The organism is Neisseria montereyensis, assembly GCF_024834045.1.
In the GTDB taxonomy this organism is placed as follows: Bacteria; Pseudomonadota; Gammaproteobacteria; order Burkholderiales; family Neisseriaceae; genus Neisseria; species Neisseria montereyensis.
This window is the reverse complement of record NZ_JANUXW010000001.1, coordinates 57,672-115,342: the sequence shown is the minus strand read 5'-3', so window position 1 is coordinate 115,342 and position 57,671 is coordinate 57,672. Positions and strand designations below refer to the sequence as shown.

The 57,671-nt window shown below is 46.6% G+C and carries 52 protein-coding genes, 2 tRNA genes and 1 pseudogene (1 of these 55 only partly in view); 30 read left to right on the top strand and 25 right to left on the bottom strand.

The window, feature by feature from the left end; all coding sequences use genetic code 11:
- From NXS09_RS00550 to fabD, 3 genes are all read left to right on the top strand, one after another.
- A protein-coding gene (locus NXS09_RS00550; RefSeq protein ID WP_259290940.1) for a beta-ketoacyl-ACP synthase III crosses the window boundary here: on the top strand, positions 1-361 show its 3' portion. It extends 605 nt beyond the left edge of the window; only the last 361 of its 966 coding nucleotides appear in the window; its start codon lies off the left edge, out of view; its stop codon occupies positions 359-361.
- A 112-nt stretch (positions 362-473) separates the two neighbouring features.
- Complete coding sequence (locus tag NXS09_RS00545) at positions 474-1,766, top strand: DUF1294 domain-containing protein (RefSeq protein ID WP_259290619.1); 1,293 nt, start codon at positions 474-476, stop codon at positions 1,764-1,766.
- 9 nt (positions 1,767-1,775) lie between these two features.
- Entirely contained in the window at positions 1,776-2,705 is a 930-nt protein-coding gene (gene fabD, locus NXS09_RS00540; protein ID WP_259290618.1) for an ACP S-malonyltransferase, read from the top strand.
- Positions 2,706-2,809: 104 nt separating this feature from the next.
- Here fabD and lptG read toward each other — a convergent pair whose 3' ends face one another.
- On the bottom strand, positions 2,810-3,877 hold the full coding sequence (gene lptG, locus NXS09_RS00535; RefSeq protein WP_259290939.1) for an LPS export ABC transporter permease LptG: 1,068 nt from the start codon (positions 3,875-3,877) through the stop codon (positions 2,810-2,812).
- A complete protein-coding gene (gene lptF / locus NXS09_RS00530; RefSeq protein ID WP_259290617.1) occupies positions 3,874-4,986 on the bottom strand; it encodes an LPS export ABC transporter permease LptF in 1,113 nt (370 codons plus the stop codon). The genes lptG and lptF overlap by 4 nt, the downstream gene beginning before the upstream one ends.
- Before the next feature lie 172 nt (positions 4,987-5,158).
- Here lptF and NXS09_RS00525 point away from each other — a divergent pair, with 172 nt between their 5' ends.
- The 3 genes from NXS09_RS00525 (at position 5,159) to ubiA (ending at position 8,408) form a co-directional block, all read left to right on the top strand.
- Positions 5,159-6,583 carry a leucyl aminopeptidase gene (locus tag NXS09_RS00525; protein WP_259290616.1) on the top strand — a complete coding sequence of 475 codons (1,425 nt, stop codon included), beginning with the start codon at positions 5,159-5,161 and terminating at the stop codon, positions 6,581-6,583.
- 245 nt (positions 6,584-6,828) lie between these two features.
- Positions 6,829-7,350 (top strand): chorismate--pyruvate lyase family protein, encoded by a 522-nt coding sequence (locus NXS09_RS00520; protein ID WP_259290615.1) that lies wholly within the window; start codon positions 6,829-6,831, stop codon positions 7,348-7,350.
- A 134-nt stretch (positions 7,351-7,484) separates the two neighbouring features.
- Complete coding sequence (gene ubiA / locus NXS09_RS00515) at positions 7,485-8,408, top strand: 4-hydroxybenzoate octaprenyltransferase (RefSeq protein ID WP_259290614.1); 924 nt, start codon at positions 7,485-7,487, stop codon at positions 8,406-8,408.
- 146 nt (positions 8,409-8,554) lie between these two features.
- Here the strand turns inward: ubiA and nagZ are convergent, their stop codons facing one another.
- The 6 genes from nagZ to NXS09_RS00485 all read right to left on the bottom strand — a co-directional run bounded on the left by nagZ (position 8,555) and on the right by NXS09_RS00485 (position 14,705).
- Positions 8,555-9,640 (bottom strand): beta-N-acetylhexosaminidase, encoded by a 1,086-nt coding sequence (gene nagZ / locus NXS09_RS00510; protein WP_259290613.1) that lies wholly within the window; start codon positions 9,638-9,640, stop codon positions 8,555-8,557.
- A 195-nt stretch (positions 9,641-9,835) separates the two neighbouring features.
- A complete protein-coding gene (locus NXS09_RS00505) occupies positions 9,836-11,329 on the bottom strand; it encodes a DegQ family serine endoprotease (RefSeq protein WP_259290612.1) in 1,494 nt (497 codons plus the stop codon).
- 240 nt (positions 11,330-11,569) lie between these two features.
- Positions 11,570-12,199, bottom strand: a complete 630-nt coding sequence (gene nth / locus NXS09_RS00500; protein ID WP_151052480.1) for an endonuclease III — start codon at positions 12,197-12,199, stop codon at positions 11,570-11,572.
- 186 nt (positions 12,200-12,385) lie between these two features.
- Complete coding sequence (locus NXS09_RS00495; RefSeq protein WP_259290611.1) at positions 12,386-13,159, bottom strand: amino acid ABC transporter ATP-binding protein; 774 nt, start codon at positions 13,157-13,159, stop codon at positions 12,386-12,388.
- 9 nt (positions 13,160-13,168) lie between these two features.
- Positions 13,169-13,852 carry an amino acid ABC transporter permease gene (locus NXS09_RS00490; RefSeq protein WP_289623041.1) on the bottom strand — a complete coding sequence of 228 codons (684 nt, stop codon included), beginning with the start codon at positions 13,850-13,852 and terminating at the stop codon, positions 13,169-13,171.
- Positions 13,853-13,874: 22 nt separating this feature from the next.
- Positions 13,875-14,705 (bottom strand): amino acid ABC transporter substrate-binding protein, encoded by an 831-nt coding sequence (locus NXS09_RS00485; RefSeq protein ID WP_259290609.1) that lies wholly within the window; start codon positions 14,703-14,705, stop codon positions 13,875-13,877.
- Positions 14,706-14,805: 100 nt separating this feature from the next.
- Here NXS09_RS00485 and NXS09_RS00480 point away from each other — a divergent pair, with 100 nt between their 5' ends.
- From NXS09_RS00480 to iscX, 7 genes are all read left to right on the top strand, one after another.
- Positions 14,806-15,093 (top strand): phage tail assembly protein, encoded by a 288-nt coding sequence (locus NXS09_RS00480; RefSeq protein WP_259290938.1) that lies wholly within the window; start codon positions 14,806-14,808, stop codon positions 15,091-15,093.
- Positions 15,094-15,137: 44 nt separating this feature from the next.
- Positions 15,138-15,257 carry a GpE family phage tail protein gene (locus NXS09_RS00475; RefSeq protein ID WP_259290608.1) on the top strand — a complete coding sequence of 40 codons (120 nt, stop codon included), beginning with the start codon at positions 15,138-15,140 and terminating at the stop codon, positions 15,255-15,257.
- 224 nt (positions 15,258-15,481) lie between these two features.
- The gene (locus NXS09_RS00470; protein WP_259290607.1) at positions 15,482-15,811 is read left to right on the top strand and encodes a phage tail protein; all 330 of its coding nucleotides are present in this window, start codon (positions 15,482-15,484) and stop codon (positions 15,809-15,811) included.
- A 101-nt stretch (positions 15,812-15,912) separates the two neighbouring features.
- Positions 15,913-16,473 carry an ATP-binding protein gene (locus tag NXS09_RS00465; RefSeq protein ID WP_259290606.1) on the top strand — a complete coding sequence of 187 codons (561 nt, stop codon included), beginning with the start codon at positions 15,913-15,915 and terminating at the stop codon, positions 16,471-16,473.
- A 150-nt stretch (positions 16,474-16,623) separates the two neighbouring features.
- Positions 16,624-18,486 carry a Fe-S protein assembly chaperone HscA gene (hscA, locus tag NXS09_RS00460; protein WP_259290605.1) on the top strand — a complete coding sequence of 621 codons (1,863 nt, stop codon included), beginning with the start codon at positions 16,624-16,626 and terminating at the stop codon, positions 18,484-18,486.
- A gap of 217 nt (positions 18,487-18,703) precedes the next feature.
- On the top strand, positions 18,704-19,045 hold the full coding sequence (gene fdx / locus NXS09_RS00455; RefSeq protein WP_259290604.1) for an ISC system 2Fe-2S type ferredoxin: 342 nt from the start codon (positions 18,704-18,706) through the stop codon (positions 19,043-19,045).
- A 59-nt stretch (positions 19,046-19,104) separates the two neighbouring features.
- Positions 19,105-19,299 (top strand): Fe-S cluster assembly protein IscX, encoded by a 195-nt coding sequence (iscX, locus tag NXS09_RS00450; RefSeq protein ID WP_259290603.1) that lies wholly within the window; start codon positions 19,105-19,107, stop codon positions 19,297-19,299.
- Between the two features lie 83 nt (positions 19,300-19,382).
- On the opposite strand, the gene NXS09_RS00445 is transcribed toward iscX, so the two are convergent.
- From NXS09_RS00445 to NXS09_RS00435, 3 genes are all read right to left on the bottom strand, one after another.
- Positions 19,383-19,820 (bottom strand): TIGR01244 family sulfur transferase, encoded by a 438-nt coding sequence (locus NXS09_RS00445; RefSeq protein WP_259290602.1) that lies wholly within the window; start codon positions 19,818-19,820, stop codon positions 19,383-19,385.
- A gap of 76 nt (positions 19,821-19,896) precedes the next feature.
- The gene (locus NXS09_RS00440) at positions 19,897-20,550 is read right to left on the bottom strand and encodes a YoaK family protein (RefSeq protein WP_259290601.1); all 654 of its coding nucleotides are present in this window, start codon (positions 20,548-20,550) and stop codon (positions 19,897-19,899) included.
- Positions 20,551-21,044: 494 nt separating this feature from the next.
- Positions 21,045-22,799 carry a M61 family metallopeptidase gene (locus tag NXS09_RS00435; RefSeq protein ID WP_259290600.1) on the bottom strand — a complete coding sequence of 585 codons (1,755 nt, stop codon included), beginning with the start codon at positions 22,797-22,799 and terminating at the stop codon, positions 21,045-21,047.
- Positions 22,800-23,120: 321 nt separating this feature from the next.
- Between NXS09_RS00435 and ccoN the strand changes: the two genes are divergently transcribed.
- From ccoN to ccoP, 4 genes and pseudogenes are all read left to right on the top strand, one after another.
- Positions 23,121-24,557, top strand: coding sequence for a cytochrome-c oxidase, cbb3-type subunit I (ccoN, locus tag NXS09_RS00430; protein WP_259290599.1), 1,437 nt, complete (start codon positions 23,121-23,123; stop codon positions 24,555-24,557).
- Positions 24,558-24,584: 27 nt separating this feature from the next.
- Positions 24,585-25,196 (top strand): cytochrome-c oxidase, cbb3-type subunit II, encoded by a 612-nt coding sequence (gene ccoO / locus NXS09_RS00425; protein WP_259290598.1) that lies wholly within the window; start codon positions 24,585-24,587, stop codon positions 25,194-25,196.
- 4 nt (positions 25,197-25,200) lie between these two features.
- Complete coding sequence (locus NXS09_RS00420; RefSeq protein WP_259290597.1) at positions 25,201-25,368, top strand: cbb3-type cytochrome oxidase subunit 3; 168 nt, start codon at positions 25,201-25,203, stop codon at positions 25,366-25,368.
- A 33-nt stretch (positions 25,369-25,401) separates the two neighbouring features.
- Positions 25,402-26,469, top strand: a pseudogene (gene ccoP, locus NXS09_RS00415) (cytochrome-c oxidase, cbb3-type subunit III); the annotation flags it as partial.
- A gap of 426 nt (positions 26,470-26,895) precedes the next feature.
- On the opposite strand, the gene NXS09_RS00410 reads toward ccoP, so the two are convergent.
- The 3 genes from NXS09_RS00410 to NXS09_RS00400 all read right to left on the bottom strand — a co-directional run bounded on the left by NXS09_RS00410 (position 26,896) and on the right by NXS09_RS00400 (position 30,427).
- Positions 26,896-27,801: a patatin-like phospholipase family protein gene (locus tag NXS09_RS00410; RefSeq protein ID WP_259290596.1), complete on the bottom strand. Its 906-nt coding sequence runs from the start codon at positions 27,799-27,801 to the stop codon at positions 26,896-26,898.
- Between the two features lie 292 nt (positions 27,802-28,093).
- Positions 28,094-29,770, bottom strand: coding sequence for a formate--tetrahydrofolate ligase (locus tag NXS09_RS00405; protein WP_259290595.1), 1,677 nt, complete (start codon positions 29,768-29,770; stop codon positions 28,094-28,096).
- 258 nt (positions 29,771-30,028) lie between these two features.
- Positions 30,029-30,427, bottom strand: a complete 399-nt coding sequence (locus NXS09_RS00400; RefSeq protein WP_259290594.1) for a MerR family transcriptional regulator — start codon at positions 30,425-30,427, stop codon at positions 30,029-30,031.
- Between the two features lie 67 nt (positions 30,428-30,494).
- Between NXS09_RS00400 and NXS09_RS00395 the strand changes: the two genes are divergently transcribed.
- Positions 30,495-31,154, top strand: coding sequence for a cation efflux transmembrane domain-containing protein (locus NXS09_RS00395; protein WP_259290593.1), 660 nt, complete (start codon positions 30,495-30,497; stop codon positions 31,152-31,154).
- Here NXS09_RS00395 and NXS09_RS00390 read toward each other — a convergent pair.
- The gene (locus tag NXS09_RS00390; RefSeq protein WP_259290592.1) at positions 31,111-31,788 is read right to left on the bottom strand and encodes a YiaD family glycine zipper/OmpA-like lipoprotein; all 678 of its coding nucleotides are present in this window, start codon (positions 31,786-31,788) and stop codon (positions 31,111-31,113) included. The two genes, NXS09_RS00395 and NXS09_RS00390, sit on opposite strands and share 44 nt — an antisense overlap.
- A 424-nt stretch (positions 31,789-32,212) precedes the next feature.
- Between NXS09_RS00390 and NXS09_RS00385 the strand changes: the two genes are divergently transcribed.
- A complete protein-coding gene (locus NXS09_RS00385; RefSeq protein ID WP_259290591.1) occupies positions 32,213-32,701 on the top strand; it encodes a GAF domain-containing protein in 489 nt (162 codons plus the stop codon).
- 140 nt (positions 32,702-32,841) lie between these two features.
- Positions 32,842-33,498, top strand: coding sequence for a protein-L-isoaspartate O-methyltransferase family protein (locus tag NXS09_RS00380; RefSeq protein WP_259290590.1), 657 nt, complete (start codon positions 32,842-32,844; stop codon positions 33,496-33,498).
- Between the two features lie 141 nt (positions 33,499-33,639).
- Here NXS09_RS00380 and NXS09_RS00375 read toward each other — a convergent pair whose 3' ends face one another.
- Entirely contained in the window at positions 33,640-34,710 is a 1,071-nt protein-coding gene (locus tag NXS09_RS00375; protein WP_259290589.1) for an AI-2E family transporter, read from the bottom strand.
- A 188-nt stretch (positions 34,711-34,898) separates the two neighbouring features.
- Here NXS09_RS00375 and purM point away from each other — a divergent pair, with 188 nt between their 5' ends.
- A complete protein-coding gene (purM, locus tag NXS09_RS00370) occupies positions 34,899-35,933 on the top strand; it encodes a phosphoribosylformylglycinamidine cyclo-ligase (protein ID WP_259290588.1) in 1,035 nt (344 codons plus the stop codon).
- Positions 35,934-36,025: 92 nt separating this feature from the next.
- Here the strand turns inward: purM and NXS09_RS00365 are convergent, their stop codons facing one another.
- On the bottom strand, positions 36,026-37,693 hold the full coding sequence (locus tag NXS09_RS00365) for an FMN-binding glutamate synthase family protein (protein WP_259290587.1): 1,668 nt from the start codon (positions 37,691-37,693) through the stop codon (positions 36,026-36,028).
- A gap of 304 nt (positions 37,694-37,997) precedes the next feature.
- Between NXS09_RS00365 and NXS09_RS00360 the strand changes: the two genes are divergently transcribed.
- The 6 genes from NXS09_RS00360 to NXS09_RS00335 all read left to right on the top strand — a co-directional run bounded on the left by NXS09_RS00360 (position 37,998) and on the right by NXS09_RS00335 (position 42,721).
- Positions 37,998-38,074 (top strand) — tRNA-Arg (locus tag NXS09_RS00360).
- Between the two features lie 17 nt (positions 38,075-38,091).
- Positions 38,092-38,166: transfer RNA gene (locus tag NXS09_RS00355), tRNA-Glu, on the top strand.
- 367 nt (positions 38,167-38,533) lie between these two features.
- Positions 38,534-39,844 (top strand): trigger factor, encoded by a 1,311-nt coding sequence (gene tig, locus NXS09_RS00350; RefSeq protein ID WP_259290586.1) that lies wholly within the window; start codon positions 38,534-38,536, stop codon positions 39,842-39,844.
- Between the two features lie 94 nt (positions 39,845-39,938).
- Positions 39,939-40,562 carry an ATP-dependent Clp endopeptidase proteolytic subunit ClpP gene (gene clpP, locus NXS09_RS00345; protein WP_151052307.1) on the top strand — a complete coding sequence of 208 codons (624 nt, stop codon included), beginning with the start codon at positions 39,939-39,941 and terminating at the stop codon, positions 40,560-40,562.
- Positions 40,563-40,664: 102 nt separating this feature from the next.
- On the top strand, positions 40,665-42,209 hold the full coding sequence (murJ, locus tag NXS09_RS00340; RefSeq protein ID WP_259290585.1) for a murein biosynthesis integral membrane protein MurJ: 1,545 nt from the start codon (positions 40,665-40,667) through the stop codon (positions 42,207-42,209).
- Between the two features lie 248 nt (positions 42,210-42,457).
- Positions 42,458-42,721, top strand: a complete 264-nt coding sequence (locus NXS09_RS00335; protein WP_259290584.1) for a hypothetical protein — start codon at positions 42,458-42,460, stop codon at positions 42,719-42,721.
- A 75-nt stretch (positions 42,722-42,796) separates the two neighbouring features.
- Here the strand turns inward: NXS09_RS00335 and NXS09_RS00330 are convergent, their stop codons facing one another.
- Together NXS09_RS00330 and NXS09_RS00325 are read right to left on the bottom strand one after the other, a co-directional pair.
- Positions 42,797-44,458, bottom strand: a complete 1,662-nt coding sequence (locus NXS09_RS00330) for an electron transfer flavoprotein-ubiquinone oxidoreductase (RefSeq protein WP_259290583.1) — start codon at positions 44,456-44,458, stop codon at positions 42,797-42,799.
- Between the two features lie 233 nt (positions 44,459-44,691).
- A complete protein-coding gene (locus NXS09_RS00325) occupies positions 44,692-45,495 on the bottom strand; it encodes a competence/damage-inducible protein A (RefSeq protein WP_259290582.1) in 804 nt (267 codons plus the stop codon).
- Positions 45,496-45,635: 140 nt separating this feature from the next.
- On the opposite strand from NXS09_RS00325, the gene argG reads away from it, so the two are divergent.
- Entirely contained in the window at positions 45,636-46,985 is a 1,350-nt protein-coding gene (argG, locus tag NXS09_RS00320; protein ID WP_259290581.1) for an argininosuccinate synthase, read from the top strand.
- Positions 46,986-47,139: 154 nt separating this feature from the next.
- Here the strand turns inward: argG and acnD are convergent, their stop codons facing one another.
- From acnD to prpB, 6 genes are all read right to left on the bottom strand, one after another.
- Positions 47,140-49,746 carry a Fe/S-dependent 2-methylisocitrate dehydratase AcnD gene (gene acnD, locus NXS09_RS00315; RefSeq protein WP_259290580.1) on the bottom strand — a complete coding sequence of 869 codons (2,607 nt, stop codon included), beginning with the start codon at positions 49,744-49,746 and terminating at the stop codon, positions 47,140-47,142.
- Positions 49,747-49,862: 116 nt separating this feature from the next.
- Complete coding sequence (locus NXS09_RS00310) at positions 49,863-50,732, bottom strand: EamA family transporter (RefSeq protein ID WP_259290579.1); 870 nt, start codon at positions 50,730-50,732, stop codon at positions 49,863-49,865.
- A 119-nt stretch (positions 50,733-50,851) separates the two neighbouring features.
- The gene (locus NXS09_RS00305) at positions 50,852-52,306 is read right to left on the bottom strand and encodes a hypothetical protein (protein WP_259290578.1); all 1,455 of its coding nucleotides are present in this window, start codon (positions 52,304-52,306) and stop codon (positions 50,852-50,854) included.
- A 57-nt stretch (positions 52,307-52,363) separates the two neighbouring features.
- A complete protein-coding gene (locus NXS09_RS00300; protein ID WP_259290577.1) occupies positions 52,364-53,008 on the bottom strand; it encodes a hypothetical protein in 645 nt (214 codons plus the stop codon).
- 239 nt (positions 53,009-53,247) lie between these two features.
- Positions 53,248-54,396, bottom strand: a complete 1,149-nt coding sequence (prpC, locus tag NXS09_RS00295) for a bifunctional 2-methylcitrate synthase/citrate synthase (protein ID WP_259290576.1) — start codon at positions 54,394-54,396, stop codon at positions 53,248-53,250.
- 149 nt (positions 54,397-54,545) lie between these two features.
- The gene (gene prpB / locus NXS09_RS00290) at positions 54,546-55,421 is read right to left on the bottom strand and encodes a methylisocitrate lyase (protein ID WP_259290575.1); all 876 of its coding nucleotides are present in this window, start codon (positions 55,419-55,421) and stop codon (positions 54,546-54,548) included.
- A 457-nt stretch (positions 55,422-55,878) separates the two neighbouring features.
- Here prpB and NXS09_RS00285 point away from each other — a divergent pair, with 457 nt between their 5' ends.
- Positions 55,879-57,417 (top strand): BCCT family transporter, encoded by a 1,539-nt coding sequence (locus NXS09_RS00285; protein WP_259290574.1) that lies wholly within the window; start codon positions 55,879-55,881, stop codon positions 57,415-57,417.
- Between the two features lie 3 nt (positions 57,418-57,420).
- A complete protein-coding gene (locus NXS09_RS00280; protein WP_259290573.1) occupies positions 57,421-57,558 on the top strand; it encodes a hypothetical protein in 138 nt (45 codons plus the stop codon).
- The last annotated feature ends 113 nt before the right edge of the window (positions 57,559-57,671 follow it).

Genomic DNA, 57,671 nt, shown 5'->3' with positions numbered 1-57,671 from the left:
AGTTTGCGGCACCCCCTTCCTCACCATGGACGGCCCCGGCGTGTTTAAATTTGCTGTAAAAATGTTATCCAAAGTGGCCGAAGACGTTTTAAAAGAATCAGGCTATACCTCCGCGCAAATCGATTGGATTGTGCCCCATCAGGCCAACAAACGCATTATCGAAAGCACCGCCAAACATTTGCATTTGAGCATGGATAAAGTGATTCTCACCGTAGAAAACCACGGCAACACATCCGCCGCATCGATTCCGTTGGCACTGGATAGCGGCATACGGAACGGCCAAATCCAACGCGGCCAACACCTGCTGCTCGAAGGCATCGGCGGCGGTTTCGCATGGGGGGCGGTATTATTGAAATACTGATTTCCAAAAACACACAGGCCGTCTGAAACAATAAAAACACACTTCAGACGGCCGGGAGCCGGGGAAGCTCCTTTCCAATAAAAACAACAAACTCACTTAAAAATCAATAAAAATGAATAAACAAATACATTACGGCACGGTAACGCATTGGTTCGACGAACTGCAACGCGGCTCGGTTTTTTCCGACGACCACGGCACGCAGAGAATTCTATTAGAACCTTCATCCTTAACACCAAACTACCCGCACCCGCAAAGCGGCGACCGCATCGGTTTCAGTCTCTATCACGACGACAAAAACCGCTTATGCGCCAAAGATGCCGCTTTGCTACCGCCTTTAAAAGAAAACGAACGTGTTGAAATCACGCTGACCGAATGGAATTATCAGCAAAACGGCGGCTACGGCAAACATCAAATCCAACGCACCACGCCCATTTTCATTTTAGGCCAGTTTCTCAATGATCAAACGCGCATACCCGATTCCGGCGAAATACTGGAAGGCAGATTGGTGCGGCACAGTAACGGCCAATGGTTGATGGTCGAAGCCGATATTATCGAACCGCCCCCCGATCTGCCCGAAGACATACCCGGCCCGAGTGAAATACGCAACCTACAAGCCGAGCTGGCACCGCCGCCCTTTCCGCCGACGGTCAAACCTACCATCGGTAAGCATACTGCCCCACCGGAAAAAGCCGTTTTACCCGATACGAAAAATACCGAAGAAACCGAAAAAGCGGATACCGAAACACTGCCGGCCAATAAAGTATTAAGCGGCACCATCATCAGTTGGAACGATGAAAAAGGATACGGTTTTATCTGCACCGACGAAAACAATCAAACCGTCTTTTTCCATATTTCCGCTTTCCATTATGCCGCCCAACGTCCGCAACAAGGCCAACAGGTCAGCTTTTACTGTAACCGCCCGGCAGAAAGCAAACCGCAAAGAGCCATGCGGGTGGTATTGCTCGGCCATGAAGCATCTTTATTTTCCGAACGCCCCTATGATTACCATGAATTTAATTTCAACCTGCAAAAACTCGCTTCTTACGGTGTGTTCGGATTGATTTATTTAATTGTGGTCGCCTATTTTTCCGCCAAGCTCGTACTCATTTATCTGGCGGCCAGCGCGGCTGCTTTTTGGATGTACCGCAGCGACAAACAAACTGCCGTTACCCAAGCCGGCAAACAGGGCTATCTCGGACGGGTACCCGAACGCAAACTCTATCAAATCGGCTTAATCGGCGGCTGGCCGGGCGCCTTATTAGCACGGGGTGCGTTCAACCACAAAACCGGCAAAGCCTCTTTTATCCGTGTTTTTTGGATAACTGTCGCGGTAAATATTGCCATCACCTATGCCCTGCTGATACATTATGCCGACAATCCGATCGCTTTATTTTTGAAAAATTAAAGGAATACCATGTCTTTTGCATTCTTTTTTCCCGGCCAAGGCTCGCAAAGCCTCGGCATGATGAACGGTTTTGACGGTGTTGCCACTGTCCGCAATACTTTCGACGAAGCATCCGCCGCACTCGGCCAAGATTTATGGGCGATGATAAACGGTGAGGATGCCGCGCCCATTAACGAAACCGTGAATACCCAGCCTTTAATGCTGGCGGCTGGTGTAGCCACCTATCGCGCTTATCTCGAAGCAGGCGGCAACCAGCCTGCGGTAGTTGCAGGTCATAGTTTGGGCGAATACACCGCTTTAGTGGCCGCACAAGCCTTAGATTTCACCGACGCCGTACGCCTAGTGCGCCTGCGTGCCGAATTAATGCAAAATGCCGTGCCGCAAGGTGAAGGGGCTATGGCGGCTATTTTGGGGTTGGATGACGATGTTGTCCGCGATGTATGCAGCCAAGCGGAACAAGGCGATGTGGTGGAAGCCGTTAACTTCAACTCGCCCGGGCAAGTTGTAATTGCCGGCGCTACTGCTGCGGTCGAGCGTGCTATGAGCTTAGCCAAAGAGAAAGGTGCCAAACGCGCACTGCCGCTGCCCGTTTCCGTTCCCTCTCATTGCCGCCTAATGAAACCGGCCGCCGACAAACTGGCCGAAGCACTGCAAAACATTCATATCAAGCAACCTGAAATCCGCGTGATTCACAATGCCGATGTTGCTGCCTATAACGATAGCGACAAAATCAAAGATGCTTTGGTGCGCCAGCTTTACAGCCCCGTGCGTTGGACGGAAACTGTCAATACTTTGGTTGCGGAAGGCATCACGCAATCTGCCGAATGCGGCCCCGGAAAAGTATTGGCCGGTTTGGCCAAACGCATCAATAAAGAAGCCGTTTGCACCGCGCTTACCGATATGACACAAGTTCAAGCCTTTATTGAGGCACATCGCTAAGCATATAGTCGATTAACCTTTCACAATAAAACAAGAAGCCGTCTGAAACTTTCAGACGGCCTTCTACTTATTAAAACCACTATATTTACAAAAACAAAGCCCAATCAGCGTTTTTCCTGTTTGCGTATTAAATACACACCCAAAATACCGAATAATACGGTCGGCAATAATGCGGCAATCACCGGCGGCACATTATAAAGCTGGCTGGTAAATCCGAATAACCTGCCGGAAAAATGGAATGCCAAACCCAAACAAATTCCGCCGAATAATTTCAAACCCATATTGCCGCGACGGGTATTTTGCGGGGTAAACGCCAACGCCACCAGCGCCATAATCATCGCTGCAACGGGATACATCAGTTTTCGCCACCAGGCAATCTCATAAGTTTTGGTTTGCTGATGATTTTCCTTGAGATGGCTGATATAAGTGGTAAGGGCGGTAACCGACATCTGCTCCGGCTGCACCAATAAAACATCCAGTAAATTACGTTGTAATTCAATCGGCCACTGTTCGGTAGCCTGCACGCCTGTTTGTACACTATTGCCATCTAACAAACTATGACGGGCGTTTTTCAACTGCCACCCCTCATCATTCAAAGTAGCAGAGTCGGCTTCTACGGTTTCGGCAAGCTGAAAATCGGCATTATGCGCCCAAATTTTGACCCCCATAAGAGTATGGTCGGGCAACATTTCGCGCACATTAATAATATTGTTTTGCTCTTTCAACCATAAGCCCTGACTGCCGGTACTGATTTTACCGTTCACCGCCGTTGCTTTCAGATTTTCGGCATTACGGCTGAGCGACGGTGCAACCCACTCCCCCAATACCGCCGTAAATATGGCAAAAATCAAACCGAATTGCAGTAGGATACCAATCAGCCGTTTCGTACTCATACCACTGGTTTTCATCACCGTCAGCTCGCTGCCCGAAGCCAACTGGCTGAGTGCGACCAAACCGCCGATTAACACCACCAACGGCATCAGTTCATAAGCATGGGCCGGCATCTGCAATACCACATATTGCATCATTTTCATGCCGCTATAACTGCCCTCGCCAATATCGCCCGACTCGGAAACCACATCGAAAAAACTGTATAAGGCCAAAAAAGCCAACAGTGCATAAAAAGACATCACCGTCAGACGGCGGATAAGATAACGGGTTAACAGCATTATTTCACCCCGCCTTTCAAACTGATTTTCACCGCCTGCCAAAACGGCTGAGCCGGCATACTGCGCACCCGCAATAAAATAATGGCAATTGCAGCAATCAAAACATGCATGGGCACCATACCCAGCCAGAAATTCAGCCTACCGTCTTCAACCGCATTACGCAGAAAAGTCAAACCGTTTTGATAAACCAAATACAAACCGATGGCAACCAAAATATTATAAGTATGCCCGGTGCGGGGGTTGAAATAAGAAAGCGGTACGGCTAAAACACTCAATATCAACACGCTGATGGGCAACGACAACCGCCACATCAATTCAGCCTGATGTTGTGCATCGCTGCTGCCGAATAATTCTGCCGTCGGAATGGTACGGCGGTTGGCAATCGGATCAACGATTTGCGGCACGGTACTGATAATCAGGCTTAAATGTCCGAACGAGACTTGGCTGTAGTCGGCCTTACCGGGCGTGCCGCTGTATCGGTAGCCGTTGCTGAGCTCTAAGGTGCGTTTGTTGTCTTTCAGTGAAAACGTGCCTTCTTTGGCTAGGATAATATTGTCGTTTCCTTTGGTATCCCGTTCGCGTAAAAACAGGTTTTTCATCACGCCCGAATCAACGTCGAAAGTTTCGACGAAATACACCCGTCCGTTATGTCTGCCCAACGTATTGAATTCGCCCGCCTCAACCAATGAAAGTTCTTGTTTCTGCTTGAGCAATTCGGCAAACTCGCGGCTTTTTAAATCCGCCCACGGCATAATCCAAAGCTGCATCACCGCAATCAACACCGCAAACGGAATGGCAAACCGCAGCACGGGGCCTATCCATTGTTTTAATGCCAATCCGCATGAAAGCCAAACCGACATCTCACTATCGCGCCAATAGCGGGTTAGCACGGTTAGAATACTGATATATGCGGTTAACACCAGCAGCAGCGGCGTCATGCCAATCACCCAAAAGCCAATCAATGCGGCAACCGCATCAACGGCAACCCGCCCGTCGGCAGCGCGTCCGAGCAGGTTAATGGCCTGCGTCGAGACCAACACGGCCAGCAATACCACAAAAATACCCACTGCGGTAAGCGATAACTCTTTAAGAAAGTTTCTTTGATAAATCATAAATATGAACTACTTTCCTTGCAGATGCTTTTTTCATTCAGGCCAAACCGTTTCAGACGGCCTGATATAGAGTACAATCAAAGGGAAAGATTTCGGTTGGCTTTTATCGGAAAGATGCTAAGGCCGTCTGAAAAATCCGAATTTGAATCATTATCTCAATTAGGAGAAAAACGTGAAATTTAACACAAAAGCCGAAAAATTGCAGCCAAACCAAAGCGGCGCGTTACTATATGTTTGTGAAGATGCCTGCCCTTGTAGCGAAAACAGCAATAATGAAACCGCCGCCCTACTCTGCGGTTCGTTAGAAGAAGACCAATCTTTTGCCGAAACCAAAGTTTCCGTTAACGGCAGCCTGCAAGCCGTTGCCGTTGTCCGCCTCAAAGAAATGAAACGCGACCTCATTGCCAAAGCGGCAGCCGAAGCAGCGGCTTGGGCGCAAAAGCAAGAACAGCTAAACGTATGCTTGGCCGCATTTAACGCCAAGGATAGCGAACTGGTGGCCGAGATTTTTGCAACCGCATTCGGCACTGCCGCCTATCGCTTCGACCGCTACAAAAAAGAAAGCAAGCCTGCCAAACTGAAAGAAGCGGTATTTTTCAGCGAAGCCCACCCTTCATCCGTTGTTGCGGCACTTTCCCTTGCCGAAGCACAAGTATACGGCATGAATATTTGCAAAGACCTCGGCAATGCCGCACCAAACGAATGCACCCCGAAATTCTTGGCACATACCGCCCGCGAAGAAGCCAAAAAGGTCGGCGCTTCAGCAAAAATCTTGGAAAAAGACTACATCAAGAAACACATGGGCGCTTTTTGGTCGGTAGCCAAAGGCAGCAAACAAAAGCCCTATCTGGTCGAGCTGTCTTATTTTGGCGCAGCAGATGAAAACGAAGCCCCGGTGGTTTTGGTCGGCAAAGGTATTACCTTTGACTCTGGCGGTATTTCCTTAAAACCCGGCCCGAATATGGATGAAATGAAATACGATATGTGCGGCGCCGCCAGTGTGATTGGCACTTTCTGCGCTGCTGCCAAACTCAAATTGCCGATTAATCTGATTGCCATTGTGCCGACTTGTGAAAACATGCCTTCCGGCGAAGCCAACAAACCCGGCGATATCGTAACCAGTATGAAAGGCTTAACCATAGAAGTATTGAACACTGATGCCGAAGGCCGTCTGATTTTGTGTGACGCGCTGACTTATGCGGAACAATTCAAACCCAAAGCCGTGATTGATGTCGCCACACTCACCGGCGCCTGTATCGTGGCACTCGGCCATGATGTTAGCGGTTTGATGGGCAATAATCAGGAATTGGTCGATAACCTGCTCGCTTCAGCCAAAGCTACCGACGACAAAGCTTGGCAATTGCCGTTGTTCGACACTTATAAAGAACAGCTCAAATCCAACTTTGCCGATATTCCGAATATCGGTTCACCCGGTGCGGGCACCATCACGGCGGCAACATTCCTATCCTATTTCACCGAAGACTATCCGTGGGCGCATCTCGATATTGCGGGTACGGCTTGGAAATCCGGTAAAGAAAAAGGCGCTACCGGCCGCCCCGTTCCCCTACTGCTCAACTATTTGCGTCAGGCAAAATAATACCGCCGTTATAGCGGATACCTAGTAGCCGTAAAACAGCAAAACGCCGTCACACCAACCCTATCGTGTGATGGCGTTTTCATATCACAATAATGCAATATGCCGGTTTTCAGACGGCCTTTAGCCAAGCTATACCATATAGAAAACCCTATCTACAAACCATACACGACATCTGGGGTACAATACGGCCTTTTACTTTATCCGCCCGTTTCAGACGGCCCTAACTAACTCTAAATTATATTAATATGAACAATCCATCTATCTGGCAACCCGAACTGCCGGAACACCTAACCGATACCTACCCTGCCGATTTAACCGCATTAATCCAAGCGCAATCGCTAACTGCCGCCTTACGCGCGATTGACGCATCATTTTCCGTACGCTTGCTGCACTTGGGCGCTACCCACTGCGATATTTTGTTTTCAGACGGCCTCACCATAACCACCCCTGATAACGGCTTTGGCCGTGATGTTTTATTGTGTTTAAACGATATCCCCGTTGTTTGGGCGCGCAGTTTGTGTGCCGCCGATGCTCAAAATTGGCGGAATTTGCTCGACTGCGGGACACGCCCTTTAGGGGAAAGGCTGTTTGACGGCTCATTGCCGCTTACCCGCTCCGCGTTCGAATACGCTATATTGCCGGAAACATACCGTTTCAACGGCTTTGAAAAACCATCTTTTTTAGCACGCCGTTCGTTTTTCGACTTACAAGGCGAACGGCTGGGTTTGACCGAATGCTTCCTACCCGCCCTGCAAAGTTTTGTTTAATCTTATGATAGTTGTTAAAAAATTCGATATAATTATAAAAAATAAGCCGTTTGCTAACAGACGGCTTTAATCTGTTATATATCATTTATTTTCAATAAATTGACCGACAGACTAAAACCAATTAAATACAAGAAATGAATATAAAACGCTTACTCTTAACTTTTCTCCCCCGCTATACCGTAGGTAGGTTGGTGATATACAGCAGACTGATGCGTATGGAAAAACCCATCGGCACACTATTGCTGTTGTGGCCGACTTTTTGGGCACTATGGATAGCATCGCAAGGTATCCCCGACTTTACCGTTTTATTGGCATTTGCCGCCGGCACTTTTCTCATGCGCAGTGCCGGTTGCGTGGTGAATGATTTTGCCGACCGAGATTTCGACGGCTCGGTAGAGCGCACCCAAAACCGACCGTTTGCCCGCGGACTGGTTTCTACCGAAGAAGCCATTTTACTGGCGTTGATTCTCTGCTTAATGGCCGCCCTCTGTTTACTGCCGCTCAACCGCCTAACTTGGCTGATGAGCCTGCCGGCATTATTTTTAGCAGTCAGCTATCCGTTTACCAAACGCTTTTTCCCCTTACCGCAATTTTATTTGGGGCTGGCCTTTTCATTCGGTATTCCGATGGCGTTTGCCGCCGTTACCGAAACCGTTCCGCCTCTGGCATGGCTGATTTTTGCCGCCAATGTTTTATGGACGCTGGCTTATGACACCATTTATGCAATGGCCGATAAAGAAGACGATTTAAAAATCGGCATCCGTACTTCGGCCATCACTTTTGGCGATAAAGACGTTGCCGCCATTATGTTGTGCCATTTCTGGTTTACCTTCCTTATGATCATTCTGGGCATTCAGATTCGTGCCACTTGGCCGTTCTGGCTGGTGTTACCCTTTATTGTTTACAATCAGATACGGCAATACCGCCAAATCAAACAACGTAACCGCTGGGTATGCTTCCGCACTTTTCTGGAAAACAACCATATCGGCCTATTATGGTTTGTGGGCATTGTCGCCCACTATGTATGGCTATCGATTCAGACGGCCTATACCCATTAATATCATTTAAACAAGGCCGTCTGAAAGATTGATTAGTTTATAGACGGCTGAAATCATCCGTTCCAACCCAATAAAAAAGACGGGAATCACCCGTCTTTTTTCTTTATTCGGTACGCAGCCTAAAGCACATGGCCGAATCACCTACCTTAAAACGCTTCGCCAACTTTCACACCGCCGGCCGTGTCTTTCGGGGTAGCCAACTCTGCCACAACCCTTTGTGCTGCTTGGAATGCCGGCGTAGCCATCATATCGGCCGCCCCGCTTGCGGTTAAGGTATTGGCCATATACTGCCAACGTTGCGCCAGCTTATTATTTTCAGGCATCACAAAACCATCGCGAAGCTCATCCACCAAATCCGGACGGTTACACACCAACACAATATCGCAACCAGCCTCAAATGATAAACGCGCCCGCTCGCGGATACCGCCGACACCGCCTGCGCCTTCCATAGTCAGGTCGTCTGAAAAAATCACACCGTTAAAACCGATATCATGGCGCAATACTTCTTTCAGCCATTTAGCAGAAAAACCGGCCGGCAGACTATCTACCTTAGGGTAAACCACATGAGCGGGCATCACCGCCGCCATGCCTGCGGCACTTAATCTGCGGAACGGCACTATATCAGCGGCATTTAATTCCGCAAAACTGCGGTTGTCTTCCGGCAACACATGATGGCTGTCCCCCTCTACAAAACCATGCCCGGGAAAATGCTTACCGCAAGATTTCATGCCGCCCCGATTCAACCCTTTTTGCAAAGCCAACGCCAGCTCGGTAACGACTTCGGGCTCGCAATGGAAACTGCGGTTGCCGATAACGGCGCATTGCCCCCAGTTTAAATCCAACACGGGGGTAAACGACAAATCCACACCGCAAGTACTCAGTTCGGTTGCCAACACCCAACCAGTTTGCTCGGCCAAAGCTTTCGCCTTTTCGGCACCCTCTTTATCCCAAATCTCACCGAACACATCCATCGCGGGCAAGCGGGTAAAGCCGTGAATAAAGCGCTGCACCCTACCGCCTTCGTGATCAACGGCAATAATTAATTCCGGCGTTCTTAACGCTTTGATTTCAGCAATCAGCTTTTTAAGTTGTTCGATATTTTCAAAGTTTCTACGGAATAAAATTACGCCGCCGATAGCAGGGTCTAAAAGGCGCTGTTTTTCTTCTTCCGTTAAATAAAAAGCATGCACATCAGCCATAACCGGGCCGCGCGGAATCATGGGTTTATTCATTATGTACTCACATCAGCAAAATAACAGGCCGTATCCGTTATCAGAATAAAACAGTATTTCAGGCCGTCTGAACGTTTCAGACGGCCTGTCTGTTACAAACCTACTCTATTGCCTAAAAATAAAATGGAAACACTATCAATCAAACATTCAGACGGCCTGATACAATCAACAGGCCGTCTGAATATCAACGCTTAATTAAGGCAGTCTTAAAGCAAAAAATAAGGTCGAACCGCCACGTTGTACCAACAGCGGTATATTTTTACCGGCACCGGCCAACGCATTACGGAAAGTGGATTCGTCTTCAACCGTCATCTGGTTGACGGCGAGAATCTCATCACCGCGCCTTATCCCTGCACGTTCGGCAGCACCTTCCGATTTCACCACCACCAAACGTTTTCTATCATTACCGATGCGTGTTTGCATAGTCAGGCCGGTATTCTCAATCAGGAAAGCCTGGCCACTGGAAGAACCTGTCGGATCCGATGCTTCTTCTTCACCAAATTCTTCATCATTACTGCTGGCGCCAAGCTGGACTTTCACATTGCTTTCATGGCCGTCGCGCCATATACCGAGCGTCACTTCCTTACCCGGTGCCATGGCGCCGACCATCACCGGCAAATCGCTGGATTGGCGGACTTCTTCACCGTTCACGCTGCGGACGATATCACCCGCCTGCAAGCCGGCTTTAGAAGCGGGGCTGCCCGGCAATACGCGGGCAATCAATGCCCCCGACGCTCTATCCAAACCGAACGATTGCGCCAAATCATAAGACACTTCCTGAATAATCACACCCAGTTGGCCACGCTGTACTTTACCGGTCGCTTTCAACTGATCTGCCACATTCATCGCCACATCAATCGGAATGGCAAAAGAAATACCCATAAACCCGCCGCTTCGGCTGTAAATCTGCGAATTGATACCGACCACCTGACCTTTCAGGTTAAACAACGGCCCGCCCGAATTACCGGGATTAATGGCAACGTCGGTTTGAATAAACGGCGTATAGTTTTCATTCGGCAGGCTACGGCCTTTGGCAGACACAATACCGGCAGTCACACTGTTATCAAATCCGAACGGCGCGCCGATTGCGGCAACCCATTCGCCCGGCTTCAAATCTTTGGCATTGCCGACCTTAACCACCGGCAAATCCTGCGCATCGATTTTCAGCAATGCCACATCGGACTGCTGGTCGGAACCCACCAGCTTGGCCGTATATTCACGTTTATCGTTCAACAATACCTTAATATTGCTCATGCCGCCGACCACATGGGTGTTGGTCAGAATATAACCATCGGAACTAATGATGAAACCCGAACCGAAATTCAATTCGGCTTCTTCTTCCTGTTCTTGAATTTCCGGCACATTCGGCACTAAGCGTTTGAAAAACTCATAAAAAGGATCGTTATCAGGAAACTGATTCAAATCCATGCCGTTATCTCTCTCTTGACTGCTGCTCGGTGCTTTAACCGCCTGAATATTAACAACGGTCTGCCCTTCTTGCTCCACCAGTTTGGTAAAATCGGGCAGCAGCATCTGTACATTGCCTTCATCGGTTTTGGTTTCTACTTTTTTCACCAAATCCGTTTGCGCTTGTTCGTCTTTGCCGAAGAAACTTTCCACCTTATCACAACCGGTTAGCGCCAAAGCAGAGGCAGCCAGCAGGGCAATATATTTGGGGGTTTTATTCACAACGGTTTCCTTTTAATCAAGATATAGTAACGGTAAATTCGAGGGGAATTGTAAACGAAAAGAGCAATGATACACAAATCGGTCATTTATAAAACAGTTTTTTCGCCATTTATTACGAAATGGCCCACAAATATCACCAAGGTTGCGTATGATTTTCCGAAAGGCATACACCTTTTAACAGGCTGTTACCCATCGCCTATTTAGCTCAAGCTTTAAAAGCTGTTCATTTAAACAACCCCATCAGTTTTTGGCAGGGTATTCGCACAAATCGTAAATCAAACATTGACCGCATAACGGCTTCTGAGCCTTACAGGTATAACGGCCATGCAAAATCAGCCAGTGATGGGCATTTAATAAAAATTCTTTCGGCACCAGCCGCATCAGTTTATCTTCAACCTCACGCACATTCTTACCCGGTGCGATTCTGGTGCGGTTAGATACTCTAAAAATATGGGTATCAACTGCCATAGCCAATTGGCCGAATGCCGTATTCAACACCACATTGGCGGTTTTCCGCCCTACGCCCGGCAAGGCTTCCAATGCTTCACGGTTATCCGGTACTTCGCCATTGTATTTTTCAAGCAGAATCCGACACGTTTCAATAATATGTTTGGACTTGGTTTTATACAGGCCGATGGTTTTGGTATATTCCATCACCCCCTCCAAACCCAAATCCAGCATGGCCTGCGGCGTACCGGCCACCGGAAACAGTTTGGCCGTCGCCTTATTCACACCGACATCGGTAGCCTGCGCCGAAAGCAAAACGGCAATCAGCAACTCAAACGGATTTTTATAATTCAATTCGGTCGTCGGGTGAGGGTTGGCCGCCCGAAAACGCTCGAAAATTTCTTGGCGGATATGTTTATTCATAATTTAATTGGTCTGGTTTGTCGGGTTAGTTGGTAAAGAAACGCATTAAGTATTTTAAAATAAATACATTATCCGCTTTACCAATATTATTTTTATTACTTTTTATTATCTGCTTATTAGATAAAGGCGATAAAGCAATATTGCCTACAACCACAATGCCGCCCGAATATTTTCAGACGGCCTGATTCAAATAATATAGTCCGCTTCCGGCCGCGGCATATTAATCTGCTGTAAAAAGCGTTTGGTGCGTTCATGCTGCGGATTGAGAAACAAAGTTTGCGGCGAGCCTTTTTCAACAATCACACCGCCATCCATCACCACAACCACATCCGCTACTTCCATTGCAAATTTAATCTCATGCGTGACCACCATCATGGTCCAGCCCTCATCAGCCAACTCTTTCATGGTATTGAGCACATCTTGCACCAATTCGGGATCCAGTGCCGAAGTCGGTTCGTCAAACAACATTAAATCGGGCTGAATGGCCAAAGCGCGGGCGATACCGACTCGTTGCTGTTGCCCGCCGGAAAGCTGATGTGGGTAAAGATCGGCCTTATCAGCCAACCCTACTTTTTCCAATAAAGCAGCGGCTTCTCTTTTGGCATCGGCTAATGGTTTTCCCTGCACCACAACCGGCCCTTCCATGACATTTTCCAAAGCGGTTTTATGAGGAAACAGATTATATTGCTGGAAAACCATACCTGATTTACGGCGCAAAGCCAGAATCTCTTTTTTTGATAATTTATGTGAAAAATCAATTTCCAAAGGCTGATCGCCGCTGAATGCAAGTTTGCCCTGCTGCGGAATTTCCAACGCATTCAAACAACGTAGAAAAGTGGTTTTCCCCGAACCCGAAGGGCCGAGTATCACCACTACGCTGCCTTTTTCAATATCCAAATCAATGCCGCGCAAAATAGCATTGTCACCAAACGCTTTGTGAATATTACGGATTTTAATCATGGCTTATACTCACTTGGCAATATGACGGTCGAGCCGTTGTTCAAGTTTGGCCTGCATCACAAACAGGAAGAAACAGAATACCCAATAAATAATCCCTGCTTCGATATACACGGGCAAAAAGTCATAGCTGGCATTGGCAATCTGCTGGGCAACACGGAAAAGCTCGGTAATGGTTACCACCGAGGCTAAAGAAGTGTCTTTAAACAAACTGATAAACGTATTGCTCAAAGGCGGTACGGCAACACGGAAAGCCTGCGGCATAATAATGCGGCGAAACGTCTGCATATAAGTCATACCGATAGAAAAGCCGGCTTCCCACTGCCCTTTGGGTACCGATAAAATAGCGGCACGAATGGTTTCGGAAGCATAAGCACCGATATTTAGCGAAAAACCAATAATGGCAGTCGGCAGCGGATCAAGTGTGATACCGATAGAAGGCAAACCGTAAAACACCACCATCAACTGAACCAGCATAGGGGTACCGCGAATGGCGGAAACATAAAATTTCACCACCGCAAATAATATCCGATGCACCCAACCTGATAGCGGCACAACCCGCACCAATGCCACACCCAATGCAATCAGGATGCCGCAAATAAAAGAAACGACGGCCAGCGGTATCGAATAGAGAAATCCCGCTTTCACCATCGGCCAAAATGCGTTTATGACCAAAACCGCACGGGCTTCGGTCATAAACGGAATGGCGGTTAAAATATCATTTAACACTAACATCTACACCAAAAAATTGTTCACCCAGTTGTTTCAATGTGCCGTCTTCTCGCAATTCGTCAACCGCACTGCTGATTTTAGCCAGAGCCTCTTCATTGCCCTTATTCACCACAAAGCCGGAACCTATTTTTTCATCACTGGGGGCAGTCCATGCTGTTTTCAGTCCAGAATTCGGGTTTTTCTTCAAATAATCCAATAAGGCTAATGAGTCGTTAAAAGTAAAATCGGCACGTTTTTGCTGAACCAAGGTTAATGCCTGCGCCATGCCGTCTACCGGAATAATTTCGGCTTCGGCTTTTTGTGCCATTTCACCATAATTACTGCTTAACGTTTGTGCAGCCGTTAAGCCTTTCATATCGGCGAAGCTCTTGATACGGTTATCATCGGCACGGGAAACCGCCATCGGGCCGGAATAGCTGTAATCCGACGATTTATCAAATGTGGCACGGCGTTCGGGCGTGGTCAACCCAACTTGATTGGCCACCATATCGAAACGGCCTGCTTTCAAGCCGGCCAACATGGCATCCCACTGGGTTTCTTTAAATTCGACCTGAATCCCTAATTTATCTGCAACCGCACGGGTCACTTCCACATCATAACCGGTCAATTTGCCGCTTTCGTCATGATAGGTAAACGGCGCATAAGTCCCTTCCGTACCCACGGTTACCGTACCTTTATTATCAATGCGTGACAACAGCGAACCGGCTTCTGTTTGCGGTGCAGAGGCTTGATTAGCCGATGCAGCCGAACCACTATCGTTGCCACATGCGGCCAATACCAAGGCAGCTATACTGCCGAACACGAATTTTTTTAACATAGTTTTTCCTGTGAAAGCGTAATAAAAGTCTAAATTGTACGTTAATCAAAACCACAATACAAAGAACTCCTGATTGTATGCTTAGATTGAATGAATATAAATAAAGTATCAAACTGCTAGAAATGTTAAGATACCAACTAGTATCAAATACCCAACACGATTGGCCACCGGCAAAATGCTGACGGAGCTGACCGTACGCCGCCCTAAAGTGGGTGATATCCGTGCCGTATCCGGCCTTAATACAGAGGCAGAGCAAGAGCCGGCCATGATGGCACGCATTACCGGCTTGGTGCCGGAGGACTTGGACGAGTTTGATATGGTTGACTACAAGGCTTTGCAAGACTTTTTTTCACGCAGCAGCGCAGTAACCAACAGGGTAAGCCGATAAGCGGAGCGGAGCTTAACCGCCAACTGCTGTCGGCTTGCGCGGATATGGCATGGTGGTTTGGCTGGTCGCCGGATGAGATTGACAACCTGTCTATTGATGACTTTTTGGTTTACCAAAAAGAGGCAGCCCGCCAAATCAAGGCGGGCTACGGGAAAAATTTTTAATTGATTAGGGTAATTTGGGCGGTCGCCCTAGATTTTTTAATCCTCACATGATGGGTAAGGTCTTGTTACATACCAATATACCCACAAGCTGATTAGCCCTAGCACCAAGAAAAACAATGGTAACCCACCAATCATTAGGCAGCCGAAGACGAATGTAAAACCAATTAATGCAGCTCCAGTATCCATAATAATCATCCTTTTTAATTTTTTTAGGATTTTACCATATGGCAACTGATTTAGGTGTTGTAATAACCGTAACTGCTGTGGCTGGCGGTGCGTTGGCTGGGTTAAGCAACATCGGCAAAGCCATAACTACGCTAAAATCATCTACTGACAACCTTATAGCTCGCCAAAAAGAGCTTAATAACATCATCGGATTTTTAGAAGGCACCCGGATTGATAAGTCGCTCCAAAAGCAATATGACAAGCTTGGCGAGTCAATCAGACGGCTTACAAATGATTACCAAGCCCTTAACCGTGTCCAAGTGGCCAAACAGGCCAATGCGGCCGAGTGGGCGGGCATCAAAGGGCAGTTTCAGGGCGTGTTTAAGTAAGCCAATCACCAATAACCAAGCTGGCTTTTTGAACGATATCAAACTAACAACCCCTACTCATTGCCATTTCGGTATATTTTTCTTAAAAATAATATTAAGACATGACACCTCTAATACCCAAACAAGTGACAACACACATTCATAAAGTCCTCATTCTTGGCGCAGAATGCACCGGTAAAACCACACTGGCCAAAGACCTCGCCCATCATTTTGGCAGTGTTTACAGCGGCGAGTATATGCGAACCTATCTTGAGGGCAAACCCAAAGGCTATGTATGCCAATATGAAGACTTGCTGCCCATTGCCATTGGACAAATCAATCAAGAAAATCGGCAAATTGCCCACGCCAAGGATTATTTATTTTGTGATACGGGTTTATTTGAAATTGCCAGCTATGCCCACTGGTATTTTCAGGATTGCCCTCCGTCCATTGAAGATGCCGTCAAAATTCAGCATTATGACTTAATCCTACTCACCGATGAACAAGGCATACCATGGCAAGCCGATGGCATGCGTGATTTACCCAATGGTCGAGATAAAATGCGGCAATTTTTTATCAAGCGGCTACAAGAGCAAGGATTAAATTACCATCCTGTCTATGGTGATAGGGCCACCCGAGTCACTCAAGTTGCCACTTTACTTCAAAAATTAACAACGCCTTAATCAGGTAACAGGCTGGTTTACCATATAAAATAAGGCCGTCTGAAATCGGTTTTCAGACGGCCTTATTTTATTCCCGACAAAATCACTCAACTATTTAAAAGAAATCTGTTAAAATAAGCGCCATTAAAAATAATTCACAAGGCACAAACCATGGCACTATTGCAAATCGCCGAACCCGGCATGTCTGCCGCCCCGCACCAACACCGCTTGGCAGTGGGCATCGACTTAGGCACCACCAATAGCCTCGTCGCATCTGTAAAAAGCGGCAGTGCCGTTTGCATTCCCGACGAACAAGGCCGCGTTACCCTACCCTCAGTGGTACGTTATTGCGAAGATACCCGTATAGAAATCGGCTACGACGCACTCAAAGCCCAAAAAATCGACCCCCTCAACACCATCAGTTCAGCCAAGCGCCTTATCGGACGAACACTGGAAGACATCAAACAAGACAGTCATTATCTTCCCTACCGCTTTGGCGGCAGCGAGCGGATTATCGAACTACAAACCCGTCAAGGCATTAAAACACCGATTGATGTATCTGCCGAAATCTTACGCACCCTAAAAGAACGTGCCGAAGAAAACCTCGGCGGCGAACTAACCGGCGCAGTAATTACCGTACCCGCTTATTTTGACGATGCCCAACGCCAAGCCACCAAAGATGCAGCGCGATTAGCCGGATTAAACGTATTACGACTACTTAACGAGCCGACCGCAGCAGCCATCGCCTACGGTTTAGATAATGCTTCCGAAGGTACGTTTGTGGTTTACGATCTCGGCGGCGGTACATTTGACGTATCCGTTTTACAACTGACAAAAGGTTTATTCGAAGTCAAAGCCACCAACGGCGACAGCGCACTCGGCGGCGATGATTTCGATCACCGTCTGTTCTGCCAACTGCTCGAACAAAACGATTTATCACAATTAAACGAACAAGACAGCCAGTTATTGATCAGCTTGGTTCGCGCAGCCAAAGAAAGCCTCACCACAGAAACCAGCACCACCATACGCGCCACGCTTTCAGACGGCCATACTATTGACACCACCATCACCCGCCAAGAATTTCATAACCTTACCCAGCCATTGGTTGCTAAAACCATCGAGCCGGTGAAACAAGCATTAAAAGATGCAGGCATCACTAAAGCCGATGTGAAAGGCGTGATTATGGTAGGTGGTTCCACCCGCATGCTGCATGTACAACAAGCCGTTGCCACTTTCTTCGGACAAACACCGCTGAACAACCTCAATCCGGATCAGGTTGTTGCTCTGGGCGCCGCTATGCAGGCCAATATCTTGGCCGGCAATAAAAGCGATGAAGAATGGCTGCTGTTAGACGTTACCCCGCTTTCGCTCGGTTTGGAAACCTACGGAGGACTGGCTGAAAAAGTGATACCGCGCAACAGCACCTTACCGACGGCCCGCGCCCAAGAGTTCACCACCTTTAAAGACGGCCAAACCGCCATGACCATTCATGTGGTGCAAGGCGAACGGGAATTGGTTGCCGACTGCCGCAGTCTGGCTAAATTTACATTACGCGGCATACCCCCGATGGCAGCCGGCGCCGCACGCATTTTGGTGACTTTCCAAGTCGATGCAGATGGTCTGCTATCCGTATCCGCACGGGAGCAATCAACCGGCGTACAGGCACAAATCGAAGTGAAGCCTTCTTACGGCTTAGACGACGAAACCATCACGCAAATGCTGAAAGACAGTATGTCCAATGCTTCCGAAGATATGGCGGCACGGGCACGCGCAGAAGCCACGGTTGAAGCCGAAGGGCTTATCGGTGCCGTTCAAGCCGCTTTGGCTTTGGATAAGGACCTATTGAATGAAGATGAATTAAACACGATTCAGACGGCCATTAACACACTGGAAACCCTGATTCAAACAGGCAATGCCGACGAAATCCGACAAGCCGTGACCAACCTCGGACACGCTACCGATGATTTTGCCGCCAAACGTATGGATAGAAACATTAAGCGTGCTTTAACCGGCCAAAAAGTAGAAGATATTTAATTATGTTTCAGACGGCCTTTATTAAAAAAGAGGCCGTCTGAAAACGGTAAATGATGATGACAATAAAGATGATCAAAACAACCGATAGCAATGAAACACTATCGGAAACCATACCGATAATTATAAAATCCGCCCCGGATAATCCATTTATATATTTTGAACACCAACCTTACCATAACGGCCGGCTCAAGCCTGCCACACCGCAAACAGGAATAACATGCCTAAAATAACCGTACTCCCACACGCCGATCTCTGCCCCGAAGGCAAAACCATAGACAATGCCCCCGAAGGCCAAACCATTTGTGATATCTTATTGGATAACGACGTTGAAATCGACCATGCTTGTGAAAAATCATGCGCCTGCACCACCTGCCACGTTATTGTGCGAAAAGGCTATGACAGTTTGGAAGAGCCGTCTGAAATTGAAGAAGACTTACTTGATCAGGCATGGGGCTTAGAAGCCGAATCGCGTTTAAGCTGCCAAGCCAAAGTGGCCGATGAAGATTTGGTGGTAGAAATTCCGAAATACACCATCAATCATGCGCGTGAACACCATTAACCACTATTGACAATCCTTTCCTCCAAAGGCTTTGCCACCCAACCATAAGGAACCGAATCATGAAATGGACCGATACCTTACGAATTGCCGAAGAGCTTTACGACACACACCCCGATATCGACCCCAAAACCATACGTTTTACCAAATTACGCGAACTCATTATGGCCTTACCCGATTTCGATGACGATCCCGAACGCAGCGGCGAGCGCATTCTCGAAGCCGTCCAATTGGCCTGGATTGAAGAAGCGGAATAAAACCGACTTTTATCCTCCGGTAAAACATAAAAAAGCAACACAAATATCGTTTTATTTGCGTTGCTTTTTTATCCAAACGAAGACTAAGCGCCTTTTGCAGCAGCCTCTTGCAATCTGCCTTCAAAAGAAGACAAATCCACACCGGCATTCCGAGCCATAGCCATAGCATCGGCAACCGCCATACCATTTGCCACCGCACCATATGCCCATAACAAGGAACTGCGCGTACCGGTCAGACAATAAGCTAAAACGGGCACTTCCGCATCAGTCAAATGTGATCTGAATTCGGCCGCCACCTCAGCGTTAATCGTAGGGGCAGTGACCGGCAGATAAATAAATTGATTAATACCGGCCTCAGCAAACCACTGTTTCATCTGCTCGGCACTGGTCTGATCCGCCGCTTCCCCATCCGGGCGGTTACAAAACACACTTTTAATACCCAGTGCCACTGCTTCCGCTACCGAGGCATGTGTTAATTGAGATGCAATATAAATTTTGTCGGTCAATCGCCGGATAGTCATAATGTTTATACTCCTTATATTCCTTATATTATTTAACAAACTTACCAAGCCCCGTTTTTCTTTTTTATTAGGTATATCATAGAAAAGCTTGTTTGTCTTTTAGTAATAAAAAGATTGCAATACCTAAAAAAATCAAACTCAACAAAATGGTTCGTTCATCAAAATAAGCTACAAAAAATCCGTTGACTAACGCACCAAAAGCGAAGCTGGCCAAAATGAGCAAAGTATCTTGAAAAGCAATTTTTTTGTCAGGGTCATGATCGATATAACCTTCAAAAAAATTTGTTGAAAGATTACGCAGATTACCCGTCATCATCAAAGAAGTAAACGGTTTGCCTTTGAGTTTTGTAAATGCCTGCAATTGCATCGCTGCGGCAATCGAAAGTAATGCATTTGTTAAAAGGTGCGGCAAAACAGGAGAAAACAACCCGACAAAAAGCAACAAAGCCGTTTCAAAAATTAAAAACCATAATCGTGGACGGTTTATGAGTTTTGTCTGTAAATGACGGGCTATCAAAGCCCCTGAGAAAAAAGCAATAATCGGGATAATATAATTAATCAACACATCCCAATTACCCTGCCCCAAACGAATCCCCAGCAAAATAAAATTACCCGTCTGAAGCCCGGCAAAGACTTCGCCGTGAACCAAATATGTGTATGCATCCAAACCGCCTGCTGCCGCTGCCAGCACCATACCAAACTCCAGGCGCTCATGAGTTTTTACATCCATCTTTTATCCTCTTTTTATTCGTTAAAAGTTTACGCCGATTCAAAAGAAGCGGCAAAAATATGTATTTTGGCTAAAGGTAGCTTTACTTCATAACAAAATAGCCATTCCTATTGCCAATCCATTAACTTAGTTCTACAAAAAGAATTTATGGTGGGGCATGAGTCGCGAAACAGCAGATAAAAAATATCCGCCCATAGTGACGTGCCATTTTTCTGCAGCATGAAATGATTGAGTCCATATATTTTATCGATGTGAGTATCTGAAGCTGTCAAACAACAGCTATCGATTTTTTAATAAAGTATGCGGCCAAGCTCAATATTTGCCGCAATCTGTAATCTTACTTTTATTTATTTGAATAAATCATAGAAGTAAAAATCAATACTAAAATTGGTTTCAGACGGCCTAAACAAATCAAAACAAACATTTAAATTAAATGCCGCCTGTATCCAATACTGCTTTTCAATAAATAGCGTCTAATATCCAAAATATCAATATCAAGACACTTGCAACCATGCTTTTAATAAAAATTCATTTTCAATACTTAACATGGCGGTTTCCGGTTTTGCTTTTTGTACCGTCAAATCCGTTTCATGCAATACACCGTCGCGGAAATAATGTATATGCAAGGTATCGCCCACCGACAGCAACCGCCATTGCTTTTCAAAGTCCTTACAGGCAAAGCCGTTTAGCGCAATGATTTTATCTTTGGGAGATAACGCCGCCTGCTCCGCGCTTCCGCCGCTTAAAACATGAGTCAGAACAATACCGTCTTCTGTCTGTTTAAATTTCGCACCGAAATCGGTAGCCTGCTCACATTTCGCCGCTTCTGTTACGAAACCGCCACCGTGACTGCGGGGCAACGGCAACCAATTCAAAGCGACACCCGCATCAAATAAACACTGTACCAAAGGCAGATCTTTCGTAGAATACAAGGCCGTCTGAAAGAAATCATCCAAATCCAAACCGGTTATTTCACGGCAATAAACCTGCCATTGACCTTCCGGAATGCCCTGCCCGTTTTCACACCACTTCCGATACAATGCCCGCATCACATCATCAAGGCTTGTTTTGCCATCGCTACGGCTGCGCAATAATAAATCCAAACATAATGCCACCAACGCACCTTTCTGATAATAGCTCACAATAGCATTGGTGCTATTCTCATCTTGCTTATAAAATTTATTCCATGCCGTAAAACTGGATTCGGCCAAAGTTTGTTTCAGACGGCCAAAACCCTGTTGAACACGGGTAATACTTTTTGCCAATAAATTTAAATACTGCTGCGGCCGAATCACACCGCTGCGTACCAAAAACAAATCATCATAATAAGAAGTAATACCTTCAAATGCCCATAGCTGTTCGGTATAACTTTCCGAGTCTAATTGATAAGGCACAAATGCTTCAGGCTTGATGGACTTTACATTCCAAGCATGGAAATACTCGTGGCTGAACAAACCGAGCAATTGAATATAAGCATCGTCTGCTTCCTCACCCATTTTTTCAGAAGGTAGGCTATTGCGGTCGGCCAGCAACGCCGTACTGTTGGTATGTTCGAGCCCGCCATAAATATCATCGCCGACATGCAATAAAAACAAATATTCTTTAAAAGGCGCAGCACCCGCAAACATACCCAACTGGCTGGAACAGATTTTTTGAATATCGCGCACCAGCCTTTCCCGATTAAAAGATTGGTAATGTCCGCTCAAAGCAATACGGTGGGGAATACCACCGGCTTCAAACGTTAAGGTTTCAATGCGACCCAGTTCGACAGGATGATCAATCAATTCGGCATAAGAGGCCGCCTGAAACCGATTAGGTGCGATTTGGGGCATAGTGGTTGCCACAGTCCAACCATCCGGCAAGCTATCCAAAAGAACCTTGTGAGGCTGTGTTTCAAAACCGTCCACACTTAAAAATAAACATGCCCCGTCAAAGAAACCCCGCTCCGACGTTAGAAAAGCGCCCCGCACAGATAAATCGTACGCATAAACGGTATAGTAAATTTGCCATTCGCCGCGCTCGGGCGGTGTTTCCCAACAGTTTTTCGAAACCTGTTTCAATGATTTGGGAACATCGTTACAAGTTGCCTGAATATCAACAATATGGCGTGAAAAATCACGAATCAGATAACTGCCGGGCACCCAGTTAGGCAGCTTAATTTGTAAAGGGACATTTTCCGCGTTATGCAGGGTTAAACACACCTGCCACTCATGAGATAAGCATTTGGGTTTAATAAGATACTGAAGCATATATTGCCTTCTTTTGTTAAATTCTGTATTTGAGTTTAAAGAAATTTGACCTGAATCAAGAAAAACTATGTGATGAATCTATAATCTAACACATTATAACCTTGCGCAACCGAACCAGAGTGTTTTTCAAGATTTTTCTACCGATTAAACTTGGTTCAGTATGGGTTTTGATTTAAAATGCACAGATTAAACTACCGTTAGTTGCGTAATTTTACTTCACCGGCGGTGTTAAATTAAGAAAAATCGGGTGCATCTTTGGTCTATTTAAGCAAGCCGGAGCAAACCGATAAGTGTTAACTGCCATGTTTAATGGAGACCCTTATGGAAACGCAAACTTATAACTACAAAGTGGTGCGTCAATTTGCCATCATGACTGTAGTTTGGGGCATTGTGGGTATGTTGGTCGGCGTTATCGCTGCCGGACAACTGTTCGCTCCTATGCTTAATCTTTCAGATATCGGACCCTGGTTCCACTTTGGACGAATCCGGCCGCTGCATACCAATGCCGTGATTTTCGCTTTCGGCGGCTGCGGTTTGTTTGCCACATCTTATTATGTTGTCCAACGCACCTGCAACGTCCGTCTTTTCGGTGGTAAATTCCTTCCGGCATTTACCTTCTGGGGCTGGCAGCTAGTGATTGTTCTGGCCGCCATTACTCTACCTTTGGGCTATACCCAAGGTAAAGAATATGCCGAGTTGGAATGGCCGATTGATATTCTGATTGCCGTAATATGGGTTGCTTATGCCGTCGTATTCTTCGGTACGATTGCCACCCGTAAAGTCAAACACATCTATGTTGCCAACTGGTTCTATGGTGCGTTTATTTTGGCCGTTGCCCTTCTACATATCGTCAACAATATCAGTATCCCTGCCGGTGTGATGAAATCTTATCCGGTTTACTCCGGTGCAATTGATGCCATGGTTCAATGGTGGTACGGACACAACGCGGTCGGTTTCTTCCTGACTGCCGCTTTCTTGGGCATGATGTATTACTTCGTTCCCAAGCAAGCAGGTCGTCCGGTTTATTCTTACCGCTTATCCGTTGTCCATTTCTGGGCACTGATCTTCACCTATATGTGGGCAGGTCCTCACCATCTGCACTACACCGCCCTGCCCGACTGGACACAATCATTGGGTATGGTATTGTCGCTGATTCTGTTCGCACCTTCTTGGGGCGGCATGATTAACGGCATCATGACACTGTCCGGCGCATGGCACAAATTGCGCACCGACCCGATTTTGAAATTCTTGGTGGTTTCCCTTTCCTTCTACGGTATGTCTACCTTTGAAGGCCCAATGATGTCCATCAAAACCGTCAACGCCTTAAGCCACTATACCGATTGGACGGTAGGCCATGTACACTCCGGCGCGCTAGGCTGGGTGGGTTTTGTGACCATCGGTTCGATTTATTACCTGATCCCGCGCCTGTTCGGCCGTAAAGAAATGCATAGCATCAAATTGATTGAAGTGCATTTCTGGATTGCCACAGTCGGTGTTGTCCTTTATATCTCTTCTATGTGGATTTCCGGGGTGATGCAAGGCTTGATGTGGGGTGCATTAAACGATGACGGCACACTAACCTACTCTTTCGTAGAATCTGTAAAACGCAGTATGCCTTTTTATATGATTCGTTTTTCAGGCGGCCTATTATACCTGAGCGGTATGTTTATTATGGCCTATAACGTTTACCGTACTGCTATCAGTGGTAAACCGGTGGATGCCGAAATTCCTGCCGTTTCTCAAGCACAACACCACTAAAATATATAAGAAAGACAGGCTACCAAAATGAAATTGCAACAATTAGCCGAAGAAAAAGTCGGCGTATTGATTATCTTCACCTTCTTGGTAATCAGCTTCGGACTTCTGATTGAAGTTGTGCCGCTATTTTTTACTAAAGCGGTAACGGAGCCGATAAAAGGCGTAAAACCTTATTCGGCACTACAAGTCGCCGGTCGCGATATCTTTATACGTGAAGGCTGCTATAACTGCCACTCACAAATGATCCGTCCGTTCCGTGCCGAAACAGAACGTTATGGTCATTACTCCGTTGCCGGCGAGTCTGTTTATGACCATCCGTTCCAATGGGGTTCCAAACGTACCGGTCCGGATTTGGCACGCGTGGGCGGACGCTATTCCGATGAATGGCACCGCATCCACCTTCTGAATCCGCGTGACGTCGTGCCGGAATCCAATATGCCCGCCTTTCCTTGGCTGGCTCGTAATAAAGTCGATGCAGATGCAACAGTAACCCACATGAAAGCTTTACGTGCGGTTGGCACACCTTACAGCGATGAAGAGATTGAACAAGCGCCGCAAGAGTTAACTGATAAATCAGAACTTGATGCTGTAATTGCTTATCTGCAAAGCTTGGGCTTAGCACTGAAAAACGTAAGGTAACATCATGGATCTCAACTGGGCTCGCTCGCTTTTCACTGTTTGGGTATTTATCAGTTTTATGCTGGTTCTCTTTATCGTTTTAAACAAACGAAACAAGCGCAATTACGATGATGCTGCCAACAGCATTATGCAAGACAACGATACCCCTGATAACGATAAAAGCGGGCATTAACCCGGTTGGCCGTGATAACGGAGCATATATATAATGAACACAACTTCCCAATTTACCAGTAATTTCTGGAACATATACATTGCCGTTATTGTTCTACTCAGCTTTATCGGTTTGGCTTGGCTGTTACTTTCACAAAATAAAGTCAAAGCGCCGCCTAAAGGTGAAGATGTCAAAACCATGGGACACTCATGGGACGGTATTGAAGAATATAATAACCCCCTACCCCGCTGGTGGTTTTGGCTTTATGTCGGTGCTTGGTTATTCGGTATAGGCTATCTGTTTCTTTACCCCGGTCTAGGCGACTACAAAGGCTATTTGAACTGGACCAGCCATAATCAATACGACAGAGAAGTTGAAGAAGCCAACGAACAATATGGCAAACTGTATGCAAAATTTGCCGATATGTCCATTGAGCAAGTAGCACAAGATCCGCAAGCCAGAGAAATCGGTAAAAACCTATTTGACACTTACTGTATCCAATGCCACGGTTCCGATGCAAAAGGCTCGCGAGGCTTCCCAAACCTAACCGACAACGACTGGTTATGGGGTGGCGAACCTGAAAAAATTAGAGAAACCATTCAAAAAGGCCGTGTTGCCACTATGGCCGCTTGGGGTCCTTCATTAGGTGAGGAACGCGTAAAAGATGTTGCCAACTATGTGATGTCTTTATCTAAAAACAAAGACCAATATGACGAAGAGCGTGCAAAACGTGGTGATATTCTCTTCCACGGCGGCCCTGCAAACTGTTTCACCTGCCACGGTGAAAACGGACAAGGCATCCAAGGTTTAGGTCCGAATCTAACCGATAACGTTTGGTTATGGGGCGGTACGCAAAGAGCCATTATCGAAACCATTACCAACGGTCGTCATAGCCAGATGCCTACTTGGGAAAACTTCTTGGATGATGACAAACTTCATATTATGACAGCCTATGTATGGGGTCTTTCCAATGCAAATGGTCAGGCACAGGCTCAACAGGTGAGTGGTACGCAAGCTCCGGCACAAGCAGTATCCGCACCTGAACAATCGGCTGCATCTGCTGCTGAACAACCTGCTGCATCTGCTACGGAACAACCCACTGCGTCTGCTGCCGATACTGATAATGCAGCATCCAATTAATAAGTTGTTTATCCAAAACGTTTGAAATGTGCAATAAAGGTTCTTTTTCCATATAGAAAATACAGCCAACCTTTCCAACACATTTCATAACAAACCAACCCATCACCCGCACCTTACAATTTTTTGTAAGGTGCGGTTTTTTATGTCCGGCAACCAATAAAATCAGTATTCACATAAATAGTTTTACTTCCTACTCCATGATTATTTATCGGCAAACAGCCAACTTCTCTCTAATATTTCTAAATCCATTAATATTAATTTTGCTTAATATATATAAGGCCGCCTGAAGTTAAACTGCACCTTAATGGGTTGGATATATCCAACTTTTGGGGGTGCAGTTTAACTTCAGACGGCCCTTATACCTTTAAAACAATAATTTATAGGATAAACAACGATTCTATTTTCTTTTTATCGGGCCGTATAACGATATGCCGATAATTTACGCTTGATTTCCGGCAATGCCGCTAAAGCTGCTTGTTCTCCCAACTTAATGGCTTCGGTTTTCTGATCAAAACCACCGACTGATCCTAAATGTTGTACTTGTGGTTTAATGACCACATCAGCATTACCTAATTCACGCTGCAAGGCTGCCGTGCTCATAATATTCAAACTTTGATCAAGATAAGAAAAGAAACCTGCATTACTCAGTTTTGCCGGCTTGGCCGAAATATCAACCGCAATCACAAAATTGGCACCCAAATTTTTTGCCGCCGTTACCGGAACCGGTGCCGATAAACCACCATCAACATAACGTTTACCACCGATAACCGCCGGCTGGAAAACATTCGGAATGCTCACCGATGCCCGTACAGCCTGTCCGGTATTCCCCCTATTAAACGTCACCATACGGCCACTATCCAAATCGGTTGCCACCGCAGCGAATTTTATCGGTAACGACTGAATCGGGCGGTGGTTCACTTTGCGGTTAATGTAATCTTGTAGTTTTTGCCCTTTAATGAAGCCGGTCGTAGACAGGGTTAAATCCACCAAATCGGTTTTTCCTAAAATTTCCGCTTCCAATTCCAAGCGATCAGGCGACATACCGCTGGCGTATAAACTGCCGACAATCGAACCGGCACTGGTTCCGGTAACCACATTGACCGGAATATTATTGGCTTTCAATACTTTTAACACACCAATATGGGCAAATCCTTTCGATGCCCCGCCCCCCAATGCCAAGCCGACCACCGCTTGCGGCTTTTGTTGTACGGTCGGTACTTTTGAAACAGGTTGAGAAGTGGTTCCACAAGCCGCTAAGATAAAAACAGACGCGGCCAATACTGCGCGACGGGTATAACGTTTATTTATTGTCATAGTCTTATTTACCTAATGAAAGTTTTACTACTTGGATATCAGCATATTGAACGATTACTTTTACCAACTCACAGTAATCAACTTGAATTCAGATGAAGTTTTAAATCATGCGGCTTAATTTTTTTATCATACCCATGAAATCAATATGGCCTCGGCCAAAAATAATTGCCGGATATTCTAATGGTTTTTCACGAACACTACAGTAAAGAAATTAAAAATGATGAAATATCTCTAACACAAAGCCGTCTGAATATTTCAGACGGCCTAAATCAACTATTATAAAATACTTATTTTAAAACAACCCTTGAATCACACCATCCGCATCCACATCAATTTTTTCTGCAGACGGAACTTTCGGCAAACCGGGCATTTTCATCATATTGCCGCATAATGCCACAATAAAACCGGCACCGGCAGATACGGTAATACCGCGCACGGTAATACGGAAGCCTTCGGGTCTGCCTAATAGTTTGGCATTATCACTCAACGAATATTGGGTTTTCGCCATACACACAGGCATTTTATCCAAATTCAGCTTTTCAAGAGAGGCTATCTCGGCCAATGCTTCGGCACTGAAGTCTACATCATCGGCACCATAGATTTTCTGAGCAATCGCACGGATTTTTTCCTGAATACTCAAGTCGGTATTGTAAGCAAATTGGAAATGATTTTCCCCGCTTTCAATCGCCTTAACAACTTTCTCAGCCAAATCCGCACCACCGGCACCGCCCTTACCCCATACTTCCGTAAGCGATACTTCAACCCCATGTTCCGCGCAAGCCGTCTGAATCATAGCCAATTCGGCATCGCTATCCGACACAAAACGGTTCAGCGCCACCACAACAGGCAAGCCGAATACGTTTTTCAGGTTACTGATATGTTTCAGCAGATTAGGCAGCCCTTTTGCCAAAGCGGCTACATTTTCTTCCCCTAAGTTTGCACGTTCCACACCGCCGTTGTATTTCAATGCACGAACAGTTGCAACAACCACAGCGGCATCCGGCTTAATGTCGGCCAAACGGCATTTAATATCACAGAACTTTTCCGCCCCCAAATCGGCACCGAAACCGGCTTCGGTAACGGTATAATCACCAAGATGGCGGGCAACACGGGTAGCAAGCACGGAATTACAACCGTGTGCGATATTGGCAAACGGCCCACCGTGTACCAATGCAGGCGTACCTTCAATGGTTTGCACCAAATTCGGCTTAATCGCATCTTTCAGCAAGGCTGCCATCGCACCATTGGCTTTTAAATCACGGGCGTAAACAGGGCTTCCGTCTTTGGCATAGGCAACGAGAATATTGCCCAAACGGGTTTTCAAATCGGCCAAATCATTGGCCAAACAAAATACCGCCATCACTTCGGAAGCCACGGTAATATCAAAACCGTCCGGCCGCATCACACCGTCGGTAGGTTTGCCGATACCATTGATAATATTACGCAATTGGCGGTCGTTCATATCCACAACACGGCGCCATAATACGCGTTTAGGATCGATATTCAGTTCATTGCCCTGATAAATATGGTTATCAAGCATGGCGGCCAATAAGTTATTGGCCGCACCGATGGCATGAAAATCACCGGTAAAGTGTAGATTGATATCTTCCATCGGCAATACTTGGGCATAGCCGCCGCCAGCCGCACCGCCCTTAATACCGAACACCGGGCCGAGAGAAGGCTCGCGCAATGCAATAACAGCCTGCTTGCCGATATGATTGAGCCCATCGGCCAAACCGATGGTGACCGTGGTTTTTCCCTCACCTGCAGGTGTCGGGTTAATAGCCGTTACCAAAATCAAACAGCCTTGCTTTTTCGGCAGAGCGAAAGCATCGGCCGGATTGATTTTGGCTTTATACTTACCGTATGGTTCAAACTGATCCGTATTCAAGCCTAGTTTGGCAGCAACTTCGCCAATAGGGCGCATAGTGGAAGATTGGGCGATTTCCGCATCCGTTTTGTAGCTCATCATGGCTTCCTATTTAGAGGGTGGTCAATGGCAGTATTATATAGTAAAGCAACCAGTCTAATATAGGTGATTAATTATCATTATCTTTTATAAGCTGGATTCAGATAATTTTTAATCTGATATACAAAGATGGGGCCGTCTGAAATTTTTTTCAGACGGCCCCATCTTAAATAAATAAATTAGAACCCGTTTAATCCGAGATATGACATAAATAAAATGAATATAAAATCTGCAAATATAATCATACTCCGATTCATATTAAGACTGTTGCAACGTCCTAATCACTTTACAATCGGTAACCACCTGCTCCCGACAATCGGCAATACCCTGTAAAAAAGATTCCACTTGCTGTAATGCCGTAATTTTCTCACGCACCGTCTGTAAATAACGGTTCACTATGGTATCGGCAATATCACAGGATGCCTGCGGCTCATTTTGCAATGTCAGTAAAACGCGGATATCTTCCAAAGCAAAATCAAGCGAACGGCACGTTTTAATAAATATCAAACGCGCCAACGCCGCATCGTCGAATTGACGGTAGCCGTTAGCCAACCGCCGTACAGGCAACAACAGATTGATTTTCTCATAGTACCGTATGGTCTCCGTACTCACGCCACTGGCTTTACTCAGTTGGCTGATGGTGCGCAATGTCGTCATATGCCTTGACCTTGTAGCAACTACAGGCTTTACAGTTTAACACTCATTCTGTTTTGAAGGATAGATCATGGCCTGTACACATCATTGCTGCCTTACGGAAACCGCCGATAATGGCCGCTACCGTAATATTCTCTGGATAGCACTCTTCATCAATGCCTTAATGTTTGCAGTTGAAATCATTATGGGCATTAAAGCCGGTTCGGTTTCATTATTGGCCGACTCGCTTGATTTTTTCGGTGACGCCGCCAATTACGGCATCAGCCTTTTTGTGGTAGCGAAAACATTGCATATCCGAGCCAAAGCATCATGGATAAAAGGTTATACCATGGGCGGGTTCGGCTTGTGGGTACTGGCTTCCACGCTATACCATTTTTGGTATGGAAATATCCCCAATCATCACGATATGGGGATAGTCGGTATTATCGCCTTAATAGCGAATATTATTGTTGCCGCTCTGTTGTTTACCTTCCGCAATGGCGACAGCAACCGCCGTAGCGTCTGGCTATGTTCGCGCAACGATGCCATCGGCAATATAATGGTTGTAGCAGCCGCCTTCGCTGTTCAGCTCACCCAATCATCATGGCCGGATTTACTGGTCGCCATTACCATGGCAATCTTGGCACTACAGGCGGCTGTACAAATTATACGCCACGCGAATACAGAATTATCGGCACTGCCTAAAATCAGCCTTGTTGCGCAGCACGAACGGCATTTTGATCCGGATTGATCAAAATCTCAACACGGCGGTTTTTCGCGCGGCCTTCCCAAGTATCATTACCAGCCACAGGCTGACGCGAACCATAACCAACAGTGCTCAAACGTGAAGCGGCCACACCTCTTTGGTGCAGATAATCTGCAACCGCTTGCGCACGACGGCGTGACAATGGCTCATTGATGGCATCAGAACCGGTATTATCGGTATGACCGGCAATAGTCAGCGTCGTATCGTTGTATTGCACCAATGTTTCAGAAGCTTTACTCAAAGCATCAATGGCATTGCCGCTCAAAGCAGAGCTGTTGGTGGCAAAAGTCACACTCTCAGGCATCACCAATTTGATTTGATTACCACTACGCTCTACTTCCACATCTGTATTAGCCAAGCTTTCACGCAGTTTTTTCTCTTGGTAATCCATATAACCGCCTACGCCGGCACCAATCGCGCCACACACCAAAGCGGAATTACGCGCACCTTTGCTACCATTCACCAAGGCACCGATAATACCGCAGGTAGCCGCACCGCCTAATCCGTACATAGCCGTTTTACTGGCTCTTTGTTGGCCGGTAGCAGGATCGGTTACACATCCGGCCAATACCAACGCCGAAGCAGTAGCCAATACGGTTAAGGGTTTTAACATCTTCATGAGTTTCCTTTCAAAACAAATAAAACATTGCAGACTTTCTGTCTTGCAAGCATTGGGGAATGGATATTTTCCAATACCAACCCCATTAAATATACTATTTAAATAAATATCTTTTTACTATATAGAATATTGTCAGAAATAAGAGTTTACTTAACTTGATATTACAAAACCAGCCCTATACACTGACTTTTTAATCAATATTCTAGCCATCTAAATCAAAAAACCGTCTCTTTTATGAGACAAAATCTACTTACCTATCTGCATAATTATTCAATATATCTTGTAAAAATACACATTATTCCGTTGCGCACTACAAAAATCTATCACCATTTGAACCTAATCAAGCAAGATAGCAACACACTTGACTACCCGCCGGACTAACGCAAAAATAGCAACTTTATCTACAGTCCGACATATTCATGCCATGCATAGCCTACACATTAACAGCACCGACAAAAATGAAATTTATCAAGAGCTTCTCCCTCAAATTGAAAGCCTCATTCAAGAAGAACCCGATTTAATCGCCAACTTAGCCAATATCGCCGCCGTATTAAAAACCACATTCAACTGGTTTTGGGTGGGCTTTTATCTGGCCGACACTCAGACCAAACAATTGGTACTCGGCCCCTTTCAAGGCCCGCTCGCCTGTACGCGAATTCCTTACGGACGCGGCGTTTGCGGGCAGGCATGGCAAAAAGGCGAAACGCTTGTTATTGAAGATGTAAACCGACATCCCGACCATATTGCTTGCTCATCACTATCACAATCTGAAATCGTGGTGCCCGTATGGAATAAAGAACAGCAACTACTTGCCGTTTTAGATGTCGATTCAAGCGAATTAGCCAGTTTCAACGATACCGATGCACATTATTTAGGCAAGTTGGCTGAAATAATTACCCGTTATCTTGGCTGAGGCCGTCTGAAAGACTGTTGCCGCCGTCTGAAAACCATTATAATCATACGCTGTATTTATCAATAAAAACCTTCCCGATATTCAGTATAATATCCGGAAAACCACCACTAACCAATTCACTAGCTATAACGGAGCACGGAATGAATTTTGAACAAGCACGTTTCAATATGGTAGAGCAACAAATCCGCCCTTGGGATGTGTTGGATTTTGATGTATTGGATGCACTAGCCGAAATTCCGCGCGAATATTTTGTGACCGAATCGCAGCTGGCCTATGCCTATTCAGATAAAACCCTGCCTTTACCCAACGGCGGCAGCATGTTGGAGCCTAAAATCGTTGCCCGTCTGGTTCAAGGCTTGGCATTGAAACCGGGCGATAAAGTATTAGAAATCGGTACCGGTTCGGGTTATGCAACCGCATTACTCTACAAGCTGAGTGGTAATGTCACCACTGTCGATATCGACAGCGCACAACAACAGCGCGCCAAAGAAGCATTAGATAAAATCGGCTTAAACAATATCAACTATCAAATCGGCGACGGTATCGCAGACGAAGGGGACGGCAATCTTTTTGATGCGATTTACGTTGGCGGCAGCGTGCCGGAAGCCCCCGATACACTGAAAAACCGCCTCAAAGAAGGCGGCCGCATGGTGGTTGTGGTTGGCGGTGCCCCCGTACAACGCGCGCTTCTGATTACCCGCGAAGGCGGCAGCTATATTGAAAAAGTGTTATTCGACACACTGATTCCAAGCTTGGCCGTTCCTGAAAAATCTTTAGCCGCTAAATTTAATTTCTAATTAAATTTGTTTTTGATTTTTATATTAAAAAGCCGTCTGAAAACCATTTCAGACGGCTTTTTAACTTTTAATAGATAACTTCGAACGGTTTAAATAAGATAGGGCACTCAAATGCATAATAAATTAAGTGCCGCTATTGTATTATTTATGCCGGTAAAATCTACTTTTGAAATAAGCATCCGCCCCTTCGCGTAGCAGCACCAAAGTCACCGCAGCCAATGGCAAACCTACCAACATACCGACAAAACCCATCAACTGGCCAAAAGCCATTAAGGCAAAAATCACCCAGAAAGGTGACAAACCGATACGGTCGCCAACAATTTTCGGCGTAATCAAGAAGCTTTCCAAAAACTGGCCGACACCGAATACTGCCCACACCATCAGTAAACCTTGCCATGAACCGAATTGCAGCAACGCTGCCACCGTTGCCAACAGCAAGCCGGTAAACGCACCCAAATAAGGCACAAATACCAAAATACCGGCAATCATACCGATGGCAAAACCCGAATCCAGCCCTGTCAGCATCAAGCCCACGCCATAAATTATACCCATAATAAGCATAACCAATAATTGCCCACGCAAAAACTCACTCAACACTTTATCCATATTGCCGGATATACGCGTATAAGTATCAACAAACCGTCTCGGCACCAATGCCTTAATGCCGAATGCCCAACGTTGCCAATCGAGCAAAAAGTAATACAGCAAGAATGGCAGAAGGAACATATTGCTCAAACCCACCGCCACCGTTCCACTTTGGCGTACTAATGTTGGTGCTATTTTGCTTATCGCATTGTTTAACTCGCTCGTATGCGATTTTAACCAGTCCGATAAGCTAGCCGTATCAATCTGCGCATATTCGCCGACTAAATTATTCAACCACGGCAACAGTTTATTTTGAATAAAATCAACAATACCCGGCAAACGCTCCAGCATCGCATTAAACTGGTTTATCAACATCGGCACAATAATCAATACCAAAGCCAGCAACAGCAACAGCGTGAGAATCATCACCAACATCGAAGCCATCGGGCGCTTCATGCCCTTATGGCGCAATTTTTCGACCAACGGGTTTAAAATATAAGCCAACACCGCAGCCACGATAAACGGCGTGAGAATATTACTCAGAGCAAATAACAACCACACCAGCAACAGCAGTACAACCGCCATAATAATCCACGGTTTCGCACCGCGGGCTCTTCTTTGATACATAACTACCCTTGTTCGGATTTAATCGGAAATGTGCTTCAAAAAGCGGCAATAAGCATAGCAGTTTATCTCTTCTTTTGCATCAATGCGAAACAAGCGGACTTAATTTGAAATTATTTACACGCTACAAGGCATACTGCCCCGAATTCGGGTAAAATATGCGCAATTTTTCCTTACAGAAAGCCCGAACCATGAGCGATTCACTGAGCTACCGCGATGCCGGCGTAGATATTGATGCAGGCGACCAACTCGTTGAAAATATCAAACCCTTTGCCAAACGCACCATGCGCCCCGAAGTTTTGGGCGATTTGGGCGGCTTCGGCGCACTGGTGGAAATCAGCAAAAAATACCAAAACCCCGTGCTGGTTTCGGGTACGGACGGCGTCGGCACCAAACTGAAACTTGCTTTTGATTGGGACAAACACGACACTGTCGGTATTGATTTAGTCGCCATGAGTGTCAACGATATTTTGGTACAGGGTGCGGAACCTCTGTTTTTCTTAGATTACTTTGCCTGCGGTAAATTGGATGTTACCCGTGCTACCGATGTGATCAAAGGCATTGCCCAAGGTTGCGAAGAATCCGGCTGCGCCCTCATCGGTGGCGAAACAGCCGAAATGCCCGGCATGTACCCCGAGGGCGAATACGACTTGGCCGGTTTTGCCGTCGGCGTGGTTGAAAAAGACAAAGTGATTAACGGACGCAATATCGTTCCCGGCGATATTGTACTTGGCTTGGCTTCTAATGGCGCCCACTCTAATGGTTACTCATTAATCCGAAAAATTATTGAGCGTGATAACCCCGATTTAGACAGCGCTTTCGATGGCGACAAAACCCTACGCCAAGCCATTATTGCACCGACCCGCTTATACGTTAAACCGATTCTGGCCGCTTTAAAGCAATTCGATATTAAAGGCATGGCTCATATCACCGGCGGCGGCATTACCGAAAATATTCCGCGTATTTTGCCGGAAAACACCGTTGCCCAAATCGATGCCAACGCATGGGCGTTGCCCAAACTGTTCCAATGGCTGCAAAAAGCCGGCAATGTACAAGCGCAAGAAATGTACCGCACCTTTAACTGCGGCATCGGCATGGCCGTGATTGTAGCGAAAGAAGAAGCAGACGCATTGCAACAATTCTTGGCACAACAAGGCGAAACGGTTTACCGTTTAGGTGCCATCCGTGAACGCCAAGGCGATGAACATCAAACGCAAGTTGCTTAAATCCCAATGAATTTAAACCACGGATAAACAATAAGCCGTCTGAAATTTTTTCAGACGGCTTATTGTTATCAATACCTTAAAACAAGGTAACTCTAGCCGACACGCTGTTTTCCGGCACGAATAATTTCATCGGCAATATCCATCGCCTGAAAACTATCAGGATCAGCCAATTTCCACATATCATCTAAAATGCTACGGCCACAATCACCCGAAAGCAACGCACCCGATTCAATAAATTGATAATGTTCCGAAAGCAATTTAATCCAACCATCCGGCTGACGGCGCACAATGTGATGTGGCTTCAACTGCGAAGGATGAGACAATCCGGCACTGCCCGTAATATCAGCCAAAGCCTTAAGCGTATTGGCATGGAAGTTTTTCACCCGCATCGACTTATCCGGCACATTTAAGGCTTTCTGCCTAGAAATATCTTGCGTTGCCACACCTGTCGGGCACTTATTGGTATGGCAAGAACGGGACTGAATACAACCGACGGCAAACATAAACCCACGCGCACTATTGCACCAATCCGCACCCAAACTCATCATTTTAGCAATATCAAAGCCACTAATCAGCTTGCCACTAACACCCAACTTGATTTTGTCGCGGATACCGGCACCGACTAAAGTATTCTGTACAAAAATCAAAGCATCCACCAGCGGCATACCGATAGAATCCATAAACTCTACCGGCGCCGCACCCGTGCCACCCTCGGCACCGTCGACCACAATAAAATCCGGATAGTTATCTTCTTCTATCATGGCTTTCACAATCGCCATAAACTCCCAAGGCATACCGATACACAGCTTAAACCCCACCGGTTTGCCACCGGATAATTCCCGCAATTGCTGCCAAAACTTAACCAATCCACGCGGTGTTGAAAAAGAGGAATGAACAGCCGGTGAAATACAATCCACGCCCATAGGAATATCACGCGTTTCCGCAATTTCCGGCGTAATCTTAGAGGCCGGCAACACCCCGCCCTTACCCGGTTTAGCCCCTTGCGACAATTTGATTTCAATCATTTTCACCTGATCACTGACTGCGCGTTCGGCAAAAACTTCCGGGTTAAAACGGCCTTCTTCATCACGACAGCCGAAATAACCCGTGCCGATTTCCCAAATCAAATCGCCACCATGTTTTTTATGGTAAGGGCTGATGCTGCCCTCGCCCGTATCATGAGCAAAACCGCCCATTTGAGCACCCTTGTTCAAAGACTCTATCGCCGCAGCAGAAAGGGCACCGAAACTCATTGCCGACACATTAAACAATGATAAATCATAAGGTTTTAAGCAACGTTCGTTACCGACACGCACACGGAAATCATAATCGCTGATTTTGCGGCTGTTACCGGAATGCAAAAACCATTCGCTGCCGGTTTTATTTAAGTCATTCAAACTACCAAATGCATTGGTACTATCCAGATTTTTAGCCCGTTGGTACACCAGCGACCGTTGCTGACGTGAAAACGGCACTTTCTCCTGATCGTCTTCTAAAAAATACTGCCGGATTTCGGGGCGGAAATTTTCCAACAGAAAACGTATATGGCCGCCAATCGGATAATTGCGCAAAATAGCATGGCGTGTTTGAGTAAGGTCGTGAATACCCACGCCTATAAAAATCAATGATATCGCCAACAGCCACCAATATTGGAGGAGCAGGCTCAATATACCTAAAACGATAAACAGCCACATTAAACCGTAACGCGGCATCATCAAAAAACCATAATTGGCAGAACGGGTATTAGAAGGTTTTGGCATGATATTCCTCAATCAATTGTGTTTTATTAACGGCGTGAAACCCTATATCCGACAATAAAATCAATTATTTTTATTTTAAAATTAAAATACTTAACTATTAGACAAATCATTAGGAATATTATATACCGACTATCCGCTTCTATACCATCATTACTACGCTATGATTTTTAGATACACTATATTTCAATTTAATTTCATTAAAATTCATTCATATAAAAAAACTTGCAAAAAACCCATAGACAAACCTAGCAGATTTTAATATTATGCCTTCCCTAAATTCACAGCACTAAAAAGCGTGAGATACGCACCCGTAGCTCAGTTGGATAGAGTATCTGGCTACGAACCAGAGGGTCGGGCGTTCGAATCGCTCCGGGTGCGCCAAACAATTTAAATTATCCGCGCCCATCGTCTAGCGGTTAGGACATCGCCCTTTCACGGCGGTAACCGGGGTTCGATTCCCCGTGGGCGTGCCAGTTTTCAAGCCTCTTGTTGCCAATAACAAGAGGCTTAATTTTATGTCTCAAACAAAATCATAATACCGAACAAGCCTGAATAACCTTAATATTTTTATTAAGAAAGGCCGTCTGAAACCTATTCAGACGGCCTTTACCCTATTACACACTTTATATTGTCTCAAACAATCCGAAACCAACCAAACTCCAGCCACTATTTAATTGCCGGTAAATATCGCTTTACACCGCCTGCAAATATTTTATCGCCAACTTATGATGTGATATACTTTCGGACTGAATTTTATCTTTCCATCTGACAACATCAGACGGGGTGCATTACCCCGTTTTGTTTAACCATCAAGTAATTTATATAAAGTAAGGGCTTACGATGAGCGTAACTGTAGAAAACCTAGAAAATCTCGAGCGTAAAGTAGTATTGTCTTTGGCGTGGAACGAAATCAACGCCGAAACCGACAAACGCTTGAAACAAACCCAACGCCGCGTAAAAATCGACGGCTTTCGCCCCGGTAAAGCACCGTTGAAAATGGTATCTTCCATGTATGGCGCAAGCATTCAAAACGACGTTTTGAACGAAATGGTTCAAAAAGCATTCTATGATGTAGCTGTTGCTCAAGATTTAAAAATAGCCGGCTACCCCAGCTTCGAAGGCGTTGAAGAGCAAGACGACAAAGAGTCTTTCAAAGTAGCCGCCGTATTCGAAGTATTCCCCGAAGTGAAAATCGGTGATTTATCCGCACAAGAAGTAGAAAAAGTTACCGCCGAAGTGGGCGATACCGAAGTGGATAAAACCATCGAAATCCTCCGTAAACAACGCACCAGCTTCCAACATGTTGAACGCGAAGCCCAAAACGGCGACCGTGTGATTATTGATTTTGAAGGCAAGATCGACGGCACCCCGTTTGAAGGCGGCAGCTCGCAAAACTATCCTTTTATTTTGGGCAACGGTCAAATGCTGCCTGAATTTGAAGCCGGTATTTTGGGCTTGAAAGAAGGCGAAAGCAAAGACGTTGAAGTTCATTTCCCCGAAGATTATCATGGCAAAGATGTGGCCGGTAAAACTGCCGTATTCACCATCAGCCTGAAAAACGTATCCGAAGCCGTTTTACCCGAAGTAGACGAACAATTTGCCAAAGCCTTGGGCATTGAAGACGGCGACGTCGCCAAAATGCGCGAAGAAGTGCGTAAAAACGTTGCCCGCGAAGTAGCCCGCCGTACCGAAAGCCAAACCAAAGAAGCGGTAATGGAAGCCTTGCTCAAAGCAACCGATATCCAAGTACCTAAAGCATTGGTAAACGACGAAGCAACCCGCTTGGCCGATGAAATGAAACAAAACTTCATTAATCAAGGCATGGCGGATGCCGCTGACCTCAATCTTTCTAACGACTTGTTTAAAGATCAGGCAGAACGCCGCGTCGCTTTGGGCTTGATTTTGGCGCAATTGGTTGACGAACACAAATTAGAGCCGACTCAAGAGCAAATTAAAGCCGTGGTGAGCGACTTTGCCGAAAGCTATGAAGATCCGGAAGAAGTGATCGAATGGTATTTTGCCGACAAACAACGTTTGCAAGGCCCGACTTCTTTGGCTACCGAATCCAATGTTGTCGAATTTGTTTTGGGTAAAGCCAAAGTAACCGAAAAAGCATTGTCGTTTGACGAAGTTATGGGTGCACAAGCCTAATCAGGCCGTCTGAACCTATGAACCCACACAAGCACCGAAGCAGCCTTCCGCGCTTTGGTGCTTTTTAAATGAATATCCTGACAAGGAGCGTAATATGATTCCTGAAATTAACAACGGCTATTTGGTGCCGACCGTTATCGAGCAAAGCGGCCGTGGCGAGCGTGCTTTCGATATTTATTCACGCCTGCTAAAAGAACGTATTATTTTTCTGGTCGGCCCGGTGAACGACGACAGCGCCAATCTGGTGGTTGCCCAACTTTTATTCTTAGAAAGTGAAAACCCGGATAAAGATATCTTCCTGTATATCAACTCTCCGGGCGGCTCGGTCACCGCGGGTATGTCGATTTTCGATACCATGAACTTTATTAAACCCGACGTATCCACTTTATGCTTGGGTCAGGCTGCCAGCATGGGCGCCTTCTTATTGTCTGCCGGCGCCAAAGGTAAACGTTTTGCCCTACCCAACAGCCGCGTGATGATTCACCAACCCTTAATTAGCGGCGGCTTGGGCGGACAGGCTTCCGATATTGAAATTCATGCCCGCGAATTATTGAAATTGAAAGACAAACTCAACCGTTTGCTGGCCAAACATACTGGTCAGGAATTGGAAAAAATAGAACGCGATACCGACCGCGATAACTATATGTCTGCCGAAGAAGCGCAACAATACGGCTTAATCGACCAAGTCATTGAAAACCGCGACAGCATCAGCTTGTAAAACAATCTTATGATTCTTTCAGACGGCCTCTTTAAACAGGCCGTCTGAAAAATATGGCTGTCGTATTTATCTGTTTTTGCTTTATTTTAAAGAAGTCTTATCATGAATCTACTGGGCGCATTGGCAAAAGTCGGCAGTTTAACGATGGTATCGCGCATACTCGGCTTTGTCCGCGACACCATTATTGCACGCATGTTTGGCGCAGGAATGGCCACCGATGCTTTTTTTGTCGCCTTCAAACTGCCCAATCTGTTGCGCCGTATTTTTGCAGAAGGGGCGTTTGCCCAAGCTTTCGTACCGATTCTGGCAGAATACAGACAAACCCGCTCGGAAGAAGCCACCCGCGAGTTTATCCGCCATGTGGCAGGCATGTTGTCTTTTGCTTTGGTGATTGTGACCGCTATCGGTATTTTAGCGGCGCCGTGGGTAATTTATGTATCCGCCCCGGGCTTTGCCAAAGATGCGGATAAATTCCAACTTTCGGCCGATCTTTTAAGGATTACCTTTCCCTATATCCTGCTGATTTCACTCTCTTCCTTTATCAGCTCTATTCTCAACACTTATCATAAATTCAGTATTCCCGCTGTTACACCGACCTTATTAAATATTTCGTTTATTGTTTTCGCGCTATTTTTCGTGCCTTATTTCGACCCGCCCGTTATGGCGTTGGCCTGGGCGGTTTTTGTAGGCGGATTATTGCAATTAGGCTTTCAACTGCCGTGGCTGGCCAAACTGGGTTTTCTCAAACTACCTAAGCTCGATTTCAAAGATGCCGCTGTTAACCGCGTGATGAAGCAAATGGCACCTGCCATTCTCGGTGTGAGCGTCGCACAAATCTCATTGGTAATTAATACTATTTTTGCATCATTCCTACAATCCGGCAGCGTATCATGGATGTATTATGCCGACCGCCTGATGGAATTGCCTACCGGCGTACTCGGCGCGGCCTTAGGCACCATTCTGCTGCCGACACTTTCCAAATATGCCGCCGGAAAAGACACTCAAGAATTTTCCGCCCTGCTCGATTGGGGGCTGCGTTTATGTATGCTGCTTGCCCTACCGGCAGCGGTCGGCTTAGCCACCTTGTCTTTCCCCTTGATTGCCACCCTGTTTATGTATCGCGAGTTTTCACTCAACGATGCCATGATGACGCAAAGCGCGCTTATTGCTTATTCCTTCGGCTTAATCGGCCTGATTATGATTAAAGTTTTAGCGCCCGGTTTTTATGCCCGCCAAAATATCAAAACGCCGGTAAAAATCGCTATTTTTACGCTTATTTGCACCCAACTGATGAACATCGCATTTATCGGCCCGCTACAACATGTCGGTTTGGCATTAGCCATCGGGTTAGGCGCTTGTTTGAATGCCGGATTACTTTATTTTCTACTGCGAAAATACAAAATCTACCAACCTAAACAAGGCTGGTTGGCATTTATTATCAAATTGTTTATCGCGCTGGTGGTTATGGGTAGCGGCCTATGGTTGGCTCAGGCACAAACTTATTTCCCGCTGCAATGGGTGCAAGTACCCGGCTGGCAGAAAGCAGTTCAACTTTCCGGATTAGTGGTTTTCGGTGCTGCTCTCTATTTTCTCTCACTCGCGCTGCTCGGTTTCCGCCCCCGTCATTTCAAACGTTCGGAATCTTAAGCAGTCAACTAAACAGCATCACCAAACATTCAAAAGCCCGAAACGGGCTTTTGTTATATTAGGTATTTATAGGCCGTCTGAAACAACCATTTTTCGACACTTTTTATCATAACTTTGCTTATTTCATAAGCTTTTCCAATCGGCCTGTTTTTACGAGCACAAGCTGCCGTTTGCCTGCTTGCGCCCTGCCATGTATTTTGTTAATGTAGTTTACGTTTTTATTTTTAATAACAAAAAGGAGTCAATCAATGGCTGAAGAAACTCAAAAAACACCCCTAGAATATGCACGCGATATTATTAATCAGCTCAAAGAAATGCAGCACTACGCGCAAACCAATGCAGAAAAATTGTCTTCACAATGGCTGGCTTTTTCAGAAGGTGAATTTAAAAACAAACTGTTTGCCGAAAAAGTGGGCGACCTGCTCAACAAACAAGGCGCTTATGTAGAAGAATTGCAAGGCGTGATTAACGATATGGAACTTGAGTGCAACCGTATTGAAAACGAAGCATAAGGCATCAATAAATCAAGAGGCCGTCTGAATTTCTGTTTCAGACGGCCTCTTTTTAAATATTAAATGCCACAAACACTACATTGCTTCATAATTCGGCCCGCCGCCACCTTCAGGGCAAGTCCAAACAATATTTTGGGTCGGGTCTTTAATATCGCAGGTTTTGCAATGTACGCAGTTGGCAGCATTAATCTGCAACGCCTGTTTACCCTCTTTTTCTACGATTTCATATACCCCTGCCGGGCAATAACGGGTTTCCGGCGAAGCATAATCTTTCAGGTTTATATCCAACATCACCTGCTGATTTTTCAAAACAAGGTGAACAGGCTGGTTTTCTTCATGGCTCACATTGGCGAGAAACACACTGCTCAAACGGTCGAAAGTCAGTTTGCCGTCGGGTTTCGGATAATCAATCGGGCGGCTAACGGCTGCTTTTTTCAACGAATCATTATCCGAACCGTGATGCTTTAATGTCCACGGTGCCTTACCCTTGAAAACATACAATTCCAAACCGGTATAGGCCATCGCCGGAAACGATCCCCACTTAAACGCCGGGCGGATATTGCGCACTGCATGCAGCTCTTGATACAGCCAACTTTCCCTAAACAACTGCTCATAAGCTGCGGCTTCTTTACCGCTTTGTACCGCTTCGATTTCTTCCAAATTATCCAATAACGGGAAAACAGCCTCTGCCGCCAGCATTGCCGATTTCATCGCCGTATGAATGCCTTTGATACGCGGTACATTTAAAAATCCTGCCGTATCGCCGACCAACACACCGCCGGAAAAAGTCAGTTTCGGCAGGCTTTGCAAACCACCTTCGCTGATGGCGCGCGCACCATAAGCAATGCGGCGGCCGCCCTCGAATATTTTGCGGATTTCGGGATGGGTTTTAAAGCGCTGAAATTCTTCAAACGGGGAAAGATAAGGGTTTTGATAATCCAAACCGACCACAAAACCGACGGCAATCTGATTATTGTCCAAATGGTAAATAAAAGAGCCGCCATAGGTTTTGCTATCCAACGGCCAGCCTGTACTATGTATCACCAAGCCCGGTTGGCATTGGCTTTCGGGCACTTCCCAAATTTCTTTAATGCCAAGGCCGTAGGTTTGCGGCTGGCAATCCCTATCCAAAGCATATTGGCGGATAAGCTGTTTGGTTAGCGAACCGCGGCAGCCTTCGGCGAAAATGGTTTGCTGCGCCCATAATTCCATGCCCGGTTGGAATTGGTCGGTCGGCTCGCCATTTTTATCCACACCCATATTACCGGTGGCAATACCTTTTACCGAACCGTCGGGGTGATACAGCACTTCGGCGGCGGCAAATCCGGGATAAATTTCCACGCCGAGATTTTCCGCCTGCTCCGCCAGCCAACGGCACAATTCGCCCAAGCTGATGATATGGTAGCCTTTATTGTCAAAATTGGGGGTAACCGGTAGGCGGACGGCTTTTTTTTGCGTGAGAAACAAAACCTGATCTTCGGTGACACTGCGGTTAAGCGGCGCTCCCAATTCCCGCCAATCGGGCAGCAGTTCGTCTAAAGCGTGCGGGTCAATCACTGCACCGGCCAAAATGTGTGCGCCGACTTCCGAGCCCTTTTCCACCACGCATACACTAATCTCACGCTCTTGCTGTTGGGCAAGCTGTTTCAATCGGATGGCAGCCGACAAGCCCGACGGCCCCGCGCCGACAATCACAACATCATATTGCATGCTGTCGCGTTCTATGGTTTCGCTCATGGTGGCGTTCCTATTTTCTATATGGTAGTTGTTTGCGCGCCCGATAATATTTTCAGACGGCCTTTTATGGTTTTTAAAAACAGATAATTATACAGTATCGGCTTCATGAGAAACAGCCGTTTGGCTATATCCGCCCACCATAACCGTTTCAATCAAACCGAAACCACCATCAACAATCAGGCCGTCTGAAACCTTTTCAGACGGCCTGTATCTTATTCAATCATCTTGTTATTTTATTCCGGCGCGTGCATTTCCAAGCGGCCGCCTGCGGCAACCAATTGGTCTAATACTTCTTCCCAAGCATTGGCGGCATTCGCACAAGCTTCACCCTCCGCTTTAATGCCGAATTCGATATAAGACGGTATTTTCTCACCGTTTTCTTTTATCCTGCCGACACTGGGCAGGCTGAATGTGCGGATACCGTGATAGGTTTCTTCGATATAGCGCATCACCGGTGCCACATGAGATTCCGGAATACCATACACCCACACCGAATGCTGGACACTTTCCACCGCATGAAAACGGTCGGCATAATAAGTATCCAACACCCATTCCGCCATCGGGTGCGCCATCACGGGGAAGCCCGGAAAAAAATAATGTTCGCGCATCGAAAAACCGGCAATCGAGTTATAGCTATTCGGTACCAAATCGGCACCCTGCGGAAAATCGGCCATCAGCAGGCGTTGGCGGTGGGCAGCGGAATCAAGCGTATCGCCGCGTTTTAGCGAAACCTCATCAATTAATTTAACCGCTTCCGGATGGCGGACTATTGGCAAATCCAAAGCTTCGGCAGCGGCTTGGCGGGTATGGTCGTCGGTTGTGGCCCCGATACCGCCGGTCACAAACGTCGGCAGGCCGTCTGAAAAACTACGCCGCAGTTGTTTCACCAATAAATCATGGTCATCAGGCAAATATTGCACCTGCCCCAGCTTCAACCCGTGCGAACCGAGCAAATCTTTAAAAAAAGCAAAATGTTTGTCGATACGGCTGCCGTGTAGAATTTCATCACCGATAATAATCAAATTAAAATAGTTCATTGCGCATACTTTCCATCAAACAAGCAGCAAACAGGCTGCCGGAAAACACGTTCAGGCTGGACGAATCAGCCGATTCATACAATAATAACCTGTTTTCAGGCCGTCTGAAACGGCATTTCCATATATTCACAGGATTCCCCATGAGCCAAAATAACCATACGATTCTACAAAGTCTGCCCGTCGGGCAAAAAGTCGGCATCGCCTTTTCAGGCGGCCTTGATACTTCCGCCGCATTATTATGGATGAAACTCAAAGGCGCCCTACCCTACGCCTATACCGCCAACTTAGGCCAACCCGACGAAGACGACTACAACGCCATCCCCAAAAAAGCCAAAGAATACGGCGCCATCGAAGCACGTTTAGTCGACTGCCGCAGCCAATTGGCACACGAAGGCATCGCCGCCATCCAATGCGGCGCATTCCACGTTTCCACCGGCGGCATTGCCTATTTCAACACCACGCCTTTAGGCCGCGCCGTAACCGGTACCATGCTGGTTTCAGCCATGAAAGAAGACGATGTCAATATCTGGGGCGACGGCTCCACCTATAAAGGCAACGATATCGAACGCTTCTACCGCTACGGCCTGCTCACCAACCCCAGCCTGCGTATCTACAAACCTTGGCTCGACCAAGCCTTTATCGACGAACTCGGCGGCCGTCAGGAAATGAGCGAGTTTCTGATTGCCAACGGCTTCGACTACAAAATGTCGGTTGAAAAAGCTTACTCTACCGATTCCAATATGCTCGGTGCCACCCACGAAGCCAAAGATTTAGAGTTTCTCAACAGCGGCATCAAAATCGTGAAACCGATTATGGGCGTGGCCTTTTGGGATGAAAACGTTGCCGTGAAAGCCGAAGAAGTCAGCGTACGTTTTGAAGAAGGCGTACCCGTTGCACTCAACGGCCAAGAGTTTGCCGATCCCGTCGCTTTATTCTTAGAAGCCAACCGCATCGGCGGCCGTCATGGTTTGGGCATGAGCGACCAAATCGAAAACCGTATTATCGAAGCCAAATCACGCGGCATCTACGAAGCCCCGGGCATGGCGCTGCTTCATATCGCTTACGAGCGTTTGGTTACCGGTATCCACAATGAAGACACCATCGAACAATACCGCATCAACGGCCTGCGCTTGGGCAGACTGCTGTATCAAGGCCGCTGGTTCGACTCGCAAGCACTGATGTTGCGCGAAACCGCCCAACGTTGGGTAGCCCGCGCCATCACCGGCGAAGTTACCCTCGAATTACGCCGTGGTAACGACTATTCGATTCTCAACACCGAATCGCCCAACCTCACCTATCAACCCGAACGCCTGAGTATGGAAAAAGTGGAAAACGCCGCCTTTACCCCGCTCGACCGTATCGGCCAATTGACCATGCGCAACCTCGACATCACCGACACCCGCGCCAAACTGAACCTCTATTCGCAAAGCGGCTTATTGCAACTGGGCGACGGTTCCGTATTGCCGCAATTGGAAAACAAATCGAAATAAGCCTTTATATCGAATTCGATAAATCATAGGCCGTCTGAAACCATTTCAGACGGCCTGTTTTTACAATCATCGCACTATAAGTTTCAGACGGCCTCCAATAAAGCTAAGGCCGTCTGAAATATTGTTTTAGCGGTTCACTATTGTTTTATACAGCTCAAGCCGCCGTACCTTCTAAAAAGTCTTGTGCAAAACGTTGCAACACACCGCCCGCTTCGTAAATCAACACTTCTTCGGCGGTATCCAAACGGCAGATAACGGGCACTTCCACCGTTTCGCCGTTTTTACGGTGCACCAACAGCGTCAACTCGGCACGCGGTTTGCGCTCGCCAACCACGTCATAAGTTTCCGTGCCGTCCAATTGCAGCGTATGGCGGTTCACCCCTTCTTTAAATTGCAGCGGCAATACGCCCATACCAATCAAATTGGTGCGGTGGATACGCTCGAAACCTTCGGCCACAATCGCTTCCACACCAGCCAGCCGCACGCCTTTGGCCGCCCAGTCGCGGCTGGAACCTTGGCCGTAATCGGCGCCGGCAATAATAATCAGCGGCTGTTTGCGGTTCATATAGGTTTCAATCGCCTCCCACATCCGCATCACTTGGCCTTCCGGCTCCACACGCGCCAACGAGCCCTGCTTGGTGGTGCCGTCTTCGTTTTTCACCATTTCGTTAAAGAGTTTCGGATTGGCGAAGGTCGCCCGTTGCGCGGTGAGGTGGTCGCCGCGGTGGGTGGCATAAGAGTTAAAGTCCTCTTCCGGCAGCCCCATTTTGGCCAGATATTCGCCCGCCGCACTGGTCGGCAAAATGGCATTTGAGGGTGAAAGGTGGTCGGTGGTGATATTGTCGGGCAGAATCGCCAGCGGCCGCATACCTTTCAGCGTGCGTTCGCCTGCTAATGCGCCTTCCCAATACGGCGGACGGCGGATATAGGTTGACATCGGGCGCCAATCATATAGCGGGCTGGGGGCTTTTTCCGCCGTTCCGGTGTCGAACATAGGAATATACACATCGCGGAACTGCTGCGGTTTCACATATTCGGCCACAATCGCGTCGATTTCCTCATCGCTCGGCCAGATATCCTGCAAGCGGATTTCTTTGCCGTCGACCACACCCAATACATCGTTTTCAATATCGAAGCGGATGCTGCCCGCAATAGCATAGGCCACCACCAAAGGCGGCGAAGCGAGAAACGCCTGTTTGGCATAGGGATGGATACGGCCGTCGAAATTGCGGTTGCCCGACAATACGGCGGTGGCATACAAATCGCGGTCGATAATTTCCTGCTGTATTTTCGGATCAAGCGCGCCGCTCATGCCGTTGCAGGTGGTGCAGGCAAATGCCACAATGCCGAAGCCGAGTTTTTCCAATTCGGGCAGCAGGCCTGCTTCTTTCAAATACAGTTCGGCTACTTTCGAGCCCGGCGCGAACGAAGATTTTACCCACGGTTTACGGGTCAGCCCCAATTCATTGGCTTTACGCGCCAATAAAGCGGCCGCCACCACATTGCGCGGATTGGAAGTATTGGTGCAGCTGGTAATCGCGGCAATAATCACCGCCCCGTCGGGCATGTGGCCGTCGGTCGGCTCTTCATAAGGTGCGGCAATGCCTTTTTTCGCCAAATCGGCCGTTGCAACACGGGCATGCGGATTACTCGGGCCGGCCATATTGCGGCCGACATTGGATAAATCAAACTTCAATACGCGCGGATAAACGGCGTTTTTCAAAGTATCCGCCCATAAACCGGCGGTTTTGGCATAGTTTTCCACCAATTTGACCTGCTCGTCGTCGCGGCCTGTCAGCTTCAAATAATCAATGGTTTGCTGATCAATGGCAAACATCGCCGCCGTAGCACCATACTCCGGCGTCATATTGGAAATCGTGGCGCGGTCACCAACCGATAAACCGGCTACCCCTTCGCCGAAAAATTCCACAAACGCCCCGACCACACGCTCTTTACGCAAAAACTCGGTTAAGGCCAACACAATATCGGTTGCGGTAATACCCGGATGGCGTTTGCCCGTCAGCTCCACGCCGACAATATCGGGCAGGCGCATCATCGAAGCACGGCCGAGCATCACCGTTTCCGCTTCCAAACCGCCCACGCCGACGGAAATCACGCCCAAAGAATCCACATGCGGCGTATGGCTGTCGGTGCCGACGCAGGTATCGGGAAAGGCCACACCGTCTTTTACCTGAACCACGGGCGACATTTTTTCCAAATTAATCTGGTGCATAATGCCGTTGCCCGCCGGAATCACGTCTACATTTTCAAAAGCGGTTTTTGTCCAGTTGATAAAGTGGAAGCGGTCTTCATTGCGTCGGTCTTCAATCGCACGGTTTTTGGCAAACGCATCCGGATCAAAACCGCCGCACTCCACCGCCAAAGAGTGGTCGACAATCAATTGGGTTTGCACAACGGGATTCACTTTGGCCGGATCACCACCTTTTTCGGCAATCGCATCGCGCAGCCCCGCCAAATCCACCAACGCCGTCTGCCCCAAAATATCATGGCACACCACCCGCGCCGGAAACCAAGGAAAGTCGATTTCCTGTTTGCGTTCGATTAATTGCGACAGCCAGCTGTTCAAAGTGGCCAAGTCGGTTGTTTCCGCACGGTTCACCAGATTTTCAGCCAGAATGCGCGAGGTATAGGGCAAGGTATCGTATGAACCCGGCTTGATGGCTTCGCAGGCTGCGCGGGCATCGTAATATTCCAAATTAGACCCGGGCAGGGGTTTACGGTAGATTTGGTTGGTTTTCATAGTTGCTCCTTCAATATATTTTTCTTTTATTCAATCAGGCATTCGAAATGCCGTTTTGGGTTTTCAGATGGCATCAGGCCGTCTGAAAAAATCCTATTGTCTATTTGTATATGGCTTTATTTAGTGCGCCAACGGCCGCCGGATACATGCCATAACAAGCCGCTGATAACGGTAACAATACCAAGCCAATGCCACAACCCCAAGCGTTCGTTTAATACCAAGTAGCCGGCCAATAAAGCCACCACCGGCACCAATAAAGCAAACGGCGTAACCTTACCGGCCGGATGTTTTGCCAACAACGCCCCCCAGCCGGTATAGCCGACCAGGCTGGACACATAGGCGATAAACAAAACCCCCGATATACCTTTCCAAGTCAGACTGGCAAGGTGCTGCACCACGCCGCCGAAGCCATACACCAGCAGCGCAACCGAAGCAAAGGCGGCAAAAGCGGGAATCCCGCCCCACACCACCAACGACAAAGCATTCACTCTGCCGATGCGTTTCACAATAATATTGCCGCAAGCCCAGGATGCCGCCGCCCCGAAAACCGGCCAAATAGCCGCCAACGGCAAATGCCCTTGATACTGGCCGACACCGATTAACACCAAACCGACCGCCGCGGTACACATGCCGCCAAGATGATGGGCAAGCACCGGCTCGTGCAACAACACACCGGCAATCAACACGGTAAAAAATACCTGCACCTGCAACATCAAAGCCGCCAAGCCTGTCGGCAAGCCCCAATCCAATGCGGTAAACACCAAAGCAAACTGGCCGAAATTAATGGTGAGTCCATAAGCTATCAGCAAATACCACGGCACCGCCGGACGTTTAATCAAAAACAGCGCGGGAAACACCACACACAAAAAGCGCAATGCCCCCAATACCAACGGCGGTACTTCGTTCAGGGCAAACTTCATAAACAGGAAATTCACGCCCCATATACTGATAACCAGCAATATCAGCAGATAGTCTTTGGGTTTCATAATGGGCAGCCTTTTTATTGCTAAATAAAGTTTTTCAGACGGCCTTTATACGATTTCACTTTATTTATCTAAAGCATTATCAATCTTGCTAATAGCTTTTGATTTATCGGCATCAAATTTTATTCCGTATCAGATGAAATATAACCGGCATCCAACGGTTGTAAAAAATGTCCGTTAATTTTCAAACAGTTGACAGCATTATCTTTTTTACTTAAATCTGTTACACTCTTAGGACAAAAAAGCTTAGTATCGCCAAGATTCCAAGCCATATAGCCATAAAGTGCATTAGATCTTTTTTGTGTATTCAGAAGTTTTATAGCTGTATTTTTTTCATTAATAAGATACAAAGTATTTTGCAATAAATTTAAAAATATAGGCAGCTGTATGGAAACAGGCTGTCTTTTTAAAAAATACAACTGATCACTATTAAAATTTTCTTTTAACTCAGTACCGCCATGAAAATTTTCTTTTAACTTAGTTAAGTCATCAATATTAATACCATTTATTTCTGCCCCTCCATTAACATTCTGAACTCTATTTTGTAATAAATACCAACTTGAATCTGTAGGCCTTTCTATAAAGCGTACCGGATAAAGTAAAGTTGAAGTAAATTTCTGAGCGCCGAAAGTTAATAACCCCATATGGATACCAAATAAAATAAAAGCTGGGAATAGTAAATTTATATAAAATGGCCCTTTATCACTCCGTATAAAAGATGCAATGAATATATTAATCAATTGAAAAACTAACAATGCCCACCAAAAGCGAGTATCATGTTGAGAATCTATTAGTATTTTTATTATAGGAACCCCCAAAAAATTAGTGAATAAAATAGCAAGTGTTGTTATTAGATATAAGTCTAAATCTCTTGGAAGCTTATACCTACAGCGTATAATTTCCACGGCTATCTCGACTATAATTACTAGAACTACTAGAGAGGTTAACCATACCCACTCAAGCTCCCAAAAGCACTCACAAAGAGGAAAATGATACAAAAGAAATATGACGAAGTTTGGCAATACAACCAACGCTATGGCAGTAACGAAAAAATCACAAATTCTTTTTTTCAAAGCATTATTTTTTAAATTTTCTTTTATAATTAATATCTTATATAAATATGGACAAGCGTATCCTATAAATAGAACGGACATAAGTATAGCTTCAACAATTACTATACTAATAAGAGCTGAGGGTTGGCTGATAACCTCTACAAATAAGCTTTGTTGATTAATAGATTCCAAGTATTTATCAACAATAACTGCGCCCCACAAAATGGATAGTAGGGTTAATATAGGTATCCCCATAGAACAACATTCAAGAAAATATTTAAAATTTTCTTTAATATTTCCTGAACCTACGCTTTGCCCTTGGTCTGCACTTTGCCCTTGCTCTGCGCTTTGCCCTTGCTCTGCGCTTTGCCCTTGCTTCTCATTTTTGCTACTAAATGATTTAAATAGTGATTTAATGCAATTACAAAAACCCCCGTTCTGTTTGTTTGTACTATTTGTTGTCTTTCCATTTTCTGTTGAACCATTATCTACATTATTTTTTTGATCTTGTTTTTTATCTTCCATCTTGCCACACCTTAAAATTAAAAGTTCTTAATTTCATAAAACCATTCTATCTTTCCATCACAACGATTTCGGCACCACAAAACGCCATTGCGAATGCGATAACGGTGCTTGTTCGCAATGCTGCATAAACAGCGTGCGCCAACGGTGGTTGGGATCAAAGGTCGAATCCGATTCATTGCCAACGGTTAAGCACAAGCCCGAACCGCGTAATTCGACGCGGCCGTCCGGACGGTGGACAAAATGCTGCAAGTGTTGTGCTTCTAAAAACGGGCTGCGTTCGCCGCATCCTTTCGGCATCACGGCGGCACCGGCCAAGATGGTGTTATTGATACCGGCTGCGGTTGCGCATACGCCGTAAGCAGGGAAATGAATCATGCCGTTGTCTTCCATCACCACGGCTTCATCGGCATAAAGACCGGGTTTGCAATTGTGGGCGGTCATCGGCATATCGAAGCGGACATAATCGCCGGATCCGACCACATCCAAGCAATAGCCGTCTTGCGGGCGGTCGAGATCATTCACCAAACGCAGATGCCCGGGCTGTTTTTGCGTGTCGGCTACGGTGGTAGCGGCTGCTTGCGGTGCGGCGGTGTCTTGTGCCGGTTTCGCCCTGCTTTGTTCGACGCAGGCGGATAAGAGAAGGCTGCCGATAAGGGCGGTTAACAGTGTTGCGGAATAAGTTGTTTGGGTCGATTTTTTCATTTTGCTCACCGTATTCACTTGGGAAATAGGCATCTATGCCTGTTGTAAGGGCGTTATTGTACTGTCTGCCGCCTATTCGGGTGAATATTTCCAAACGGTTTTTCTGCTGTTTTAACTGAATCATAATCAGGGGATGATGTTCTTTTCAGACGGCCTATAAAATAAATAGAGGCCGTCTGAAAAGAAGATAATAAAAAGGTACGTCTGGCGAATGCCGGCCGTACCTTTATTAGTTCGGATTAACGTTCGTCTATCGGTACGAAAGCCAAATCATCGGGGCCGGTATAGTTGGCACTCGGGCGGATGATTTTGCCGTCTTGGCGTTGCTCGATAACGTGTGCGCTCCAGCCGGTGGTACGCGAAATCACAAACAGCGGTGTGAACATGGCGGTCGGCACGCCGAGTTTTTGATAGGAAACGGCTGAGAACCAATCCAGATTGGGGAACATTTTTTTCTCGTTCCACATCAGGGTTTCCAAGCGTTCGGCAATGTCGAACAAACGCATATCGCCCGCTTCTTCGCTTAATTGGCGCGCCACTTCTTTAATCACCACATTGCGCGGGTCGGAAACGGTATAAACGGGATGGCCGAAACCAATCACAATTTCTTTGCGGGCAATGCGTTCGCGGATATCGGCTTCTGCTTCGTCGGCGTTGCGGTAGCGTTTTTGAATATCGTAAGCCACTTCGTTGGCACCGCCGTGTTTCGGCCCTTTCAAGGCACCGATGGCGCCGGTAATGCACGAATACATATCCGAGCCTGTACCCGCTATCACGCGTGCGGTAAAGGTTGAGGCGTTAAACTCGTGTTCCGCATAGAGAATCAGCGAAATATGCATGGCCTTGATTTCGGATTCGGTCGGGCGTTTGCCGTGTAGCAGGTGAAGGAAATGGCCGCCGACACTGTCTTCTTCGCTTTCCACACTGATGGTTTTACCGTTATGCGAATATTGATACCAGTAAAGCAGCATACTGCCGAATGAAGCCACTAATTTATCGGCCACATCACGGGCTTCACTCACGGGCTGGCTTTCACGCTCCGGACGGATGCAACCGAGCATGGAAGCACCGGTACGCAGTACATCCATCGGATGGGTATGCGCGGGCAGGCTTTCCAGCACATGAATCACGCGGATAGGCAGGCCGCGCATGGATTGTAGTTTTCTCTTATAGGCGGCCAGCTCGAAGCGGTTGGGTAAATGGCCGTGTATCAGCAAATAAGCGACTTCTTCAAATTCGCAGTTTTTGGCCAAGTCCAAAATATCATAGCCACGGTAGCTTAAGTCGTTACCACTGCGGCCGACAGTACACAAGGCGGTATTACCTGCCGCCACGCCGGAAAGGGCAACCGATTTTTTGGGTTTGAAAGTCGGGGTTTCGGTAGTCATGAGAGGGTCTCCTTTGTAGATTTGGTTTTTTGTATTTTAGCGCGGCAATATCAAAAGGCCGTCTGAAACACGCACCGGGTAATCGGGCGTATTGCCTACCGCCGTATAGAATTTATATACGGCAGCGGTTGTTTTTTCATTATGTTTGTTTATTTGGTGAACAGTTCGTCAAGCTTTTGCTCAAACGCATAATAGTTCAAATGGTCATACAATTCGGCACGGGTCTGCATGGCGTCGATAACATTGGCCTGCGTACCGTCGCGCATAATCGCTTCATAAACATTTAATGCGGCTTTGCTGGCGGCACGGAAGGTAGACAACGGATACAAAACGATTTTCACGCCGTTATCGGCCAATTCTTTTTGGTTATAAAGCGGGGTCGAACCGAATTCGGTAATATTCGCCAACACCGGTACGCTCACGGCTTCGGCAAATTTTTGATACATGCTCAATTCAGTCATCGCTTCGGGGAAAATCATATCGGCACCGGCTTCCACACAGGCTTCGGCGCGGTCGATAGCAGCATTCAAACCTTCCACCGCAAGCGCATCGGTACGCGCCATAATGACGAAATTTTCATCAACGCGCGCATCTACGGCCGCTTTAATGCGGTCAACCATTTCAGCCTGTTGAACAATGGCTTTGTTCGGACGGTGTCCGCAACGCTTTTGCGCCACTTGGTCTTCAATATGCACGGCGGCCACACCGGCACGCTCGAAACTGCGGATGGTGCGGGCAATATTAAACGCCCCGCCCCAGCCGACATCTATATCCACCAATAAGGGGGTGTCGACATTGTCGGTTATACGACGCGCATCAATCAGCACGTCTTCCATGGTGGTGATACCTAAATCGGGGATACCACAAGAACAGGCCGCCACACCGCCGCCGGAAAGATAAATGGCTTTGAAACCGCTCTGAGTGGCCAAACGGGCAAAATAGGCATTAACGCAGCCGACAACGGCTAAGGGATTGGATTCTTGAACAGCCTGACGGAAGCGCAGGCCGGCAGAGTGGATACTCATGAAATGCTCCTTTATTTTGTTTTCTTCTTGTGTAGTTGAATGTAGTAATTTTTAAAATCGCTGTAAAATCAAAATTTTTGATGGAACCCATCACTTTTTCCGATAACCTGCCGATACCACTTGAAAAATCAAACTTTCCACCTCAAAGAATTAATTTTTATTTAAGCCCGAATGAATATAAAACCTGTTGAAAACAGATTATTTATATCGACATGCTATGGGAAAGGCCGTCTGAATATTCAGACGGCTTGTTGTTTTCATAACAGTTTTATTTATTATTACGATTAAAACAATCTGCCTTTAAAAACATAAGCGGCAATATATAGTACTCATCAATATTATTACTTTTACACTTTGCATAGGCAATGTTAATATATAACGCATAATTAAACCAAAATCTTCATTACTTTACGTCTTACCGCATCGTTTTTCATTCCCCTCAAGAAAAAGGTTGCGTATGTCTGCACAAGAAACCCCGTCCGCCAAGCGTCCTAATTATTTTTTATGGACGTTTATCTTAGTCGGCCTGATGGCGGTAACCGCCGTTGCCGACCCTACTTTACTCACCAATACCATTGCGACCATCAGTCAGTTTGTCTATCTTAAATTCGACTGGCTGATTATGTGGCTGCCGATTTTGGCCTTCAGTGTCGGTTTGGCTGTTGCCCTATCGCCCCGTTTCGGCAATATCCGTTTGGGCGGCAAAGATGCCGTGCCCGAATTTTCTTTTTTATCGTGGATGAATATGCTGTTTACCGCCGGTATCGGGGTCGGCATTGTTTTTTTCGGCCCTATCGAAGCTTTATGGCATTATTTCCAATCGCCCATCGGCATTAAAGCGGAAGGATTAACCGAATATGAAAAAGTAGAAAATGCCATGAGCTTGGCCTTGCATGTGTGGGGTATTCCCGCTTGGTCGCTATACATGGTTGCCGGTTTGGTGATGGCTTATTTCACCTACCAACACCAAACCGAATGTACGCCGGCCGCCCCGCTGCAATTTTCATTTCGCAATAAAAAATGGGCCAAGCCACTCGGTATTATCGTAACCGGCATGGCCATTCTTTCGATTGCCATGTCGGTATCTTCTTCCATCGCGATGGCATCGGTGCAAATCGCTTCGGGGTTGAAAATCATTACCGGCGTCACTTTCGATTCCATCACTGGCAAAGCGCTGATTTTGGCCGCACTCGCCGCGCTTTATACTTTAGGTGCGATACTGCCTATTAATAAAGGGATGAAATTCTTGGGCGACTGGACGGTTTATTTTTCCATTGTGTTGCTGCTGTTTGTATTTGCCGTCGGCCCTACCCATTATTTTTTAAGCACAATGGCTGTTTCCGTCGGCAATATTCTCACCAAAACCATTCACCATTCATTCGAGCTTTATATGTTTCAAAACCGCGACTGGGTGGTATGGTATCCGATGGCATACTGGGTTTGGTGGGTCACATGGGCGCCGTTTGTGGGCGTGTTTTTGGCCAAAATTTCCAGAGGGCGGACGTTACGCCAGTTTGTCTTGGCTTCGGTAATGGTACCGGCCGGCTTTATTGTGATTTGGTTTTCGGTATTTTCAGGCTTCAGCCTGCTCGATACGGTCGAAGGCAGCGGACGCCTAGCAGAAATCGCCAATAAAGGCGACTACGAAGGCACGTTTTATTATTTGCTGAATATGCTGCCTTTATCCGGCCTAACCAAACCGCTAACCGTTATGCTGTTTCTCGGCTTTATCGTTACCACCGTTACCAGCGCCGCCATTTCTCTAGGGATTATGACCAGCAACAACGGCCGCAATGAAAATAAATTCCGTGCAGTGGTGTGGAGTATCTTAATGACACTCATCAGCTATGCGGTAATTTTCACCGGAAAAATGGAAGGAATTAAAGCGGTCGGTTCTTTTTCAGGCTTTCCGTTTGTGTTTGTGATGTATTTATGGTTTGCCGCCTTATGGCGCCAGCTCAACCGCGACGTGCCGCGTGTGAAAAAGGAGCAATAAAAAATGAAACAGGAAATTTTCTATTGGAATCAAGGCCTGCATGACAATATTATCGAAACAATCATGATGTTGTTAACCGTATTTTTTCTATGTTATGTGATAAAACTGGCCTTTTTTGATAAAGACGACGAGCCGAAATAACCCATAGCAACAGGCTGTCTGAACATTTTTCAGACGGCCTGTTTATTTTTAAAATGTAATACCCGTATAACGAGTAAGGGTTATCAAGCGCTTTACTTTCCGCTACAATCAAC

Coding starts and splice junctions, on each gene's coding strand:
- NXS09_RS00545 (WP_259290619.1), top strand. CDS start 474: ATGAATAAACAAATACATTACGGCACGGTAACGCATTGGTTCGACGAA.
- fabD (WP_259290618.1), top strand. CDS start 1,776: ATGTCTTTTGCATTCTTTTTTCCCGGCCAAGGCTCGCAAAGCCTCGGC.
- lptF (WP_259290617.1), bottom strand. CDS start 4,986: ATGATTTATCAAAGAAACTTTCTTAAAGAGTTATCGCTTACCGCAGTG.
- NXS09_RS00520 (WP_259290615.1), top strand. CDS start 6,829: ATGAACAATCCATCTATCTGGCAACCCGAACTGCCGGAACACCTAACC.
- ubiA (WP_259290614.1), top strand. CDS start 7,485: ATGAATATAAAACGCTTACTCTTAACTTTTCTCCCCCGCTATACCGTA.
- nagZ (WP_259290613.1), bottom strand. CDS start 9,640: ATGAATAAACCCATGATTCCGCGCGGCCCGGTTATGGCTGATGTGCAT.
- nth (WP_151052480.1), bottom strand. CDS start 12,199: ATGAATAAACATATCCGCCAAGAAATTTTCGAGCGTTTTCGGGCGGCC.
- NXS09_RS00495 (WP_259290611.1), bottom strand. CDS start 13,159: ATGATTAAAATCCGTAATATTCACAAAGCGTTTGGTGACAATGCTATT.
- NXS09_RS00490 (WP_289623041.1), bottom strand. CDS start 13,852: ATGACCGAAGCCCGTGCGGTTTTGGTCATAAACGCATTTTGGCCGATG.
- NXS09_RS00485 (WP_259290609.1), bottom strand. CDS start 14,705: ATGTTAAAAAAATTCGTGTTCGGCAGTATAGCTGCCTTGGTATTGGCC.
- NXS09_RS00475 (WP_259290608.1), top strand. CDS start 15,138: ATGGCATGGTGGTTTGGCTGGTCGCCGGATGAGATTGACAACCTGTCT.
- NXS09_RS00470 (WP_259290607.1), top strand. CDS start 15,482: ATGGCAACTGATTTAGGTGTTGTAATAACCGTAACTGCTGTGGCTGGC.
- NXS09_RS00465 (WP_259290606.1), top strand. CDS start 15,913: ATGACACCTCTAATACCCAAACAAGTGACAACACACATTCATAAAGTC.
- hscA (WP_259290605.1), top strand. CDS start 16,624: ATGGCACTATTGCAAATCGCCGAACCCGGCATGTCTGCCGCCCCGCAC.
- fdx (WP_259290604.1), top strand. CDS start 18,704: ATGCCTAAAATAACCGTACTCCCACACGCCGATCTCTGCCCCGAAGGC.
- iscX (WP_259290603.1), top strand. CDS start 19,105: ATGAAATGGACCGATACCTTACGAATTGCCGAAGAGCTTTACGACACA.
- NXS09_RS00445 (WP_259290602.1), bottom strand. CDS start 19,820: ATGACTATCCGGCGATTGACCGACAAAATTTATATTGCATCTCAATTA.
- NXS09_RS00440 (WP_259290601.1), bottom strand. CDS start 20,550: ATGGATGTAAAAACTCATGAGCGCCTGGAGTTTGGTATGGTGCTGGCA.
- NXS09_RS00435 (WP_259290600.1), bottom strand. CDS start 22,799: ATGCTTCAGTATCTTATTAAACCCAAATGCTTATCTCATGAGTGGCAG.
- ccoN (WP_259290599.1), top strand. CDS start 23,121: ATGGAAACGCAAACTTATAACTACAAAGTGGTGCGTCAATTTGCCATC.
- ccoO (WP_259290598.1), top strand. CDS start 24,585: ATGAAATTGCAACAATTAGCCGAAGAAAAAGTCGGCGTATTGATTATC.
- NXS09_RS00420 (WP_259290597.1), top strand. CDS start 25,201: ATGGATCTCAACTGGGCTCGCTCGCTTTTCACTGTTTGGGTATTTATC.
- NXS09_RS00410 (WP_259290596.1), bottom strand. CDS start 27,801: ATGACAATAAATAAACGTTATACCCGTCGCGCAGTATTGGCCGCGTCT.
- NXS09_RS00405 (WP_259290595.1), bottom strand. CDS start 29,770: ATGAGCTACAAAACGGATGCGGAAATCGCCCAATCTTCCACTATGCGC.
- NXS09_RS00400 (WP_259290594.1), bottom strand. CDS start 30,427: ATGACGACATTGCGCACCATCAGCCAACTGAGTAAAGCCAGTGGCGTG.
- NXS09_RS00395 (WP_259290593.1), top strand. CDS start 30,495: ATGGCCTGTACACATCATTGCTGCCTTACGGAAACCGCCGATAATGGC.
- NXS09_RS00390 (WP_259290592.1), bottom strand. CDS start 31,788: ATGAAGATGTTAAAACCCTTAACCGTATTGGCTACTGCTTCGGCGTTG.
- NXS09_RS00385 (WP_259290591.1), top strand. CDS start 32,213: ATGCATAGCCTACACATTAACAGCACCGACAAAAATGAAATTTATCAA.
- NXS09_RS00380 (WP_259290590.1), top strand. CDS start 32,842: ATGAATTTTGAACAAGCACGTTTCAATATGGTAGAGCAACAAATCCGC.
- NXS09_RS00375 (WP_259290589.1), bottom strand. CDS start 34,710: ATGTATCAAAGAAGAGCCCGCGGTGCGAAACCGTGGATTATTATGGCG.
- purM (WP_259290588.1), top strand. CDS start 34,899: ATGAGCGATTCACTGAGCTACCGCGATGCCGGCGTAGATATTGATGCA.
- NXS09_RS00365 (WP_259290587.1), bottom strand. CDS start 37,693: ATGCCAAAACCTTCTAATACCCGTTCTGCCAATTATGGTTTTTTGATG.
- tig (WP_259290586.1), top strand. CDS start 38,534: ATGAGCGTAACTGTAGAAAACCTAGAAAATCTCGAGCGTAAAGTAGTA.
- clpP (WP_151052307.1), top strand. CDS start 39,939: ATGATTCCTGAAATTAACAACGGCTATTTGGTGCCGACCGTTATCGAG.
- murJ (WP_259290585.1), top strand. CDS start 40,665: ATGAATCTACTGGGCGCATTGGCAAAAGTCGGCAGTTTAACGATGGTA.
- NXS09_RS00335 (WP_259290584.1), top strand. CDS start 42,458: ATGGCTGAAGAAACTCAAAAAACACCCCTAGAATATGCACGCGATATT.
- NXS09_RS00330 (WP_259290583.1), bottom strand. CDS start 44,458: ATGAGCGAAACCATAGAACGCGACAGCATGCAATATGATGTTGTGATT.
- NXS09_RS00325 (WP_259290582.1), bottom strand. CDS start 45,495: ATGAACTATTTTAATTTGATTATTATCGGTGATGAAATTCTACACGGC.
- argG (WP_259290581.1), top strand. CDS start 45,636: ATGAGCCAAAATAACCATACGATTCTACAAAGTCTGCCCGTCGGGCAA.
- acnD (WP_259290580.1), bottom strand. CDS start 49,746: ATGAAAACCAACCAAATCTACCGTAAACCCCTGCCCGGGTCTAATTTG.
- NXS09_RS00310 (WP_259290579.1), bottom strand. CDS start 50,732: ATGAAACCCAAAGACTATCTGCTGATATTGCTGGTTATCAGTATATGG.
- NXS09_RS00305 (WP_259290578.1), bottom strand. CDS start 52,306: ATGGAAGATAAAAAACAAGATCAAAAAAATAATGTAGATAATGGTTCA.
- NXS09_RS00300 (WP_259290577.1), bottom strand. CDS start 53,008: ATGAAAAAATCGACCCAAACAACTTATTCCGCAACACTGTTAACCGCC.
- prpC (WP_259290576.1), bottom strand. CDS start 54,396: ATGACTACCGAAACCCCGACTTTCAAACCCAAAAAATCGGTTGCCCTT.
- prpB (WP_259290575.1), bottom strand. CDS start 55,421: ATGAGTATCCACTCTGCCGGCCTGCGCTTCCGTCAGGCTGTTCAAGAA.
- NXS09_RS00285 (WP_259290574.1), top strand. CDS start 55,879: ATGTCTGCACAAGAAACCCCGTCCGCCAAGCGTCCTAATTATTTTTTA.
- NXS09_RS00280 (WP_259290573.1), top strand. CDS start 57,421: ATGAAACAGGAAATTTTCTATTGGAATCAAGGCCTGCATGACAATATT.